Raw genomic sequence first — 50,364 nt, 5'->3', positions numbered from 1 at the left:
CAATCCCGCATCACCAGGTCCGCCGGGACCGCCATTTCCAATGCCTTGTGCGCCGCCTGGACCTGACACTTGCAACTGCGCGTTCGGGCTGGCTGTACCAATACCCACCTTCCCTCCGGAAAGAACAAGCTGGCTGCCGCCAGCCACCAAACCGTTGACGGGAAGGTTCAACGTGCCGGTCATGGTGTCGCCGGTCTTGAGCACATAGCGCGTATCGCTGGTTGTGGTGTTGACCGCCAGTGTAGGATTGGCGGCGGTTCCGCCCACGGTAACGCTGCTATCGGCCGCGGTGATTCCCAGGACTCCGGCATTGTTGAGAGTTACATTTCCGCTGCTGCCGCCGCCCGAGAGACCTGTTCCTGCCGTTACATTCGTGATGGTGCCGCTTCCCGTTCCGGGAAATGTCTGGCCGCCGGCAAAGCTGATGATTCCCGTACTGCTGTCCACACTCATGGCGCCAATGGCTACAATGCCTCCATTGTCACTAATATGTGAGTTGATGAGATGACGGGGATTGGTATCGAACTTTGCAATCGTGCCCGGCGTCCCCGCGCCGCTGAGCAGGAGCTGATACAGCACGGGCCCCTCAACCGCGCCCCGGGTGGGCGAAGTGCGCTGCCAAACCAAATCCGGACGCAACTTTGCGACTTGCACTTGGGCAAAAACGGATGGGGTCAACAAAAGCAATACGGACAAGATGGCGAAGCCCCAACGACGGGCGAGGGAATGCGATGGCATAGTTTGCCTCCACTAAAGTTATTGGGGGATTGCAGTCGGGGGGGACTCTTGCTTCTGTTTTAAGGAAGGTATAAGAAGCTTACCACGCATTGGTTGCGCTGACAGCAAACTTTGGTAATCAAAAGGCGCGTATATACTTGACATTTGGCGGTTCGACCATTGATATCCATCACCCCAAAGCCGGCCTGACCCGTGATTACTGTTTCCAAAGAGGCACTCAACACACGGCAGCAGATACAGTAATTGTGGAACCGCCATCGAGACGAGGCATCTCGTCCGCACGGAAATAAGTCCCCCCACGCTCTGCGGGCGAGCCGGCCCAAAGATTTTGTCTGGACGACCCGTTTTTTCCTGTGTACAAAGTACTGACAATTGGGTGCTGTTTTTTAGAGCTTGCTCACAGTGTTGCTGAACTGGTTTGCCACCCAGATGTTGGCCCCGTCAAAAGCGACTCCATAGGGGAACGTGCCAACTGAAAAGGTGCCCAACGGCGCACCATCGCTGGCCCGCAGCTTGCTCACCGTGTTGCCGAACTGGTTCGTCACCCAGATGCTCGACCCGTCAAAGGCCACCGCAATAGGGCCGGAGCCGACGGGGAAGGTGCCCAACGGTGCGCCATCGCTGGCGCGCAGCTTGCTCACAGTGTTATCGCCTTGGTTCGCCACCCAGATGTTGATCCCGTCAAAGGCCACTCCAGCGGGGTTGGCGCCGACGGCAAAAGTGCCCAGCACCATGCCACTCGTGGCCTGCAGTTTGCTTACAGTGTTGCCGCCCTGGTTCGCCACCCAGATGCTCGACCCGTCAAAGGCTACTCCAAAGGGGTTGACGCCTACGGGAAAGGGGCCCCCTTGCGTAGCGCCATCGCTGACCCGCAGCCTGCTCACAGTGTTATCGCCGTTGTTCGTCACCCAGATGTTGGTCCCGTCAAAGGCTACTCCAGGATGGTTGATGGTGGCGCCAACGGCAAAGGTGCCCAGCACTGTGCCATCGCTGGCACGGAGCTTGTTCACATTCCTGCTGTTCTGGTCCGCCACCCAGATGTTGGCCCCGTCAAAGGCCAGTGACACCGGGCCATTGCCAACGGGAAAGGTGCCCAGCACCGTGCCATCGCTGGCCCGCAGCTTGCTCACGCTGTTGGGGCCTAGATTCACCACCCAGATGCTGGCCCCGTCGAAGGCCACCCCTGCGGAACCGCCACCAACAGCAAAGGTGGTGGTCTGATTGGCGGCATACCACTTCAGCAGCGCGATCTGCTCGCGGTTGATACCACCGTTCACGAGTTGGCTGCTGCTCAGGTTGGTGAGCCCCGACCCGTCGCCGCTGAACGCTCCGCTGATCACGCCGCTGGCCGAAACCGAGGCCACAGGCACGGCCATGATGCTTCTCCACTCCTGCAGGTTGGCGGTCTGCGCGTTCACTGCCTGCACCACCAGCCCCACCGTGCCCGGCGCTCCGGTCTGGATGGCCTGGGTGCCGGTGGTGAAAAGGTTGGCCCCTGCCAGGCGTGGATAGAGATTGTTAGTAAAGCTTGTATCCAGGCTCAGCGTGCCGCTGATGGTGATAGGCCCGCCAGTAAGTCCCGCTCCGGCACTCACGCTGGTCACTGTTCCGGTCCCTGCGAACGTCTGCCCACCCGCAAAGCTGATGATGCCGGAGCTACTGATGGACATTCCCCCAACAGCCACGGTGCTGCCGTTATCCGTCAGAAGCGAATTGGTCAGGTGCCGGGGATTGCTGTCGAATCGAGCAAGCTTGTTCGGAGTTCCGCCGGCGTTGAGCAGAAGTTGATACAGCACCGGCCCGTCAGGCTGCTGTGCAGTGGGCGAGGTGCGCTGCCAACGCAGTTGCTGCTGAGGACGCAGGCTGGCCATCTGCACCGGCTGTTGGGCTTGCATGGGAATGATGGCGAACAATAAAGGCAATAGTAGTAACAACTTACCAAGGACCCGAGGCATAGAGGTCTCCAGAAAATCGCAGGATTTTAACTTCGTTAAATGCAGCTTAGATAACGATAAAACCAACCAGTCCAATAATTATTCCCTTCAAATCGCCGGTTTCTTCTCTGTAACCTGCCTTCTCCGACCATTCTCGCAACCGCTATACTGTAAAGTTTGGCGATCCGCTGCTGATGATGTCCACCACCCCAGAAACCGATGCCACCCGCAAAGGGTGGAACATTAAGCTCAAGCTGCCCTCCCTGCGGCGGGGAGAGCTATGGGCCTACTTCGGTCCGGCGTTTGTGGCCAGCGTGGCCTACATTGATCCCGGCAACTTCGCCACCAACATTGATGGCGGAACGCACTTTGGATACAAGCTGCTCTGGGTGCTGTTGTGGTCGAACGCAATGGCCATCCTGATTCAGTATCTTTCGGCGAAGCTGGGCATCGCCACCGGACGCTCGCTGCCGGAAAATTGCCGCGAGCATTTTTCACGGCCGGTGACCCTGGGTTTATGGATCGCCGCCGAGCTGGCCGCAGTGGCGACCGACCTGGCTGAATTTCTAGGGGCGGCACTGGGGTTCTATCTGCTGTTTGGACCGCAACTGCTCGCCCACGGCATGAGCCAGCAGAACGTGATGCTGCTTTCCGCCATCCTCACGGGCGTGCTGGTTTTCCTGATTCTCACAGTCGAGCTCTACGGCTTCCGCAAACTGGAGCGGGTGATCGTAGCATTCGTTTTTGGAATTGCGGCGTGTTATGCGCTGGAGCTGTTTCTGGTTGACCTGGGCTGGGCCGATTGGAAGGCGATTGGGTATCACACCATCGTTCCGCAAATTGATTCCAAGAGTATTTACATCGCGGTGGGCATGCTGGGCGCAACCGTGATGCCCCACGTGGTGTATCTGCACTCGGCGCTGGTGCAGCACCGGGTGCGCGAAAACGAGTTCCGCTGCCCCACCGGGCAGTGGCTGCAGCGTATGCGCCACGTTAAATATGAATTGATTGACGTGTTGTTCGCCATGAACGGCGCATGGCTGATTAACTCGGCCATGATCATCATGGCGGCGGCGGTGACATTGCGCAGCGGCCACGCGATCGAATCCATCGAGCAGGCCCACGAGACCTTGCTGCCACTGCTGGGCCGGGCTTCGGCGGTCGCGTTCGCCATTGCACTGTTGTTCTCCGGACTATCTTCCTCCACCGTGGGCACCATGGCCGGCCAGGTGATCATTGAAGGCTTTCTCAAGATCAAGTTCAGCATCTTTCTGCGCCGCCTGATCACCATGATTCCGGCGGTGCTGGTAATTGGCTTAGGGTTCGATCCGCTGAGAATTCTGGTGCTCTCGCAGGTGGTCCTGAGTTTTGCGCTGCCCTTCGCGCTTATCCCGTTGATCATGCTCACGCGCCGGGTTGGGATCATGCAGGAGCTGGCCAACAGCCGGATCACGAACCTGCTGGCCTATGTCACGACCGGCGTCATCATTGCGTTGAATGCTCTGCTGCTCTATAACGCATTTGGTGGGAAGTTTTAGAGTGGGTTTCACCGCGGAGGCGCGGAGCAGCAAAATCAAAAAGCTTAGCCTGCAGATGAACGCAGATCAACGCAGAGGGCTGCGCAGATCTTGTCTGAACGACAGTCTTTCGCTGAGAACTGAGAACCGAGAACTATTTTTCAGAGCTTGCTCACAGTGTTGCTGAGGTAGTTCGCCACCCAGATGTTGGCGCCGTCAAAGGCCACTCCGTGGGCAAAGCTGCCCACGGCAAAGGTGCCCAATAGCGTGCCATCGCTGGCCCGCAGCTTGGTCACATTGTTGCTGTTCTGGTTCGCCCACCCAGATGTTGGCCCCGTCAAAGGCTACCCCATAGGGGCTGAGGCCGACGGCAAAGGTGCCCAGAACCGCGCCATCCGAGGCCCGCAGCTTGCTCACAGTGTTGCCGTTGTTGTTCGCCACCCAAATGTTGGCCCCGTCAAAAGCCACTCCCTCGGGGCTATTGCCAACGGCAAAGCTGGCGCTCCGAAAGGCCGGATACCACTTCAGCAGCGCGATCTGCTCGCGGTTGATGCCGCCGTTCACAAGCTGGCTGCTGCTCAGGTTGCTGATTCCCGATCCGTCGCCGCTGATCACGCCGCCGGCGGAAACCGAGGCCACCGCCGTGCCTCCGTTGTTTTTCCACTCCTGCAGGTTCGCGGTCTGCGCGCTCGCGCCCTGCACCACCAGCCCCACCGTACCCGCCGCTCCGGTTACATTGGCCCCGTTCAGATTGGTCAGTCCTGATCCGTTGCCCGCGAAGCTCTGACTGCCGGCAAAGCTGATGATGCCGGAACCGCCGTTGATCGAGAGCCCGCCAATGGCCACATTGCCTCCGCCTACCGTGATGGGCGAGTTGATGAGGTGGCGCGGATTGCTGTCGAACACCGGCACCGTGCCCGCGCTTCCGCTGGCATTGAGCAGAAGCTGATACAGCACCGGGCCATCAGGTTTCTGCGCCGTGGGCGAGACCCGCTGCCAGCGCAGTTGCGGGTCAGGACGCAGGCTGGCCATCTGCAGCGGCTGCTGGGCTTGCATGGAAACGATGGTGGTAAGCAAGAGTGAAAACACGAGGAGAGTGCGAAGGGCGTGGCGCATAGGCGCCTCCAGTGGACCGCTAGATAGGCTTTCCTAGGGAAGGCTGGATTGTATCATCGGTTTCGAATCGGGTTGTTAATTCTCGTCTGTGGCTTGAATGCTGACTGCTTTTATAACGCGTTTGGCGGGAAGTTTGGGGTGGCCTTTCACCACAAGAGGCACAGAGGCAGATCAACGCAGAGGGAAAGCTGAGGCCCCTCGCTACACTCTAAAGAGTTAGTGAGAGGTGGGTGCAGCCTGTTGGGTCTTGGCCGTCAAGTCCTGAAGGACCTGTTGCAGGTTTTGCTTCCAGGCTTCGTCGGTCTCCCGATCCAGAAGGACCTTCAACGCCTGAATGTAGGCTTCGTCAAGAGCCCTATCGGCGGTTGTCTTGAGGCCGGGTTCGACGCCAACGCCCTCCCAGTTCGATTTTGTAATTGGAGAGATTGAGCGCCCCACCGGAATAAAGGCCGTGAAGAGGGACGTGAGGCGTTGCAGCCCCCTTCCGGAATGTGCACCTCCTCCAGTCTGCTCCCCAACGATTACTGCTCGCTTGAGTTTTTGAAGCGAATAACAAAAATCCTCCGCAGAAGAGAACGTCGAGCCACTGGTAAGGATATAAAGCGGCTGGCGTGCCGATCGCCGGCCAGGCACTAATGGCCAAGTCCAGAACTGACTGGTTTCGTTCGAATCGCGCCAGTAGATGTCTGTCAAGTGAACCGGACTCGCGTCGAAAAAGTAGCTGGCAACGAATGCAACCATCGGCGTGTTGCCACCTCCATTCTTGCGAAGATCCAGGATGATTGCGTCGAAGTTAGCCAGGGCGCTCAGATAGGTACCGCCTGTCTCGGCGGCCTGCTCAACCGGTGCGAAACTCAGGATCTCCAAGTACCCAACGTTGCCTCGCAAGCGCTCAAGCTTGCCGAAGCCGAAATTGTACCGTTCCCGCGCATCGGACGGGTTAGGTGAAACTTGAGAAGACGGGGCCGGCTGGGGATCATAAAAAACCGACAGATGCTTATCGTGGCTTGCGCTTCGCAAGGTGGCTGTGAGCATTTCCGCATATTCCTTCGGCGTTTGAACGGCGTCGTAATCTCCAGCCTGCTGTGCCTTCTGCAAGGCTTGAATGATGCTCTGCGAAGAATCAGGCAGCACGTAACCGGCATTGAGTTTCGCAGCAAGCGCTTCGATCACGGCTGCGCGCGCCCGTTTGTCGAGGCTAGGTTGGGTTGGCTGCTGCGCCAGTCCCGTAGCCACAACAGCAATCAGCAAGAGCAGCAGACGCATGTCAGGTTCCTTTCCAAGGCAGAATAATTGACTTGTCTCATGTTTGAGAAGAATCAGCCAGTTCCTTCACTAAATTTAAGACTTCCCTCATCGTCGGGAAGTTTACGCGGAGGCACGGAGAAATTCGGTTAAATCCCCAGCAAATTGGGTTGCAGCTTTATGTATTGGTGCTCCTGCGCCCAGAGGTTCAGCGGAATCGTGGCCAGTTCATCTACGACCGGTACGGCATGGCCGTTCTTGGTGAGGTCCACGGTCTTGATGTAGTAGTGGCAGGTATCGCAGGCCTCGACGCGGACCTGGTGAAATTGGCTGGCGGTGTAGATCGCGAGCTTCTCGACCGTCTCTTCACCACACGCCGGACACACGATGCGCCCGTAGGTCCACTCGGTGGAGCAGAGCGAGCAGATCAGAGAGCGCTTCGCGCCATCGCCTTCCGGCCGCAGCACCCCTACCAGCGGTCTTCCCGAGCAAAACGGACACACCGCTGTTCTCTCGTTGTGAGGCACGGGTTTGCTGTGATCGGCAAGATACTCGGCGTAGGGTTGCAGAAAAATCCATGCCAGCAGGGTTTCGGTGTGCTCGGGGGTGGGCTGGAAATCGGGCGCAGTCCGCCAGTAAGAAGTGAGCAGATCCTGCCAGCGGCCATCGCCTTGCGCGTTCAGATCGGCGGCAGACTGGGCAATCGGCTGGGGAGCGACCTTCTCGACAGCAGAAAGGAACTCAGAGAATTTTGGCAGCAGCAGAGGAAGGTCGAGATCTTCCGGAAGCAAACCCGCGGGAAGCAAACCGGAAGCTTTCTTGTTCGATGCGTTATCGTTGGCGGCTTCAATATAAGAAGTTTCAATATGGGAATAAAGCGCTTGCTGGAAGCCGGCAATGTGCTTATAGAACTGCAGGACTTCAGCCGCAAAGGGATGCGCGGAGGCCAACTCCTCAGCACGCTGGATGCGCCGCTCCCACTTTGAGCGGTTCATTTCTTTGCGGAGGTCTCTTTTGTGACCTGCTCGTACCAGAGCCGGTGGTGCATCTTGGCCCAGGCGGCTGAAACTTCTCCGCGGACGATCGCGGTGAAGCCGCCGCTGACCATGGCCGTGCCCATGTAAACATGAATGATGAAGGCGCCAATGGTGACCAGCGCAGCCGTGACGTGCACCGTGACCGCCAGATAACGCAGCCAGCGCAGACTCCAGGGGATGGATTCGACGAACCACAGCCCAATGCCGGAAAGTAGCAGCAGGATTGCGCCATACAACATCACCCAGAAAAATAATTTCTGGCCGTAGTTAAAGCGGCCGATGGGCGGAAGCTGGTCATCTTCGTTGCGGATGTAGTGTGGCATCGCTTTTTTCCAGGCGAGGTCGGCGTCGGTGGTGGCCATGTCGCCGCGCCAGACTTTGAACATCCAGAGAGTAGAGACGGTAAAGACCAAACCAACCCAGGGATGCCAGAAGCGAGACGTAGGTGCGCCGCCGAGCACAACGGCCATCCAGAACATGTAAGGCGACCAGAACGCCAGGCCGGTGACCAGGCAATAGAGATAAGAGAAGCCGGCGATCCAGTGGTTGATGCGCTCGCTGAGCGTGTAGCGAACAATTCGGTCACTGCTCTGGCTCGCGGCAGGCGATGCGGGGATGGCCTGGGATGCGCTCATGGCCGGCCCCCTTTCTCGTCTTTCTTCTGGGCATCTGGCTTGCTATCGGGCTCGCTTTCCACTTGCTTGGGACCAAAGCGCAGATAGTGCATCGCTACGCCGACAATTCCACCCATCATAGCCAGATTACCGATCCACTTTGCCGGCCCCTTCCAGAAGCGCACGACCCAGGGAATTTCGGGATCTTTGGGCAAATCGCCATAGGCCTCGGGGTTGGTAGCATCGTGCAGCACATAGATGACACCGGTTCCACCCACGCCCGGCGGATCGTAGACACCCGCATTCTCAAAACCAAAGTGCTCGCGAAGCTGCTGGGCGCGGTTGTTGGCCAGGTCTTTCATGTCGTCCTTGGTGCCGAAGTGCAGGCAGCCGGTGGGGCAGGATTTGATGCATGCCGGTTCGAGTCCTTCAGTCACGCGGTCGGCGCAGAGTGTGCACTTGAACATCTTTTTGGTGTTCGTGTTGAACTTCGGAATATTAAACGGGCAGCCGCTGACACAATAGCCGCAGCCGATGCAGTGCTCCTGCTGAAAATCAACGATGCCGTTGGAGTACTGCACGATTGCGCCATCGGCGGGGCAGGCCATGAGGCATCCGGGGTCGGCGCAGTGCATGCACTGGTCTTTGCGCATGAGCAGCATCAACGTGCCATCTTCGCGCTCGTGCTCGTTGAACTTGATCAGGTTCCAGTAGTTCCACGCGGTCTCCGGCATGGTCTGATAGCTGTTGTTGAAGACGGTGTCGGTAAAGGTGTAGCCGTTCCACTCCAGGCAGGCTACCTCGCAGGCTTTACAGCCGATGCAGGTTGTGGTGTCAATCAGCTTGCAGACCTGCTCTGCCCGCTTCACGCCTTCGCCGGGTGCCGGCCCGGCGTGGCCGGAGATTTTGACGATTTCGAGTGTCGCTTGGCTCATAGTGGTTGCCTATGCTTTCTCGAGCTTAACCAGAAAACCCTTGAATTCAGGGGTGTGTGCGTTGGGATCATTCACGGTTGGCGAAAGCAGGTTGATCATCGTCCTGTCGTTCTTGCCTTCGTCTTCCTGAATACCGCGGTAACCTTGGTGGATAGGTATGCCGATCTGGTATGTTTTCTTTCCGTCAATCATCATGGGCTTGATTCGTTTGGTAACGAAAGCCTTTGCCAGATAAACGCCGCGCGCACTGGAAACTTTCACTTTGTCGCCGCCGTTGATTCCCCGGTCGTTGGCCAGCTCCACGGGAATCTCGACGAACGGTTCGGGAATGAGCTGGACGCACATCGGGTTGTTCTTGGTCCAGTAGTGATAATGCTCGGTCAGACGATAGGTTGTGCAAATGATGTCGAAGCCGTCACTCACGGTTCCGTACTTGTCTGCCGGCGTTTTGAACTTCTTGACCACGGGATTATTGGAGTGCTCCGGGTGCAGCGGGTTCTGCACCGGACTCTCAATCGGCTCGTAGTGCTCAGGGAATGGCCCCTCAGCGAATGCGGCCAGAGGCGCGAAGATGCGGCCGATTCCTTCCGGGTTCATGATGAATGGACCCATGTGGTCTTTCGGGTTGGAGTCTGCTTTGAAATCGGGAACGTCATTGCCCGTCCACAGTTGCGCGGCTTCGCTCCACCAAACCTGCTTGCGCTCCGGATCCCAGGGTTTTCCCGAAGGATCGCATGACGCGCGGTTGTAGAGAACGCGGCGATTGGCCGGCCACGACCACGCCCAGTTTTGGTAAATGCCCAGGCCTGATGGATCTTCGGTGCCACGACGGGCAAGCTGCGGGCCGGCCTCGGTCCAGGAGCCGGAGTAGATCCAGTTGCCGCACGAGGTCGAGCCATCGTCCTTCAGCCAAGCGAAGCCCGGCAGTTGCTGGCCCTTCTTGATGACGAGCGGCGACTTGGGATTGGGATCGTTGAGATCAGCCAGCGCCTTGCCGTTGATCTCTTTCGCCACTTCGCCGAGCGAGGGATGCTTGGGATCGGTATACGCCCAGGTCAGATGCAGGATCGGGTCAGGGAACTTGCCGCCTTCTTTCTGGTAAAGCTCGCGGGTTTTGAGAAAAATTTGCGCCACGATGTCTTGATCGAGGCGGGCCTGGGCCGGCGTAGGCAGTGCAACGTTCTTCCACTGCAACCAGCGCGACGAGTTGGTCATGGACCCGTCTTTTTCGGCGAAGCCCGCACAGGCCAGCCGATAGACGGTTGTGTTGATGCTTTTCATCTCGTCGGTTGTAATTCCCGGCGACTTCCAGAATTCGCTGGTCTCATCGGGGTAAATCTCGCCCACGACGAGCCAATCGGCTTTCTTGAGCGCGTCAATGTTCTTGTGCGAATCCGGCCCGATGGCCACGCCGTTCATGCCAAAGGCAAACATTCCCTTCACCGCGCCGCGGTACATGTTGTCCCAGATATAGGTCCAGGAGTAGTTGCGATCAACCTTGGGCATGTATCCGAACGCCCAGTCGTTTTCTTTTGTCGCCGCGTCGCCGTACATAGCTTTCAGATAAGAGACGGCAAACTTCGACGTGTTGCCCCAGTAGTTGAACGAATCCCACGGAGCGGGCTTGGAAGGCTTGGGTGTAACGCGATCGAGGTAAGTCTTCAGGTCAAGATCATTTGGGTTCGGGACTTTTAAGTAACCCGGCCAGATGTCAAACACGCCGCCCATATCCGTTGCGCCCTGAATGTTGGAGTGGCCGCGCAGAGCGTTCACTCCGCCACCGGCGCGTCCTACGTTGCCCAGCAGCAATTGCAACATCGCTGCGGTGCGGATGATCTGCGTGCCGAAGGTATGCTGCGTCCAGCCGACGGCGTAGATGATGGTGGCGACTTTCTTCATGTCTCCATCTTTGCGGACGGAGGTGAACAGATCGGCAGCCTTCAGGAACTGGTCTTTTGGGATGCCCGTGATACGCTCGACCATCTCAGGCGTGTAGCGCGAATACTGCTGCCGCAACAACTGATACACGCAACGCGGATGCTGCAGGGTGAGATCGTAAGCTACGTTCGGAGGCAGCGCAGGCGGAGGCGGTGGTGCAGCAGGTTTGGCTCCCGCGGCAGCGGGCTTGGGGGTTGCGGCTGGCGGGGCTATCTTTGGCGGGTTTGACGCGGCAGCGTTATGCGCAGCGCTCCCGTTTGCAGCAGCGCCGCTCAGGTCGCCGCCTTCCTGGTAATTCCACGTGGATTTGTCGTAGACCTGCGTCGCCGGATCAAAGCCCGAGTACAAGCCGTCCTCAGGCAGCTTGAAGCCTTCCTTCACGACGAAAGCGGCGTTCGTATAGTTGGTGAGGTATTCGTGGGCGATGCGATTGTTTTCGATAGCGTAGCGGATGACTCCGCCCAGGAATGCAATATCGGCGCCGGCGCGAATCTGCAGGAACAGGTCGGCAGTGGCAGCGGTGCGCGTGAAGCGCGGGTCCACCACGATCATCTTTGCATTACGGGTACGCTTGGCCTCGATGGCCCACTTGAAGCCGCACGGATGGTTCTCCGCCGGGTTCCCGCCCATGATCAGCATCATGTCGGTGTTCTTGATATCGGTGTAGCCATTGGTCATGGCTCCGCGCCCAAAAGTTGGTCCCAAACTTGAGACCGTGGGGCCGTGTCAAACACGGGCCTGGGTTTCCAGGTAGCAGACCCCCAGGCTGCGCATAGCTTTTCCGGCAAGATAGTTGAATTCGTTGGTGTCAGTGCAACCGCCAATCCAGGCAATGCTCTCGCAGCGGTTGACGGTATGGCCGGCCGCGTCCTTTTCGATAAAGGTCGCGTCGCGCGTCTTCTTCACCCAATGCGCGATCTCATCAATCGCCTGGTCCCAGGCAATGTCTTCCCAGTGGTCCGAACCCGGCCGCCGGACTTGCGGCTTCATAAGCCGGCGCTCGTTGAGGATATCCTGCTCGAGCGAGGCCCCCTTGGGACACAAGGTTCCACGATTAATAGGATGATCGGGATCGCCCTCGACGTGGATCACCTGCGGCGTCACGTTCTTGGCCTTATCGCCAATCGTATAAATGAGCACGCCGCAGCTCACCGAACAATAAGGACAGGTGGAGCGCGTTTCAGTTGCGCGGGCAATTTTGAGTTCGCGAAGCTGGGCGTAGGCGGGCGTCAGATCAAACCCAAATATGAGGAGCCCGGTGCCTCCGAGGGCGGTGACTTTCAGAAAATCTCGACGAGTGGCTTCCATGGTTTGATCTCCTTTCGGCTTGCTGGATCAAACACTACAAGTGGCTGCAACGTGTGATTGCGGTTACCGGTTGACGGTTGCCTAAGGGACGCGCGAAAGACCCACCCCGCTTTTAGGGGCAAAAACAGTGGAGGAGTTTATCACAATTTTGGGTAGTGGGCTAAATGTGTGTTATTTTTTTGCGTAACCGTGTAACCGATTTAGCAAAGGGGCTAAGCTCAATAACTGCTTCAGACCACGAGAACCTTTGTGGCCCAGGCCATGGTTTGGGCCGTGAGTTTCGGATTAGTAAACTGGGCATTCTTTCCCGCGAAGTCGGCCTCGACCACCCCACGGGCGGCCGCGCATTTCCCTCAAACGAAGATTGGGATCTTCAGCTCGATGACTTTGGCCAGGGCCTCTTTAAAAGGCGGCCAGCCAACGGGCGTGACGCTGTCGGAGACCGGCGTACGCATGAGAACGGTTGCATCGCCCGCGAGTTCGATGCGGACCTCGTTGCCTGCATCTTTCAGGGCCGCGGCCCAGACGAAAGGAAAGTTCGCACGGGTCGGATTTTCCGAACCGCACAGCCCTACCAGCAGGAATCTCTGCCCCGTGGAGTTCTCGGGCTGCTCGGCGGCGAGCGCTGAAGCGGCACTGGCGCTGGCAATCACAGCGGCGCACATATGGCCTGCTTTCTGGAGAACAGAACGTCGCGTAGTCATTCCGGCCTCCTTGGTGGGGAGCTATGGTAGCACGCAAGAGATTCGGAACCTACTGCTGCATTCATCTGCATTCATCATTCATCTGCATTCATTGAGGACGTCAATAACAACCGGGCGCTTTAGCTGAATGCTGAGCCTGCCCCGGCTTGCTGTGGGTGCTGATTGCTGAGTACTCACCTACTGAACGAACTATAATAGAAGGTTTCAGAGGAGTTGGCGGAATGAACAGCTTTAACAGCAAGGCTACTTTGCGCACGGGCGGCAAAGAATATGAAATCTACCGGCTGGATGCGCTCGATAAGGCCGGCATCACGACTGCGCGCCTGCCCTACTCGCTGCGCGTGCTCTTGGAAAACCTGTTGCGTACCGAGAACGGGCGCTCGGTGACCGCCGACGATATCAAGTCGCTGGCCCATTGGGACCCGGCTGCTGTTCCCTCCAAGGAAATTGCTTTTACTCCGGCGCGTGTGCTCATGCAGGATTTCACCGGCGTTCCCGCCGTGGTGGATCTGGCCGCCATGCGCGATGCCATGAAAGAGCTGGGCGGCGACCCTGGGTTGATTAATCCGCTGCTGCCGGCCGAGCTGGTAATTGACCACTCCGTACAGGTGGATGAGTTCGGCAGCAAGCAGGCTTTCAGCGTGAACGCTGCGCTGGAGTTCCAGCGCAACCGCGAGCGCTATGCATTCTTGCGCTGGGGACAATCGGCGTTTCGCAACCTTGCCATTGTGCCTCCCGATATGGGAATCGTACACCAGATCAACCTGGAATACCTGGCGCGCGTGGTTTTCGTGAATACAGAAAAGGGCAAGGCGGCGGCTTATCCTGACACGCTGGTGGGCACCGATTCGCACACCACCATGATCAACGGCCTGGGCGTGCTGGGATGGGGCGTGGGCGGCATCGAGGCCGAGGCCGCCATGCTGGGGCAGCCGGTTTCCATGCTGATTCCGCAAGTGGTGGGCTTCCGTCTGAGCGGCGCGCTGCACGAGGGCGCGACCGCGACTGACCTCGTCCTCACCGTAACTGAGTTGCTGCGCAAAACCGGCGTGGTGGGCAAATTTGTGGAGTTCTTTGGGCCGGGCCTCTCCACGCTGCCGCTGGCCGATAGGGCGACCATTGGCAATATGTCCCCCGAGTACGGCGCGACCTGCGGCATCTTCCCCGTGGATGAAGAAACCCTGCGCTACCTGCGCATGACGGGACGCTCGGAAGAGCAAATCGGATTGGTGGAAGCCTACTGCAAAGAACAAGGCCTGTTCCACACCAGGCAATCTGCCGAACCGGTGTATTCGCAGGTCGTGGAACTCGATTTGGCGACCGTGGAACCGAGCATTGCTGGTCCCAAGAGACCGCAGGACCGCGTGCCGCTCTCGCAGGCGCGCAAATCGTTCCACGATGCCCTGCCTTCTCTGCGCAAACCCGGCTCGAACAACAACGGGGTACGGCGATTGGAATCTGAGGGCGGTGGTGGAACCGCCGTGGGATCAGAGGATGTGCGGCACGCGCAGAAATCTGCAGTAGCGGAGATGGAAGAGCTCAGCCACGGTTCAGTGGTAATTGCCGCCATCACCAGTTGCACCAACACATCGAATCCGTCGGTGATGGTTGCTGCCGGTCTGCTGGCCAAAAAAGCAGTGGAGCGCGGACTCAAGACTCCTCCCTGGGTCAAGACTTCGCTCGCCCCGGGCTCGCGCGTGGTGACCGATTACTTTAGAAAAGCCGGACTCGAAAAATACCTGGACGAGTTGCGCTTCAACACCGTGGGCTACGGCTGCACCACGTGCATTGGCAACTCGGGCCCGCTGCCCGCGGAGATCACCCAGCAAATCGCCGAGCATGACCTGGTTGTGGCCTCGGTGCTGAGCGGAAACCGCAACTTCGAAGGACGCATCCAGTCTGAGGTGCGCGCCAACTATCTTATGTCCCCGCCGCTGGTGGTGGCTTATGCCCTCGCCGGACACATTGAGAAAGACCTTGTCACCGAGCCCCTGGGCACAGGCAAAGATGGCAAGCCGGTTTATCTGAAAGAAATTTGGCCGACGCAAAAAGAAGTCGCGGAAACCGTGCTGGGATGTATTGACTCCGAAATGTTCCGCAAAAACTACGCGGAAATTTTTGCCGGCGACGACTTGTGGAAGAGCATGAAAGTTCCTGGTGGCGAAACTTTTGCCTGGGACCCGAAATCAACCTACATCAAGCGCGCTCCTTATTTCGACAATATGCCGAAGACGCCGGGCGCGGTGCAGGATATCCGCAAAGCGCGCGTGCTGGCCAAGTTGGGCGACAGCGTTACCACCGATCACATCTCGCCCGCCGGATCCATCAAACCCGCCAGCACCGCGGGAAAATATCTGATCGAACACGGCGTCTCTGTCGGCGACTTCAACTCCTACGGCTCGCGACGCGGCAACCACGAGGTCATGGTACGCGGAACCTTTGCCAACACGCGGCTGCGCAACCTGGTTGCGCCCGGCACCGAGGGCGGCGTGACTCGGCATCTGCCTGACGGTAAACCGATGTCCATCTTCGAGGCGTCGGAGCTATACAAGCAAGAGGGCGTGCCGCTGGTCATTCTTGCTGGAAAAGAATACGGCTCGGGCTCTTCGCGCGACTGGGCCGGCAAAGGACCGTCGTTGCTGGGCGTGAAGGCAGTCATCGCCGAGAGCTATGAGCGAATCCATCGCTCGAACCTGGTGGGCATGGGTGTGTTGCCATTGCAGTTCCTGTCCAAAGAAAATGCCGACTCTCTCGGCCTCAGCGGCGAAGAGGTTTTCGAGATCAGTGGCATCGCCAGCCTGCTGAACGGCGAGTTCAAAAGCGGCGAGAAGGTGAAGGTCAGCGCCGTGCAGACCGGCGGAAAGACCGTTGATTTCCAAGCTCTGGTGCGCATTGATACGCCGCAAGAGGCGCTCTACTATCGCCACGGCGGAATCCTGCAGTACGTGCTGCGGCAGTTATTGAATAAGCAGAGCTAAGGTTGTCGTGCTGAGCGAAATAGCGAGGGCAGTGCTACAACAGATGGCCTGTGCGAAACTGTTTCGCAATTGAAGACCTGCGATATTCCCTCTTAAATCGCTTCGTAGTCTAGGCGCATTACCGTTTTAGGATGCCCGAACGCGGACTTGGAATATACAACCCGGATTCTTTCTTTCTTATCTTCGCCAATTGTATCCCGGTCCCGAATTACAGGCCCCTTTTCAAGCAGGTATGTTGCAATCAAAGACAAGCGCTCGCGAAGCTTGGCTGGGGACTCAGAGGAGTTCTCGGTTTCCAATTCCATGAATCCCAGAGGAGCAAGCCCTTGCGTGAATCCGGAGGATTTGCCCTGCGGGTTGCGGCCTACGCGAAAATCAACCCAGATCTGAATTGGCGGTCCCTGAGGAAGTATTTTGGTGGCAAAGGCCAGGAAGATTTTGCGGGGAATCACGAGTGCTGCGCCTCCCCAGTAGACTCCGATCGCGGCCGGACACGTTCCTATTACCGCCGCTGTGACCTGCGTCAGCAGTTTCGCACGTTCGACGGGCGGGGAGTCTGCAGAGATGGTTACCATCCAATGGGATTTGTGCTCGCGCAACTGCTTTGCAGCATCCGGCCAAAGAATGCTGGTGGCACACGGACCTTCCAAATCAGACCACGGAATGGGCGCCTGCATCGACGCCAGAAAAATGTCTGAACCAGAGATGCGAAATGAGAAAATGCCATCCTTTTCCTCTATGCCTTCGGCATCCGGCAGATTGGACCAGTTTGTGTTGAGGTCGCGTTGAACATCGGCGATAGAAATTTTCGCGTCCGCGCCAAGCGCAACCAAGGCTATCGAAACCGCCACCTGGCTCCTCCCAAGCCACATATACTAACAGGAAGAAGTGCCATCTCTTGTGAATCTCTCACGGGTTGTAGTATTGCGCGTTCATGGCTGCATTCTTCACCGGCTGTTGTAACTGAACGTCACCTTGGTTTCTTCATCGAGCACCAGCGGCCTCACGAAGCTGTAAGAGTTGCCGGCCCGCGGCACATCCACTCGCACCGGCAGCACACCGGCAACGCGCTGCTGCAGATTGATCACGTTGGCAGAAGCCGCATTGCCCGAGGGCAAATTCTGCGCTGTCTTTTCCTTCTGTTTGGCTTCGTGTTCGATGCGATCGGATGCGCGCTTGACATCCTTTTCATTGACCTCGACCGTTTCCGTTGTGGATCCTACACGCAAGGAAAGATTGAAGCGCGTGGGCCGTCTGGCATCATACATAAATTGATGGACCTCTTTGTTGAAGCCGCTCGACTCAGCCGAGACGGTGACATTGCCCGAGGGCACGTCGGAAACAAGCCAACGCCCATCTTCATCGGTGACTGCATCGAAGGTTGCACCGGTCTTTGGATCAACAACATGCACACTGGTGTTCGCCATCGCGGTGCCCTGTTGATCCACGATATATCCTCCCAACTGTCCCGGAGCCAATGAGTCTATGTCTACCGGGCCACTCATAAATCTGCCCTCGACATCCGCCATGGAGACGCCGTCATCCTCACCCCCGAGCGCGGCCTGAAAGACGGGTGGAAGCAGGTTGGTAGCAACTGCGTCTCCACCGAAGTCCTTCACCTTGTACTGTTCGGGCAGAAATACCTCCCATTGCATGAAGCTGATGGGAAGGTCCATCGGAGGCAGGGTCAGGTCCGAACCGCCCTTCTTGGCAAAGGGAGCGCCTGAGTGCATGAAGACGAAAGAAACTTCATAGGGGCCGGTGGGGCGGAAACCGTCACGCAGTAACGGCACGCGGCTGCTGCCGTCTTTGTCTTTCGCCGGTTTGACTTCTTCTCCGGCAACCTCAGCGGTGAGAATGCTCGCTCCCTGCGGCAGGTCAACTTTCAAATATGGTTGTGCCTGGTTCTTAAGCGTCAGCTTTACTTCCGTGAGCGATTTACCGTCGGAGGTCACGAGCGTGGTTACAACCGCCCGTTCGGCGACGGCCGCGAGCACCGGGCTGTCGGGAAAGCGGACCCACTCCAGCGCGAGACGCGGCGTTTCCGTCGGCTGCCGGTGATAGCGAAACGCAGCCTGTGGCGAGAAGCGTGCCAGCGAACGCAGGTACGGGTTGATCTCCTTCAAGTCAATACGCTTGAGACCTCCACTTTCTGTGGCGGTGAGCTCCATGGTGCCCACGCCTTCGACCAGAATTTCGCCCGTCTCGCGCTGGTTGTTTTTGAAGCTGAGAAGGGGAGCATCTGTCTTGAGAACATTCCGGGGGCCTTCCATCGAGATGAGGAACTGATAGTTGTGTTGCGCGGCTGCGCTGAGTTTTAACGTTAAAACACCGGATTGCAATTCGCTCGATTCCAGCGAAGCTCCCGATGCCTCTGTTACCTCGTATCCGTCGGGGATGGCGATCGTAAATTCGGAAGGCTCGCCCTGCAGCACAGTAACATCCGTCAAGGCGGCGACCTTCAACCCCGATTCATCTACGGAGACCAGGGTCCGCACGTCAGAGAGAAAACGCACCTCTCGCTGCGCGGCCAGCGTGGCAATTTCACGCGTCGCCCACCAGATGCTGGCTGCGCGGCCAGGAACCAGGGTTGCTTCGATCGTGGTGTGTCCATTGTCGGAGTTGCGGGCAGTAATCAGCCCCGGATTAATCCTTACATTAGTGTGATCCCCCGGAATCACCAGCGTGAGGCGAACGCTTCCCGCGGAAGGAACCGGCAAGCTGAAGGATGCACGCCCGGCTTCAATGCTGAGCGGCAATCCGGCATCGAGCGCAACCGAGAACTCAGAGGGGCCGGGCAGCACCGCCACATGCTTTCCCCCTTCCAGTTCCAGAGGCAACACCTTTCCTTCCTGGCGTGCGTCCAGGATGGTCATATCTGCGATCAGCGGGACCTTGGTTTCGCCTTTTTTGAATATTTCGCCCTCGAATTGCACCGTTCCCAGCACCGATTCGTTGGTCACGTGCAGCTTCAGGTCGGCGCGCTTCACAGCATAAGGAAGTGGCGGCACATCTGGCTTCTTTACCGGCTTGCCTGCCAGTTCGACGAGCTTGTTATATTCCTCGAGCGACAGCGTCACATTTCCCGGATCGGGAAGCGGAAGATCGTCCTTTGCCTGCCCCAATGCAGCCAGGGAGAGGACCAATACCATAAGAAGCAGATGTTTTTTCATCGTGCACCTCCTTTTTTATTCTTCTCGTAACTCAGGGCGAGAGTGGGCGTCTGACCTTCACTGGTCAATTCGGAAACAAGAAAGAGCGAAGGACCAAAAGCGGGGAATGAGAGCTTGACGGGAATCATCCCTGTGCGTTTCCCATAATAGGATTCCTTGAAAAACTTGTCGAAAAACCCCGAGACCGAGCGACCGTTAGCACCAAGCTCTGCTGGTGAGCTTGGTGGGGGAGCTGGGCTTTCAGCTGCCGACACTCCGCCTGCTCCGGCGCCCAGAACGGCTGAAGACGGGGCCTCATAGGGTTTTGACTGGAACAAGCCCGGGTCGGCAGTCACTTTGAACAGAGGCGGATAATGCACCACCACCCCGGTGCGCGATACCGGAAGATCAAGTGCCGGCAGGGCCAGACCGGCTTTGCCTTTCTCATTCCATGCCGGCGCGCGGGTCAAATAAAGTATCTCGACCGCAAACTCAGGCGTTTCCGCGCTGCTGCGCGCTTTCGCCAGGGGAAGCAGCAGGCTGCCATCGGGCGCGAGGCCCGGCCGGATGGGATTACCTGACAGCGTCGCACTCCACACCAGCGCCCCCGCCGGCAGTGTGACTTTGAGAAAGTTCCTCTGGTTGCTGCGCACTGCGTAGCGGGCCAGGACGAGCATTTTTCCATCCGTGCTCAGCAGCATGTGATAGCGGGCCTCTTCGACGTTGGCCATCAAGACGGCTTGCTGCTCGTAGCGGGCCACGTTCACGGTCAGCGACCGGGGAGACTTATCGTCACCCGAGCGGAGCCGAAAAGCTTCCAGCGAGGGCGACTGGTGGCTGGAAACCATTTCGCCCAGGTCGGTGGCATCGGCGCTTTCCAGTCCCTGGGGCGTCCTGTCTTTGATCTCGCCCGCTCCCATGACTTCGACGGCCACTCCGCCGGTCTCGCGTTCCACGTTAAGAAGGCGAAGAAGCGGAATTTCGATCTGCCCGTCGCGGGCGGTGCGAGCCTCTCCGGTGATGGTGAACCTGGCGGTCTGCTCCACAGGTTCGAGGAACGTGACCGCCAGTTCACCTGCCTTCACCTCCCAGTCTGCGACCATCGCGCCCGAGACCTGGTTAATCGTGACTTGGGCGGGCAGTTGAATTCTTACCTCGCTGGCCGCTCCCTGCGTGACTTCAACTCCGGCCTCGGCATAGATTGAAGTCGAGTCTTCTCCCAGACCGACCAGTTGCGTCAGCGATCCGCGCATGCGCAGGGGCTGGCTGGTGCGATGGTCCTCTTTTTTCTGTTGCCATGCGAACGTCAGTGGCGCGTTTCCATGAGCGTAGGCGAGCCATTTGCTTTCTGTAGCAGATTCCGATTTCTCCGATAGAAGGCCGCCGGTGAGCTTAACGTCCAGGCCCTGGCGCGGAAGTTGGACTGATGCACGCGTGACTCCGGAGGCGGTCGCGGGCAGAGAGATGCTTTCTTCCCCGCCGGCGGAAGTTACCGGGAGCGCAATGTCGAGCAAGAGCACTGCGCGGCCAGGATGAGAGAGCACGGCTGAAAGTTGGTTTCCATCTTTCCCATCATTACCCGGCACCAGCGAAACCAGCCTGCCATCAAGCCGGGCTTCGCGGACCAGCAAGCCGGAAGGAATGGGAACGCGCACCCAGCCTTCTTTCAGAACATCCACCGTGAGGCTGGCTCCGCCGGCGGCCAGGTCTCCGGTGACCTTTAGATCGTAGTCAACACGGGTGAGCGTGGCCTCAACCGGCGGCTGTTCCGGTGCACCCTCAATGGGAAACGCCTGAGCGCGAAGCGCGCGATATTGGTCCACAGGGATCACGACCCAGCCGGGCGAGCGCGAAAGCTCCTGCGCCGAAGCGGTTGCGAGCATGAAAAAAACGGCCATGATGCACATTAAAAACAGCGCTGAGTGATATCTCCGGCGCTGCGCACAATGCGAAATGTTTGACCTTCTCATAGAGAATCCTTAACCTGCCGGAAGAACGCTCAGGTTGGGCTTTCTTGCAAAGAAATTTGCTCTGAAGTAAAACGCCCGGGATTCAGGGCTGGCAGGCACTGCGGCGAACCAATACCGTTCGCTTAGATCGGGAATGTAGTTCCGAACATGGGCCGCTTGCTTATCGACTGTTCTTCCGTCGCTTCATCCTGAATGACATCCCAATGCTCGACAAGGATTCCGTCTTGAATGCGCACAATATCTGCGGCAATCCAATTCACAGGAGCACCGAAACCGCTAAATCGCCCGTGCACGATCACGAGGTCTCCCTCAGCCACGATCATTCCCGGTTCGTACTTCAACGTTGGAGGAAGGCTCTTGATGAGATCGAACAGGCCCTTACGACCGGGAGCAATGTGCGCGCTGTGTTGGATGTAGTGAGGCGACCAAAACTTCTCGGCAGCCGCGTAGTCACGCTTGTTGAACAACGTATCGAACGCTTCCAGGACGAGCGCTTTGTTTTTCGACTCAACTGTACGATTCATTGCTAGGTTAACCTCCTCCTAAAGTTTTGATCCACCGTCTACAGGGATACTGGCACCTGTGATCCAGCGCGCCTTGTCCGAAGCCAGGAACGCGACTACATCTGCCACGTCTTCCGGCTTGCCGATTCGCTTTAGTGCTTGCATCCCAAGAGCGGCCTCGCGGCCTGCTTCAGTCTTAGTGAAGTTCGACATGTCGGTGTCGATCACACCGGGCGCGACTGCATTCACGCGGATACCTCGGGGCCCAAGAATGGCAGCCCAGTTCTTGACAAGAGTTTCTAATGCTCCTTTGGTCGAGGCGTAGGCAAGGAGCGAAGGGTTGTCCAAGCCGGGCTTGCCAACTACGGCGTGGGCCCCGATCGAAGAGATCACGATGATGTTCGAGCCTTCACCCAGAATGGGCAAGAGTTGCTGCACCAGGAAAAACGGACTTCGCACATTCGTTGCAAAAAGATTGTCAAAATCCTCTACCGTGTGATCCTTGATGGTTGCAGCCTTGCTGATTCCGGCGTTGGAAACGAGCACATCCAATTGCTTGCCGACGATGGAGCGAACTTCCTTTGCCAGTAGGGTTGCTCCCTCTGGCGTTCCCAAATCCGCCTTGATCGCATCCGCGCGTCCCCCTTTTGAGTGGATACTCTCGACCAGAGACTGGGCTTCCTGGACGGAGCGGCCATAATGAACCAGGACATGTGCACCCGTCTCCGCGAGCGCCAACGCAGTGGCTCGTCCAATTCCACGGGAGGCCCCCGTCACCAGTGCTGTTTTGTTGTGCAGAATCATTCTTCCCCCCAACTCGGTTTACCTCTTCAGTCCCCAGGGACCCGCATCGGATACGCGTTTTGATGATGTTCAGGCATTCATTCCGCCATCCACGGTAAGATTTGCTCCGGTAATGTACGCGGACTCCGGACCGGCAACAAACGCTACCATCGCAGCGATCTCATCAACGTGCCCGTAGCGGTCGAGTGCTGTGGCGGCCTTTTGCGGTACCGCCCAATCGCCCGCGGCTGGATTCAACTCCGTGTCGATCGGACCCGGCTGCACATTGTTTACCGTGATGCCTCGGCCCCCGATCTCTCTGGCCAGCGCCTGAGTGAACATCTTGACGGCTCCCTTGGTGCCCGCGTATGGCACAAGCCCGGGCGCCGCGACACGTTCGCCGACGGCCGAACCGATCATGATGACGCGACCGCCGCTCTTCATGTGTTTCAGCGCCGCCTGCGTCGCGACGAATACGCCGCGGACGTTGATGTCGATCACGCGATCCATCTCTTCCAGCGTAGTCTCCTCGAATGGTTTTGGAATGGCCGTGCCGGCGTTGTTCACAAGGACGTCAAGTTGGCCGAATGTCGCCACGGTCTTTTCGACTGCGGCTTTGACGGCGCCGGCATCGGTGGCGTCCGCCTGAATTGCGATCGCCTTTCGGCCAGCGCGTTCAATCGCTTTGACGACCGACGCGGCCGCATCGGCGCCTTTCGTGTATGTGATGGCCACGTTCGCTCCATCCGCAGCCAGACGTTTCGCGATTGCCGCGCCAATGCCGCGGGAGCCGCCGGTAATGAGTGCAATCTTTCCTTCCAGTTTCTTAGACATTGTTTTTCTCCTATTCCTTTAATCTCGCTCTTTGCCGATCCGGTCGCACTACCTCAATTGGTCTGGAAACTATGCAGATTAGGCATGATTGACGTCTGCCAAAGCCGCTCCGCGCTACCTCAGATCACTTATTTAGATTGCGACGTTAGCGCGGTTGAACCATACTTTGTTAAGCTGGGAGCAATGCTTGGCAAGCATGGGAGTCGGAATGGAATTACGACATCTCCGCTATTTCGTCGCGGTTGCCGAGGCGGGAAGTCTGACGGTGGCGGCAGAGCGAAACCTGCACACGTCGCAACCTTCCTTGAGCCGGCAGATTCGAGATCTTGAGGACGAGGTGGGCGCCCAACTCCTGACACGGAGCGCTCGCGGCATCGAACTGACACCGGCGGGTCGAGCCTTTCTCGATCACGCCCGCTCAGCCCTATCGCAGGTTGAAGCGGCAGCCGAAGCTGCACGCCAGGTCGCTCGTCCCGCCAAGCCATGCTTCGCGATGGGCTTTCTAACCGGACACGAATTGACGTGGATGCCCGAAGCCTTGCAGATCTTGCGGGACGAACTCCCTAACATCGACGTGATGATTTCGAGTCAATACTCGCCGCAGCTCGCGAGTGCCCTTGTGAAGGGAACCGTCGATGCAGCTTTTCTTCGACGGGAACAAGAGGCGCCAGACTTGGTATTCCATCTTCTCGTCAAGGAGCCCTTGGTGGTGGTCTTGCCTCGCGACCACCGTCTCGCTGCGTTCAAAGCCATCAGTCCGGGAGATCTGGCGGGTGAGACATTCGTGACCGTGTCGAACACGGCTCCAGTGCTGCGTGTCGTCATCGACAATTACCTGAAGCAGTCCGGAATCAATATCACGCCAGATCACGAGGTGGATCACCTCGCCATGGGAATGTCGTTAATTGCATCGACGCGCGGCGTAGGGCTGTTACCTGCTTACGCACAGAACTTTCTCCCTCGGTCCGTAACGAGTCGTCCTCTCAAGGGAGACACGCCGACTATCGATCTGGTCCTCGGCTACAAAAAGTCGAACCAGTCTCCCATCCTGAAGCTTTTGCTTTCGAGATTGGACGAGTTGGTCGCTCGTGCGTCAAAGAAGACCCGATAAAACTCGAAATGCATCCCAACCATGGACTATGGAGTCCTTGAGTCAGGGGCGATCCTGATGTTGAGTGCTGTCGACTGGGTAGTACCGAGAAACGCGCGATCCGGAAGTAATGCCTCTGAAGATACCGTAATGTAGTCCGTTTTGAAGTTTCTTGGAGCTTGAAACTGCTTTATTTATACTGTTTATTCGCAATTTTCATTACATTTGAAACCTGTCCCGGCTTGCCGTGGACTCAAAACTTGAAACTCGACACTGCCTTTCAATGATTTATCCCATAGTGAAATATGGCGATGCTGTGCTGGAGAAGCCCGCAGAGCCGGTAACCGTTTTTGACGACGAGCTGCGTAAGCTGGTCGAAGACATGTTCGCTTCCATGTATGAGGCACATGGCGTGGGCCTGGCTGCGCCGCAGATCGGCATCTCCAAACGCATTGCCGTGATTGACGTGACCTTCAAAGAAAACCCTGGCGAAAAACTGGTGCTGGTGAATCCCACAATTATTCACACCGAGGGAAAACAGGCCGGCCAGGAGGGCTGCCTCAGCCTTCCCGAGTTTCGCGAAAAAGTCACGCGCGCCAACCGCGTGACCGTGCGCGCCCAGGACCTGGAAGGCAAATTCTTTGAAAAGACCGGTGAAGAGCTGCTGGCGCGTGCCTTTCTGCATGAAACCGACCACTTGAACGGCAAGCTGTTTATCAGCCACGTCAGCGCGCTCAAACGTGATTTGATCAAGAGAAAAATCAGGAAGATGGTGAAGGCGGGTGAATGGTAACAACTGTTAATTCTCTGGTTACGGGCAGCTGCCTTGTAAACGGCATCCTCACTCACCACTTGCTGGACAATCTATTTCAGTGTTAAGCCATTGCAAACTAACGACATAGATCAACACTAGCAGGTAGTCCAAAATAGATACTAGTTAGGCAATAGCCCGCGAGGCAGATTTGCGTCACTGGCGGCGCGAAGAAATCGGTTTTCAAAGACAGGGGTCTCCCCCGGCATTCTTGAATGCTGAGAGTAATTATGAGGCAAAATCCCTGTGGAGTAAGGTTTTGATATCACAGTGATACCATCTAGACATCGAAAGCCTCGTGACGAAGGGGATTCCTCGCCAATGGGCTCGGAATGACAAGCGCTAGGACGGGTAGAAGTTACTCAGGATCGTAGAAGGCATTGCCGTAGCCCATTTGCCTGACTTGTTCTTGGGTTTGTTCCAGGTACTTCTGCTCGGTGTCAATTTCTGCTTGTGTCCTATCGGCCTCGGCCTGGAGCCGCTTGGCAGCAGCGCACGAGTTTCGGTAGGCGGTGATCATGCAGCCGCTGTTCCCCTTGTCCATTTGTGTCTGCAAATCAGTCATATGCGCCTTCATGGCTGCAATACGTGCTTTCAGCGCCTTGATCTGGCTCTGCAGGGCTGTCGCCGTGGCGTCTCTTGGATCTCTCGTCTGTGCGGACCTGATGTCCGAATCCTGCTTTTGCGCTGAGGTGACTGCCTGCGGCCTGGAAGGAATGTCTTCGTTGGTGATCACATGGTCGGCTCGATGTGTATTTTTCGAGTTGGCAATCCGCTGCTGGCGCGCAACATCACCCAACGACTGCGCCTGGGAAAAAATCCCATAGCACAACAGCAAAGCGGCTGCTCCGAGCCCGGCAAGGTGGCTGGTTTTCATGGTTCTAAGCACATTGTAGCTCCAAGGCCGGGCCAATTCTGCAAATCCTTGCTTCGATGAGAGAATTGCTCTGATGAAATTGATATTCTGTGGCACTCCGCAATTCGCGGTTCCTACGCTCAACGCACTGGCTCAGGCCGGTCATGAAATTGCTCTCGTCGTCTGCCAGCCCGACCGGCCCAGCGGACGCGGTCAACAGATCTCAATTCCCGCAGTCAAGCAGCGCGCCCTTGAATTAGGACTGCAGGCTACGCAACCGGAAAAAATCAAAACCAACCCAGAATTCCAGGCGCAGCTTCAGGCGCTCAAGCCGCAGGTGATCATCGTGGTAGCCTACGGGCGCATTATCCCCAAGTGGATGCTCGATCTGCCGCCCCTGGGCAACCTGAACCTGCATGCCTCGCTGCTGCCGAAATACCGGGGGGCAGCGCCTATCCAGTGGGCCATCGCGAGCGGCGAGCAGATAACCGGCGCAACCACGATGCGCATTGACGAAGGACTCGATACCGGAGACATTCTGCTGCAGCGCGAAATCCCCATTTTGGAGAGTGCCACCGCGGTCACGCTCTCTCCACGGCTGGCACAGGCCGGTGCTGAGCTGATGGTGGAAACATTGCGTGGACTCGAGAGCAATTCGATCCAGCCCAAACCGCAGGATAATTCACGTGCGACTTTGGCTCCCATTCTGAACAAAGAAGATGGACGCATGGATTTTTCGCGTCCAGCAGAAGTTCTGGTGAACCGGCTGCGTGGATTTCAGCCCTGGCCGGGAGCTTTCACATCGTTTCGCAGAAAGCAGCTTCAGATAACTCAGGCCAAGGCGGGTGAAGCGTATTCCATTCAAATTCAATTTGGCGAGCTTCAATCCGGGGAGTTGCGAGTCTCGCAAGATCGCTTGCTGGCCGGTTGCGGAAACAACACCGTGCTTGAAATTCTTGAGCTCCAACCGGAAGGGAAAAAGCGCATAAGCGCCAGGGAATTCATTAATGGATACCGGCCTAAAGATGGAGAAATATTAGGTGGCTAGGCCACATGCAGGAAGCCGATTGCGCCGATGCCGGCAAACATCACGCCGCCGAAGAGCAATGACCAGGAGACTTTCCCCGGCTCAAGCATCGCGTCAGCCGGGTTTTCAGGATTGAAATAGACGGTCACCGTCGCTCCCGCTGGATAGCGCTTGACCGCCTCGGTTGCTGCCTTGGTGAAAGAGCTGCTGCCGGCGCGGACGCGCCAAACGTCAGAACGATGGTCCACGCTGTTCACGGAGTATTCGTAGAGAATTGCCGCTTTGTAAGTGGTCCCATCGCTGTCGTTCACCGCAGCCAAGCCGGAACTCAGGACTTTTCCCTGTGCCGTGGGCCAGGTCTTTGCTCGATTGGCTTTGCGCAGGTCGAAAGCTGCCATAAATATCAGGCCGAGCCCGGCAAGCGAAACCAACCCACAAAATAAAAGCTGCCCAAGTTGTACTGCCATTGAATTCCTCCTGGGGCCTCAACTGGAATTTTACAGAGCAACTATGAATAGGAGATAAACATATAAAGCTTAGTGTTTCCTGTCAGTTGAGGCCTTTTTTCAGCTCGGCATCAAAAGTAATGCTGGTATAGTGGTGCGTTATGTTTTCAAAACCACAAAGGGAACTGCGATCTGCAGGGATCTAACGCGCATGCGGCCACAAATAAGAATTCTCTTCGTTGTCCTCAATGTTTTCGTTCTTACTTCGCTGTCCGGGGCAAAAGAACAACCGGCGCAGGTCATTGATTGGCCTAGCGGCGAAAACTCTATCTTGCGCTTCAGCATCGGCAAGATCCAAAAAATCGGGACTTTTGCCGGCGAGAACTCTTACTTTATTGATACAGCGGTAGAGAACCGGTCCAAGAAGGAGATACCGCGGGCCAGCTTCACTTTTTACATGTACGACAAGAATAAGGCGCGGATTGGAGACGGGAGTCTCGATTTCAGCAACTTGGCCGCAGGCGAAACCTTGAAGATCAAAGTCACGGCTTCGACTGCCGGAACGCTGGTGAGCCTAAGTGTCGTCCCTTCCAGTCTACCGCCCGAACTGCAATCGTACCTTCCATTAAAGATGGTGAGCCTAACGGTTTATTCGGTGCCGTCTAGCGCCAAGTTGAAGGCGGACGGAAAAGAATATGGCATAACCCCTATTGCCGTGAACCTAAGCGTTGGCAGTCATACTCTCGAGTTTGAAAAGGAAGGATACAACAACGGTACTTTCCCTCTCGTGATTAATTCAGACCAACTCTCAGGTGGCAGCGTGAGTTACGAGTTAGGAACGTCGGCGCATGACACGGTTGAATTGCGGGATGGAACAGTATTGACCGCCGATGTTGAGTCTCTGGATGCCAGCTCAATCACAGTCCACATTGCAGGAAATATTCAGAAATTGGACCGCAATCAAGTAAAACGCATTCTTTTAGTTCCGAGAGAAATTTCCCACCCATAGTAGCTGTCATTAATAGCAGCGGTATTGGAAACAGTCTTCACTTCCGTCGGCTAACGCGCTATTTCAAGGACCACGGTCGTCCCTGGGGTGACTCTTTCTCCCGCAGCGGGGGATTGGCGCACGACGTAGCCTGTCCAGGCAGCGGGTGAATTCGGGTCCACGGCGGAAGACGATGTATCACCGGTCCTGATGGCACGCAATCCGGTGGATTCGATGATGCTGCGCGCATCAGCGGCGGAGCGGCCGGTGAAGTCGGGCATGATATAAGCCTGCGCTTCGGGCGGTGCGGTCACGAGCAGATTCACTTTGGGAGTGGTTATCCCCGTAGAGTTGGGTGGGGGGCTTTGCGCGATCACCTGATCGGCGGGAAACTGCGGCAGATGCGCGATGGCAACCGTCCCCAGCTCCAGGCCACGGCGCTGCACGTTGATTTCGGCGGCGCGGCCGCTTTCGCCCAGAACATTCGGAACGGATACGCGCTGCGGGCCCAGGCTCAGGGCCACGCGCACGCGCCATCCGCGACGCACATTGGTGCCGGGCTGAGGGATCTGGGAGACGATACCGCCCTCGCGAACTTTGGCGCTGTAGAAGCGATTTTCCACCTCCAGGGTCAACCCCAGATTGCTCAACAGGCCTTCCGCCTCGGCCGTTGTCTTGCCAGCGAGTTGAGGCACTTGCACCTCGCGTCCGTGGATGGCAAAGCGCATCGAGGTCAGCGCAGAGAGAAATGCCACCAGCACCAGAACCAATCCCAACATGGCGAGACGGAAGAGGCGCCGCACGGGATAACCCAGGAGCCTTGCCGTGGCGGGCCCTTGGGCTTTGTTCGGAATTTCTTTTGGCAAACTCAAGAACAGTCCTCAGTCATTAATGGGCGGCCTGGTCTACGTCCTCGCCGGGCTTGATGTCAGGCGTATCTTCCTTCACGGCTACAGCCGTGGGCGGACGCGGCGCCAGGGTTGGAGCGGTGAAGTCTTCGTCATCATGGCCCTGGATGGCAACTTTCATGAAATCCATCCAGATGGGCAGCGCTGCCTGTGCGCCGGTTTCTTTCGCGCCAAGGTTTTTCTTTTCGTCGAAACCGATCCACACCCCGCAGGTAATCGAAGGAGAAAACCCGATAAACCAGGCATCGGTGAAGTCGTTCGTGGTCCCGGTCTTGCCTGCCAGCGGATGTTTGAGCGCGTTGGCCCGGGCTGCCGTGCCGTGCAGCACAACCTCGCGCATCATCGAGGTCATGATACGCGCAGTATTGGCGCCCACCACATCTTTAACTTCAGGATAATTTTCTTCCATCACGCGCCCATCGTAGTCAACCACTTTCCGGATGTAGCGCGGGGTGACGCGCACCCCATCGTTGGGGAAAGTGGAAAACGCTGCGGTCTGTTCGTAGAGAGTTACTTCGGCAGCGCCGAGCGCGACCGGCAAATACGGCGGCAGCGGGGAGGTCACTCCGAATTTATGGGCGTATTCGATCACCGTCTTCATGCCCACGCGTTCGGCCAGCTTCAGCGCAGGAATGTTGCGTGACTCGGCCAGCGCATGGCGCAGAGTAATGTTGCCCTCAAATTTTCCGTCGTAGTTGTGCGGCGTGTAAACGCCGGAGCCGGTGATAAAAGAAGTGGGCGCATCCAGAATCATGTCGTCGGGCGTGGCCCCGGCTGTATCCACAGCAGCGGTATAAACGTAGGGCTTAAACGACGAACCCACCTGGCGCAAAGCCTGGGTTGCGCGGTTGAATTTGGATTCCTCGTAATCGAGCCCGCCTACCATGGCCTTGATGTCGCCGGTCGCGTTGTCTATGGCCAGCAGCGCGCCCTGCGCGCCCGAGTTCTGCTCCAGACGCACGCCGGCTTTGCTGTCAGGACCCAGGGACAAAACCTTCACGTATACGATATCGCCCACTTTGAAGAGTTGCAGGGGCGAGCGTTTGCCCGTCCAGGAAACATCGCTTGGGCCCAAAGCTGCGGTGTAGCGGCCAAACTTCACCGTCGCCAAAGATGCGGTCACCGAGGTAACCAGGGCGTGCTCGTAGCTGCCTACGTCAATGGTATTGTTCCAATCGGGATGCTCATATTCAGACATCTTCTGGCCCATGGCGATCACGTTCTGCAGTTTCGCCTTCCAGCCATGGCGGCGTTCGTAGGCGGCCACGCCATCGAGAACAGCTTGTGTAGCTACCTTTTGTAAATCCATGTCCAGGGAGGTATAAACGCGCAGGCCGTCCAGGTGGACCTGGTCGCTGCCATATTTTTTTTCCAAATAGCGGCGCACGTCTTCGGCAAACCAGGGGGCAAGATTATTCGGGGGCACGTTAACATTGAGCCGGAGCGGGGCCGCCTTGGCGTTGTTGGCTTCCTCGGCGGTGATCTTGCCGTCTTCCAGCATATTGTTGATCACCAGGTTCCGGCGCGCCAACGACCGGTCGGGATGGAGTATAGGCGAATACTCTGTCGGGCTCTTGGGCAATCCGGCGAGCACGGCAGCCTCTTCGAGCGTCAGGTCCTTCGCATGTTTGTTGAAGTAATACTCGGCACCGGCTTCAAAGCCGTAGACGCCGTGTCCCAGGTAAATCTGGTTGCAGTACATGGTAAAAATCTGGGGCTTGGTAAAACGCCGCTCGATCTGGATGGCCAGCATGGCCTCCTGCATTTTGCGCGACATCGTGCGCTCCTGCGAAAGAAACAGATTGCGGGAAAGCTGCATAGTCAACGTAGATGCGCCCTGCATGTTGCGATGCGTGGCAATATCGCGATAAAACGCGCCCAACACGCGCCACAAATTAATGCCCCAGTGGCGCTCGAAATCCTTGTCTTCGATGGAAATTACGGCTTCGCGCAGCACCTTGGGCAGGTCTTCATAATTCACGATCAGGCGCCTCTGGATGGCGAATGATCCGATCTCGCGGCCTTGGTCGTCGTACAACTCAGTGATGGAACTGGGGCGGTAATGCTCCAACTCGCTGACCTGAGGAAGGTCGGTGGAATAGACAATCAACAGACCCGCGAAGGCGCCTACCAACGCGGCGGCGAGCACAAGGAGCCCGAAGACCACCCGTCCCACCAGCCGGGTTCCCGCTACCTGGACGGCGGGAAGTTCTGAGTAAAGATATTTCATCTGCTGCTGGATTCGTGGCCGTGGTAGCGCCAGCATACCATGAAGCAGTCCTCAGTGGTCAGTGGTTAGTCCTCAGTTAAACCTTGCTTCCTTCTTTGACGCTTTGATCGCGCTATTGGAGCTTAAAAGGTGTCTCAATACGATAAAATGCCGGGTTTAGTCGTAGTATCGAGTTTGGTTCCGGAGGAAGATCCATGGATTGTCCTAAGTGCGGGGTCCGAAATCCCAACAGCTCATCCACGTGCGTGAACTGCGGCAAAGAATTAGCAGAAACCGTCGTCTCTGGCGAGCTTCATACCGATGGATCAACCATGCTCATGGCCGGCTATGGGATAGCCAGCTTGTGGCGACGCCTGGGAGCCTTGATTTTGGACTCGATTTTGCTGACCGCACTTTGGTGGCTGGCCCTGATTTGGGGTGCAAACCGCTGGAATGGGCCGCAACCCGGTGGATCTTTAAATGTAACGGGCACGCCGCTCCTGGCCGCAACTGTGGGCATTGCTATTATTGCCGCGCTCTACTTCTGGCTCATGGAAGCCTTGTTTGGGGCAACTCTAGGCAAAGCGTCTGTTGGCATTCAGGTGCGGCGGGTAAGCGGTGAAGGCGCGGGGATCAGGGCGGCGTTTATCCGCACCTTGGCGCGTCTGTTGGATGTTCTGCCTGCGTTTTATCTGCTGGGGTGGATATTCGCGATATTTTCCGCGAAACGGCAGCGGATCGGCGACCGCATGGCAGGAACAGTAGTGATCTTGCGAGAAAGTGTTCTCTTTACCCTGGCGGGAGTGATTTTTTATCTGGCTGCAGTTGGCGCCATTGGCTGGCAAGTGTATCGCCAATATCGCAACATGCATAGCATCAGTCTGCATGTTGCCATGGGCGCCGGTGGCGCAATTGACTCGGGAGCGCGTGGAGAGCAGAGCGGCTCGGCCACTCTTCCCGTGGTGCAAAGCGGCAACCTGAAGTTGCAGAACTTCACTTTCACTGATGGAAACAGCGTCGCACCACGGGCAAGCTCGGTTTACAAAGCGGAAGACGACGTCTATGCCAAATATGAGTTGACCGGCTATGGCAGCAATCCGCAGGGCAACATCGCGGTCGCAATCCGCGTAACCTGCACGGACCCCAACGGGCTGGCATTGGACCATCCCTGGGAAAATACGGTCACGGGAGCATCCAAAGGCGCCGGAGTTCCGATCCAGGCAAATTATCGGATCCATTTGCCGCCATTTGCTCCGGCCGGGATTTATAAAATCAACATCCATGCTCAGGACAATGTGGCCAATTCCGGGCAAGACTTTGCTTCAGCTTTTACCGTAGAAAACGCCACGCCGGTGCTGGCCGCGGTCAAACTCGAGGTCCGGGATTTTCACTTTACCCGCAGCAAACAGGGTGAACCCATTGCGCCTGCCGAGTATCACGCCGGAGAGAGCGTCTATTACAGCTTCCGCCTGCTGGGAATGCAATTCCGCGATGACCACGTCAACCTGCACATCGCCTATAAGCTGCTTGAACCGGATGGAAGCCTCTTACTCAACAAACCGGATTGGGAGAGCTTGAATGACGCCTATGTGTACCATCCGGCAAATTTCTTTCTGCAGGTCAGCGGATATCTTGACTTGCCCGCAGACATCAAACCTGGAACTTATACCTTGCAATATGAAGTCACTGACAACAACGGGAATAGCAACCTTATCCACGAGAGCAAGTTTGAGGTGAAATAATCAGAGCATTTTTGGAGTTGGTGTTCGTTCGCCCTCATGGTTAAAAGGCCTTGCGGAAAAAAAGGGATTTTTAGGCGCTTCGCTTCGCGCCAGCCTACGGCAGTGAAGAAGTATGATTTCCCAACAAACTTGCGGCACAGCTAAAGCTGTGCCCCTCCGAAAGATCGAACTAGAATTGAGTTCTTACGCAAGCTATCCGGATTTTATTCCGTGCTGGTTGAGACGATTGGCGTAGGGGTAACGATAACCGTAGAGCTGCTGCCAGTCGTGGTCCCTGTGGGGCTGGCGTTTGTGATGCTGCCGGCAAAGCTGTACCCGGTGGTAGAGATATCCATCACAACATGACCGACCAGGCGCGTATCTGCTACCGAGTGAACGTGAATGGGCAGTGAAAATCCATCCAGGTCAGCGTAGTCGGTGACGAAATCAATTTTCTTGATGAAAAATGACGGCGACTTCACCAGCTTGCCTTCTGCCCGCAGGAGCGCACCGCTCAATACATCCAGGTAGACGTGGCCCTTGAACAATCCGGGAAGATTGGCCAATGGCTTCACCTGATATACGTGCACGGCCCGGCCTTCAATTTGCGAATCGCCTTTATACGTGAACTTGTAATTCCGCTCGGTGATGGCGGTTTGCGCGCCATCCTGTTTTTCGGTGCTATCCACTTCCTGCTGCAGCACGCGGTTGATGACGTTGTGCTTCACAAAACCATCGCCCGAGAACTGCACGGGAACAAATTGCAAGGTCTTGGGAGCAGCATAGTGGCGCTCCAATTCGAACACCGCCCGCTGCTTGCTCTGCGGCAGTTCAGCCGAGATGCGGGTCACAGCCGAATACGAAGGCAGATCACTCAACTGGTGGTCGGCGCGCTGATCAAACGTAGACAACGCTAACTCCGGCGCCATGCGCGGCAGGGCCGTGGGCGAGGAGAAGATTGATGCCGGAAGGAATTGTGAGGTTGGAGCGACGGCTTCCGCCTGCGCCCAAGTCATAGCACTGCCCGCTAACACCAACAGTACACAGAATAAAGTCGAGATAGTATAGCTGTTTCGCATGTATGTAATGAATTATCTAATTTATCGCATTTTGGCCCCGAGGGGAAGTTACTTCAGTAATTTCCAGCAAAGAAAATACAAATCTTTACAAAAGGGATTTCTTATAACAAAGGGAATTCTCATAACAAAAACCTTTGTTCATTGCAGTTACGCTAACAAAAGAATTCAAAGAACCGTCCAAGAACTTCGATGAAGTCCAGCCAGTCTGCAGATTCGCCATAACAATTTGCTCGTATTACGTCCAGAACTGCTGCTAACATTTCTGGTACCGATGTCGGACCAGAAGCCCTCTTCTAATAACCACCAACCGGCCACCAATGTCTATGCCGTGTACGGCGCTGAACCTGAGGTGCAAGCCTATGCCATGGCCAAATACTCGCGTTCGGCGCTCTCCATGAAGGAGTCGCTGCATGAGATCAACGAGCAGAAGGCCGAAAAATTTCTCAACACTTTTTATTTCCAATACGGCCACCGCTCGATTGCCGACCTGGCCCATGTTGCCTTCGCCATCGAAAAGCTTTCGATGATTGCCGCCATCATTTTGGTGGATGAGCAACGCTGGGACGGCCAGGAGCGCTCGACGCGCTATCAGGATTTCCGCAAAAGCGGCTATACCATCCCCGATTTCGGCGAGGATGCAGACGCCTTGCAGCTTTACCGCGAAACTATTGAGTTTCTTTTTACGGAGTACGAAACTCTCTCCGAAAGCATGTGGAAGTGGCTGACAGAGCGCACCCCGAGACCTGAAGCCATGAAACAGGAAGCTTACGAGCGCACGCTGAAGGCCCGCGCCTTTGATATCTCGCGTTATCTGCTGCCGCTGGGAACCAACACTTCCCTGGGCCAGATCATGAATGCGCGCACGCTGGAGACGCAGATTTCACGCCTGCTTTCGAGTGAGTATCCCGAAGTGCAGAACTTGGGCCGGCTATTGAAGCAGGCGGCAAGCGAACCCGCGTACAACGTGAACCAGGAGGCATGGAGCGCACTGGTAGATCAAATCAAGACGATGAATCAGGAACTGGGCAACTTGGCGCAGCAGAACCTGTTGAAGGATGTCAGAGTGTCGCCGACGCTGGTGAAGTATGCTGATCCCAACCAGTATGAGATCTCGACGCGAAAAGAGCTACGGCATGCTGCTGCTGAGATTTTGGCAGGAGAGAAGATCAAGACTGCTAACCCCGTTGATTTACTCGACGATGAACCTTTCGAAATCGAACTTGCCACCACGTTGCTTTATGAGCATTGCCATTATTCCTATCGGCAGGTCCGCGAGCGAGTGACCGGCTTAAGTGCGGCGCGACGACAAGAGATCATCGAACTCGGCGCTAAACATCGCGGCAAGCACGACGAGTTGCTACGCGCATTCTCGGCGGGGCAGAGGTTTCGCTTTGACATCCTGATGGATGTGGGCGGATTCCGCGATATGCACCGCCACCGGCGCTGCATTCAGATTGGCCAGGAGTTTACCGCTCTCCATGGATATGACACGCCTGAGGATTTGATCTCCGCCGGGCTCGAACCGCGTTACCAGCAAACCATGCGCCGTGCTGCTGAGTCTGCCACTGCATTAGCCACGAATCACGGCGCGACAGCTTCGGTTTACGCGCTACCGATGGCTTATCGTAAGCGCACGCTCTTCAAGATGGATTTCGCCGAGGCAGTCTACATCTCGGAACTGCGCACCACACCGGCCGGACACTTTTCCTATCGCAATGTGGCCTATGCCATGTATGAGGCTGTAGTTGAGCGCTATCCTGCACTGAAGCAGTATTTCCGGGTGACGGATGTGCGCGAGCCGGTGGATTTGCTGAAGCGGTGACCCATCAATTAAAGAATCTAAGGGAGAGTAGGTGGAATACCAAGTCGCAGTGGAGACGGCGGCAGAGCAGCTTGTTGCCGCTTGCAGACAGCGCACTACATTCAAAATGATCTCGCGAGAGATTGGAGACCTGCTCTCGCGTCCGTGGGCTTTTTTAAAAGAGCATAGCGAGTTCCGAAGAGATGGTCACAACGTCGCAATCTATTGGGACGAAAAAGGGTGCGGGCTCGATAGAGGTAGTCTGCTCAGCCACGCCCGCGGGGCCTGTCGCAAGAACTTCGCACTTCGGTCCATACAATCAGCTTGGCCCTGCGCATGAAGCGGTGCGCAAATGGTGCAAGCAGAACCAGCGTCAATTTGTCATGCCGTTCTGGGAGGTCTACGGCGACTGGGACGATGACCCGGCGAAGCTCCGCACCGATGTTTTCTATTTGTTGAAGTAAAGTGCCTAGCGTATACGGCAACAACCATTCACTTCTAACGCTGACCATGAGAAATGCAATCATCAGAGCGATGCTGCTGCTAACTCTAACTGCTACTGCTGTTGGGGAGCGGAAAGCGCGTGCAACCGAGCCGATGGAGTGTGATGAACTCAAAGCAGGACAAGCCGTAACGCGCAAAACGGCTACTATTGCTACTCCGTCGGGCAGTATCCGAGCCTATGCCACGGTCAGGCTGAGCCGGCCCCCAGACGACACGGATGGAAATTCCTGTGAAGTCGTGTACAAACTTTTTGTGGCCGAAGGTACCGGGCCATTCGCATTAGCGAAGGAGTATTCCGACTCCCCGGATGGCCTGGTTGGCGTGGAGATGGTCGGGGTCTCGAAAGACGAAACAAAACTGGCCGCAGATTTTTGGTGGGCAGCCGGTGACTACACAGGACACCGGCCCGTAATCTATGACGCGAAGACCAAGTCTGTTCACTTCCGAGAGCTGAATGAAGAAATCCTCGAACAGTTGCCATCGTGTGATTATTTCGAGGACTTCGCCGGGGTCAACGATGCCGGGGAGGCTATCATCGATGTTCCCAAGAGTACTTATGTCGAAAAAGGCTGCCCAGCGCAAGGCAGGTGGCTTTTTGATGTTCAAACGGGCGCGTTCACCGCATGAAGTGACCCTCGTTCAGCAGCGCTGATGATGCTGCTGATTTCCCATCCCCCCGCCTGTGTTTTACAATCGTTAGTTTGCGTTGCTACATCTAATACAGTGAGCACATCGGAGCACAACTTTGCCTGAGACAATTTATGACGTAGCCATTATCGGCAGCGGCCCGGCGGGATATACCGCCGCGATCCGTGCCGGTGAATATGGCCTGAAGACCTGCCTGATCGAGAAAGACGAGCTGCTGGGCGGAACTTGCCTGCATGTGGGCTGCATCCCCACCAAGGCACTGCTGTTCAACGCCGAAATATGGGACCACCTCAAAGATGCCAAAGAATTCGGCATCGAAGGCGTGACCGCACCCACGCTGAATTGGGCCGCTATCCAGCAGCGCAAGAACAAGATTGTGCTCAAACACGCCAAGGGCCTGGAGTTCCTGATGCGCAAAAACAAGGTTGCAACCGTCAACGGTTACGGAAGGCTGACCGGGCCGGCCAAAGACGGCGTGCATACGGTTGAAGTTTTTACCGAGGGCGGAGGCGGCGCCGCCGGCGAAACCACATTCATCAAAGCGAAAAATATCCTCATCAGCACGGGCTCAGAGGCGCGCATGCTTCCTGGGCTCGAACCAGACGCGCGCATTTTGACCAACATCGAAGTCCTGAGTCTCAACGCGATTCCAAAATCTCTGATCGTGATTGGAGCGGGTGCTGTAGGCGTGGAGTTTGCTTCCATCTACCACTCCTTTGGCGTGGATGTGACGATTTTGGAGGCGCTGCCGCGGCTAGTTCCGGTGGAAGACGAAGAAGTTTCCAAGGAGCTGCTGAAGGCCTTCACCAAGCGCGGCATCAAGAGCAATGTAGGTGTAAAAGTTCAGAAAATTGAAAAGACCAAAGACGGAGTGAAGGTGGGTTATACCGACTCCGAGGGCAAAACGCAGGCGCTGGAAGCGGACAAGGTGCTCATCGCCATCGGCCGCGCGCCGCGCACCGACAATATTGGTCTGGAAAAAACCAAAATCAAGCCTGACCGCGGATTCATTAAGACCAATGAATGGATGCAGACGGAAGAGCCGGGTATCTACGCGGCCGGCGACATCATTGCCGGGTTTCCGCAGCTCGCGCACGTGGGCTTTATGCAGGGAATCGTGGCGGTCTCTAAGATTGCCGGCAGACCTGCGAAGCCGTTGAACCGCAACCATATTCCCGGCGCAACCTACTGCGAACCGCAAATTGCCAGCGTAGGATTGACGGAAGCGCAGGCACGCGAATCCGGACACAAAGTTAAAGTGGGCAAGTTTCCCTTTTTGGGCAACTCCAAGGCAACAATCGTTGGTGCGCATGAAGGGTTTGTGAAGGTGGTCTCCGATGAGCAGTACGGTGAGATCTTGGGCGTGCACATCATCGGACCGCAAGCGACGGAATTAATTGCCGAGGCGGTTGCCGCCATAGAGCTTGAGGCCACTGTGGAAGACATGATGTTCACGATTCATGCTCATCCGACGCTGTACGAGGCGCTCTCCGATGGATTCAATAGCGTCTATGGACTGCAGATCAATGTTTAATTGGGAATGATGAGGTCAAAGATCTTTTGGTCGGCTGTGTTTTTCTTGCTCTCAGCCTTACTTCCGCCGACAAAACTGAAGGCCCAGATTGCGGTCAAGCCGGGAGATGAACAACTCTTTGCTGCCCAGCCTAAACAGTATCCTTTCACCCTGGTTGCCTATGGAGATTTGCGGACTACCCATCCTTCCAATCATTTTGTGACAGATCCCAATCGGCGACGGGTCTTAATTGCGCGCATCGCCGCGGAAAAGCCCGATCTTCTGGTGGTGAATGGCGATCTTGTCTATAAGGGCGGCAGCCGCGGCGACTGGCCAAAGAGACGCAGGCTTGGCGCGACGTTCAAATCAAGGTATTGCCTGCCATAGGCAATCATGAGATCAAGGATGACAGTGAAGTCCACAACTATTTGCAACAATTTCCGTACTTACAAGGCCGGCGTTGGTATTCCGTGCATTATGGAAATGTGTTGCTGCTGACGTTAGACTCCGAATCTGATGACAAGCCCGGCAGCCCGCAGTGGAACTGGATCGTTTCAGAGTTCGACAACGTGCCTGCCGATGTGCAATTTATTATTTTTTCCATGCATCACCCGCCCTATACGCGATCTACGGACCATCTGTTTTTTGGAGGACATGCGGCGAGAGAATCGGAGCAGCACCTGGCTGAGCTGTTTGAATCGCAGCAGAAGCAGCTTCACGCCAGGATCATCGTCATTGCCGGCCATGTGCACAACTACGAGCGCTATGAGCACAACGGCGTGATGTACATCGTGAGCGGAGGCGGGGGCGCCACTCCCTACACGGTACAGCGGCATCCTGATGATTTTTACAACCAGCCTGGACCTACCTACCACTATTGCAGGATCACTGTTGACCACGACAAGCTGAATTTCGAGATGTTCAAGCTGGAAGGAAATAATCCTCAGTTTAGTTTCAATGTGCGGGATTCGTTTCAGATTTCGGCAAAATAAACAATGTTCCGCCGCTGATGAACACCAATCAATCCGCCTAATCCACTGCGTTGACCGCATCGGAATCCATCAGAACCAGGCTGCACTCGCCGGTGTGGGAGGAGCACTGCACGGTGCCGCGTCGCAGCACTTTGGTCGGAGTTCCGTCAGGGAAAGTCATGTTGTTATTGGCTGCGCGCAACTTGCTGCTGAGACTCTTCAATTCCTCGCTGCCCCGGACCCATTTTGCATCCTCAGTCTGCCCTAAAGTAGAAACCAGGAGAAGGAAGTCGCCACTGGGGTCGGAAGCGGTGGCACTTTGCGCCTTATCCTTATCCTGGGGCAGAACCTTGCCCAAAGGAATGGTCCGCAATTTGGCCAACTCGTCTTTATATTTTTTTACGATTGGATCAACCTTGCCGTCACCGCCTGCCAGTTTGGCCAACCGGCCGCGTGTATCAGGACTGGGATGCGGGCTCGCCAGTGCAACGGCATACCAGTGGATGGCCTCGTCGGTTTTGCCGCGTTTTTCGTAGATTTGCCCGAGGTGATCAATGACCTCGCCGTGCTGGGTAAGTCCCATGGCGGCCCGAATATATTTCTCTGCCCGGTCAAACTCTCCCTGGCGGAAGTACACCCAGCCGAGCGTATCCCAATAAGAAGCCAGGCTGTTCACCAACGCGATCTCTGTCATCTCGGGATGGTCCAGAGTTACCGTGCGCAGGCGGGTGGCGGTTTCATCCACTGCGCTCTGGGCATATTGCAGGGCGCGATCGAGATGAACATTTTTCTCCGTAAGCTCGTAACTCACGTCGTTCAAAATCTCAGGAGAGCGGTCCAACTGCACGGCCTTGTCAAAAGCGGCCAAAGCTTTATCGGCCAAGTCCATGTTGAGATATGCGCTGCCCAGTTCAGCGCGCAGCAGGGCGTTATCGGGCTGAAGCGAGACGGCCTGCTCGAATTCAGGAGCGGCGTCAGTCCACCGGTGGCGGTTGGAATAAATCGTCCCCAACATGGAATGCGCCCTGAGATCGAGAGGATTGATCTCCAGTTGCTTGCGATAGGCAGAAATAGCATCGTCGAATTTATCCTGCTGAAAGAGGGTCAAACCCAAACCGCCATAAGCGCGATCATCATAGGGGTTGAGCTCGATCTGCTTATGGAAGGCCTGTTCCGAAAGATCAAAATTGCGCAGAATTCCGTACACCACGCCCAGTTGCAGCCAGGCATCAGCGTGCTTGGGCTCAAGCTCGACGACGCGTTTCAGCAGCGTTACTGCGATCTCATAATGCTGCGCCTCAATCGCCGAACGGGCGGCATCTTCCAGATCTTCTGCTTTTGCAGTTTGGGGAACAGTTGGCGTCGAATTGTTGTTGGCACTCACGTTCTCCAGTGAGATTTTTTGATCGCCATCGGATTCCACGGCGCGGCGAAACGCAAGATAATCGCGCGAGCGGGTGACCGGCAGTTCGCGCACTTTGATGGAAATCTTGCGTTGACCATTTGCACTTTGATTATCTGTTTTATAGGTAGAGTGATATTCACCGTAATCGCGCACCAAATTTACCGGCACCATTGAACCCAGAGTGAATTTTGACGGGAGCAGCAAGTGAAAACGGGTAGTAAATTCAATGGGACCGCCGAAGGGGATAGGGTCGTCTTCCGGATCGGGGTCTGGATCAGCATTAGGAAGCGAGAAACGCATTAACGTGGGCAGCTCGATCTCAGTCTGCTTCCCGGACCAATCGAAAAAGTTCGCGACTGCAATCTGGTATTCGACAGTGAGCGGTTCGTTGGTGGATTCCAGGTCGCTCAGTTGAAGGTTGGAAACTTCGCCATCGAGCCCCTGTGTTGCCGCTCCATATTTCATTACATCTTTCCACTTGCTGCGCGGGACGCGGCGCATGAGAGAGCGCAGCATCACCTCAGAATCACCGCGCAATTCCATACGAACGTGCGCATCCAGCTTTCCCAGGTCGGAAATTTTGCCATCCAGTTCAACAATCTGGTAGTTGGGTACGGCAGGATCGGAAGGGGTCTCTACAATTTTAGGCGCCCCATCCTGAGGAATCATGAGCGCCTTCTTGGCGCGAAGAGGACTCAGCAGCAACTGAAAGGGAGCGATTTCAGAGGTTGTATCCATCCAAAGCATCTGCTTACCCAGAGGCACAACTGTGATGACGTGGTCGAACTGCGAAGGCGAAGGCACGTCTTCATCGAGCTTGCGCGAGCTATCAATCAGTACGGCATTTGCGCTGAGGCCAATGCCGCGCAACATGGCGCTCAACAGCGTGTGTTTGTCTTTGCAATCGCCATATTGATTGGCGAGGATTTCACCGGCAGGATGCGGCTGGTAACGTCCTCTTCCCAGCGAAAGGCTCACGTAACGGAAGTTCCTGGCTACGTAATCGTAGAGGTCTTGTATCTTGCCGATGTCGGTCTGCGCATTCTTGGTCAACTCTGCGGCTTTGGCCTTGATCTCGGGCGTGGGTGTGATGCGGTCTTTTTCCAGACTGGCATACCAGCGCCCAAGCTCTTCCCAACTCTGGAAAGTGGTCAGCTCTACATCCGATATTTCATCTTTGTAAGTATGTTTCTTCTTTTTCTTTTTATCGGCGGCGGAAGAAGAAGAATCGTCATCTTCCTCCTGGTCAAGATGCGAGCTCTTCCAGGTGTAAATTTTGCGGTCTCCCTCCTGCGAAATCTTGGGAGCGTATTCGTCTTTATTTTTAAGTTTGATCTTTTTGTTCGCGGGAACGTTGACTTCCAATTGCTCGTCGAGCAAGATGCCATGTTTGGCGAAGTCATATTCCAGCCAGAATTGCCCCGGCGCCAGCGGCGTGTGCGTGGTCGTAGTGATGGAGTATTCCAGGATCTCTCCAGGCCGAAGCGCGGGCACGGTAACGTGTTTTTCGCGGTAATCGGTGTACACCGGCGCTTCACGCAACACGGGAGCGGTCATATCCTGCACGGCGTCGGGCGTGGCGGTCACAACCGATCCGTCGGCGCGGCGGACCCGTACATAATCAATGTCGAACTTCTCACTGGCAGCGTTGTAGCCGAAGACGAGTTGACCAAGCTGATCCACGCCGGCTTCGCTCTGCACGCGGATACGCGCGGTCACATTCTTTTTGCCGGTTCCATCACTCTCGAAGCGTTCCACGGTGTGATAGGACTCATACACAACCGCTTCCTGGGAATAGTCCGCGGTTTTCGAGGCGGGGGCCGCGCTATCGTTTGAGGGCGTGGGGGTGGCAGCGGGGCTAGGAGTGGTTTGCCCATAAGCAAACGCGGACAAAAACAGAAAAAAACCAAAGAAGAGCAAACCGGTGAACTTGGGCATATTCTTAGATTTTACGTTAGTTTTCACCCTAACGTGTAGCGGAGAGGCATGGTTGGAGGCGATGGATGGCGAGAGAGCCGGATGTTAAGAGCAAATCCAAAATAATCTACTCTTTGTTGTCTGCCAGAGGTTCGCTCCGTGGCCGATTGCAGAACCAGCGTAACAATTGGCGGTCTGAGATTTTGCGCCTGGATTGAATCCATTGCCGTTTTCGCCAGAGCCGGCGGACATGACGAACCGGATAAAAAAGTGCAGAGAATAGCCGCCAGTTACGCAGCGCGGCATAGCCCACGATCATGAGATCGCGTACGGTTACGGGAGAGAACAAACGCAGGAAGAGCCAGGCTGAGGAATTCTTGATTCGCATCAGAAACCGGTTCTTTACCGAATGCCAGTTGATGAGGTCCGGCAACAGCTCGCGCCGCTCGGGGGTAACGCGGCGCACATGCCAGCCCACCGCAGCCGGAACGTAAAGGCACTTCCAGCCCAGAATCTGAGCCCGCCAGGCCAAATCGGCGTCTTCGCGGTAGGCAAAAAAATCTTCATCGAAAAATTCTCCATCAATGCTCACATCTTCCACCATGGCTCGGCGATATAACGCTGCTGCGCCGCTCGCGCCAAATACATATTCCGCGCGCTCATACTGGCCGTGATCGGTTCCTTCAGCGCCTCGATCGAGATGGCGCATGTTGCGCGTGAAATACATTCCTGTGCAATCAATGATGGATGTAAATTCCGTTTGTTCCCCTGGCGACCAACGGAGCAGCTTGCCGCACACTGCGCCGATTTCTTTCTCCCCTGTCACAGCAAGTTGCGTTACAGCTGAGACCAGTTGGGAGATGAAATCTGACCGTAAAGTCACGTCGGGGTTGAAGCAAAGCAGCCATGCGCCGTGCGCCTCGCGAATTGCCTGGTTCTGAGCGGCAGCAAACCCCCGGTTTTCTGCATTTAACTTAACCGTCGAATTGATCCCAGCAGGCGGGGTGAATTGCGAGAGTATTTCTCTGGTTTTATCCGTGGATGCGTTATCCACAATGATGATTTCCAGCGCGGGATAGTTCTGCTGCAACAATGATTCCAGGCATCGCGCCAGATATTCCGCAGAATTGTAAGTAACCAGAAGAACGGAAACTTGCGGCGATTCCGACCCTACCATGCGCCCCGGCCGAACAGGACATGCGGAATTGTTTTCAGAAAGATTTGCGCGTCAAGCCACAACGACCACCGGTCAATATAGGAGAGATCGAGCTGCATCCAGCGGTCAAAGTTGAGCTGGCTGCGGCCTTCGAGCGCCCACAGGCAGGTCAGCCCCGGACGCATACGCAACCGCCGCCGCTGCCATGACTCGTATTTTTCCACCTCTTCGGGTATAGGCGGACGAGGACCAACAAAAGACATATCGCCGCGAAGGATGTTCCAAAGCTGCGGCAGCTCGTCGAGACTAGTGCGGCGGAGCCAGCGCCCGATAGGAGTAACGCGGGGATCGTCAGCTATCTTGAAGACCGGGCCATCAGCCTCGTTGAGATGCTCCATTCCAGGGCGCAATTGCTCTGCATTCTGCACCATTGAGCGAAACTTCAACACAGTGAAGCGCCTGCCGCCTAATCCACAACGCGTCTGACGATAAAGAATTGGACCGGAGGAGGTAAAGCGCACGAGCAAGGCAATCACCAGCATGAGAGGCGCGAGCACAATCAACAGAAAAAGAGCCAGGGCAAGATCGGCAACGCGCTTGGCTAAAAGCTGAAGCTCATCCTGCGGGCCGGTGGAAAAAGTGAGTAGAGGAAACTCATTGAGATGTTCCAGATGCACGCTCGAACTGGTGGCCTTGAGGAAATTCAGATGAACCCGCGTGCGGACGCCTTCACGTTCACAGTGCAAGACCAGGGGTTCAATGCAATCCAAATCCTGCTTTTCCACGGCAATCAGGACTTCATCCACAACGTGGTCATGGATAAAGTCCGGGACTTGATCCAATGGAATGGTCTTATACGAGCTGTGCAAGTCTTCGGCGGGAGCGGGCGGAAGCTCGGTAAGGTAGGCAAACCCTATAAGACGCAGCCCCAGTGGTTCGGCATGCTCTACCAGCCGCGCTAACTCGTGAGCATGGGTGCCCGTACCGACCACGAGAACATGGTGATAACGTCCAAAAATTCGGCGCAGCGAGCCTTTGGTGAAAAACATTGTGAGCCGGCCGGTGATGAGAAGCAGCCAGTTCACAGCGCCAAAGGTCAAAGCCAGACTGCGGCTGATATCAGCTCGAAACAGGTATAGCCCGGCGGCCACGAGCCCCATGCCAGTGACGACCAGCTTGGTTTCGTCCCAGACGATTTGTGCAGGATTGCGCAGCTCTACCTTGCGGTAGATGCCGTACAGAAATCCAACCACAAACCATGTAACAAGGACTCCCGCCAAAAAAGGCAAATAGACGCGCAGCGGATAGACTGCTGGAAAATGTGAGTCAAGAACCCTGGGAAGAACAGAGACGCGCAACAGGTAAGCAATCGGCAAGGCCAGCGCAGTCAGCACCAGATCATGGGCAAGACAGCCCAATCCCAACAATTTTGAGCGTCGCTCTAACAATTTTGGCCTATGTCCCGATTCTCTAGAGTATTTTTCGGAGTTAGTCTGAACACTCAGGGATGTTTCATGCTAGACGAAATTATGGTCACTCTGAAAATGCTCTAGCACTATGAAACACATAAATTTTATCAGAATGATACCCCAGCAACGGCTAAGGTTATCCTAGAAAGGCAACACCTTAGAAGCTGCCGTGATATCTTGCCAAACATGAAGATTTTGCTCATCGGGGCTAACGGCCAGCTCGCCCGTGACCTGCAGGCCGAATTTACGGCTGCCGGCAAGAGCTACGAAATTATTCCCGTGACCCATGAGCAGCTCGATATCCGCGACCAACGCGCCGTGGATAATTTAATCGCAAGCACCCATCCCGAGTGCATCATCAACACAGCGGCATTCCATCGAGTAGACCTCTGCGAGGAGGAACCGGAAACCACGTTTGCCGTCAATGAGGGCGGGGTCTGCAATGTGGCACAGGCCGCGCAACGGCAGAATGCGCTGCTGGTGCAGCTCAGCAGCGACTATGTCTTTGATGGAGTAAAACGTTCTGCCTACGTGGAACGCGACGAGGCCAAACCTCTCTCTATTTATGGAAAATCGCGTCTTGCCGGGGAGCTTGCCGTACAACAAAACTGCACTCGCCATCTCATCATTCGCACATGTGGGCTCTATGGGCTGGCAGGCAGCCAGAGCAAAACCGGGAATTTTGTGGAAACCATGCTGAAGCTGGCGGCTGCCAACAAAGCCCCAAGCGTGGTCAACGATCAGGTATGCACGCCCACCAGCACACGCGAACTGGCCCGGCACATGGTTCGCTTGCTTCCTTCCGGAGCACAAGGCCTGTTTCACATGACCAGCACGGGAGAATGTTCATGGTTTGATTTCGCCCGTGAGTGCTTTCGTCTGGCGAAGACACATACGGTCATAAACCCGGTCACCAGCGAGCAATATGCCGCCAAGGCAAAGCGCCCGGCCTATTCTGTACTCGACAATCAGGCATACCGCAGCGTCGGGTTCAGCGACTTTCGTCCCTGGCAGGAGGCACTGGCAGAGTATATGCAGACGCGCAAGAAGGCAGGGCTGCAAGCAAGTTGAAGACGCTTTTTACTTGCTAAAGGTCTCTTCGCGGCGGGTGTAGTGGCGTTCGTAGTAGTTGCGGTATTCGCCCGAACGCGCCCGCTCGAGCCACACTTTGTTCTTCAGATACCAATCCACGGTTTTGCCGATACCCTCTTCAAATCCCACTTCCGGCTTCCAGGCCAGTTCGCGGCGCAGTTTGCTGCTATCCAGCGAATAGCGCCGGTCATGGCCCGGACGGTCCGTCACAAACCGGATCAGCGACTCCGGCTTGCCCAGCATCTTCAGAATCGTCTTGATCACAACCAGATTCGGTGTCGGACTTCCAGAAGACACGTTGTACACGTCACCGGGCTTTCCGCGCTCAAGCACAAAGGCGATAGCGCGGCAGTAATCTTCTACATAGAGCCAGTCTCGCTCCTGCATGCCGTCGCCGTAGACGGGCAGCTGCTTTCCCTCTATCGCATTGGCAATCATCAGCGGGATGAGCTTCTCCGGAAACTGATAGGGGCCGTAGTTGTTGGTGCAGCGTAGCGTGATGGCCGAGATTCCATAAGTATGGATATAAGCGTTCACTAGATGATCGGCCGCTGCCTTGCTCGCCGAGTATGGGCTGCGCGGATCCAGAATCTGGTCCTCCGTGAAGCTGTCTTTTGTCCCGGCACTGCCATAAACTTCATCCGTGCTGATCTGGATAAACAGCTTGGTTTTATGCTGGCGCACGGCCTCAAGCAGGGTCAAAGTCCCGATCACGTTAGAGTGCACGAACGGGGCTGCGTTCTCAATGCTGCGGTCTACATGCGTCTCCGCCGCAAAATTTACAATCGCATCAAAGCCGTTGGCCAATACTTCTGCCACCTTCGCCGCATCGGCGATATCGCCGCGCACAAACCGGTACCGTGGGTTCTCTGCGAGATCAGCGAGGTTCTCCAGGTTCCCGGAATACGTCAGCTTGTCGAAGTTGACAACCTCGGTATTCTTACCGCTGTGCAGGGTCTGCCGGATAAAATTCGATCCGATAAATCCCGCCCCGCCTGTGACCAGTATCTTCAATGCCTCTCCCTTTTACTTACTCTATTTCCTCGCCACTGCTGCCGGTTTCGTCAGCTTATTGGCTCCCGTCTCGGCCACCAGGTTCGTGGCGTGGCGAAGGGACTCGAAGGTCCCGGCATCCGTCCACCAACCCTCCAGAATGCTGTGCGTCAGCGTTCCCTCCCGAAGATACATGTTGTTGATGTCCGTAATCTCCAGCTCACCCCGCTGCGACGGCTTCAGCGTCTTAATCTTCTCGAAGACCGCGTTATCGTACAGATAGATCCCGGTCACGGCATAGTTCGACTTGGGCTGCTTGGGCTTCTCTTCAATGCCGATAATCCGCCCTTCCACGATCTCCGGGCAACCAAAACGCTCCGGATCGTGCACTTCCTTCAAAATAATATGCGCCCCCTTCTCTTGCTGCTGGAAGCACTCGGCGCTCTCCACAAAATTGTTCTCAATAATATTGTCTCCCAGGATCACGCAGATCGAATCCTCTTCGGCAAAGTACTCCGCCAAGCGTAACGCATCGGCAATGCCGCCTTCGCCCTCCTGGTAGGCATAGTTCAGCCGCTGCAATCCGAAATCCTTGCCATTGGCCAGCAGCCGCAGAAAGTCTCCCGCATTGTGCCCGCCAGTCACGATCAGGATCTCCGTGATCCCCACGTTCACCAGCGCCCGAATGGGATAAAACACCATGGGCAAATTGTGCACCGGCAACAGATGCTTGTTCGTCACCCTCGTCAGCGGCATCATCCGCGTTCCCAATCCACCCGCTAGTACTACGCCTTTCATACAGTCCTCTTGAGTTTTGAGTTTATCTTCTCACGTGCCGGCTCTTCTCCACCCCCGGAGATCATGCACGCTTGCTCCGGCTTGCACAAGGTCAGCTTCAGAAACCGTTATCATAGCATTTCAATAATCAGCGGGCGTTTATCCTGAGATGGCCCGAGGCTTGCCGAATAATCCAAAATAGATGCGCAGCAATGCAGACTTCATCTTTGCGTCGCGTGTACAGTGCCAAGCATAGATTTGGGCTTCGGAGGCGCGTAGTTTCTGGATCAGCTCCGTGCTGGTAATCTTGCGCTGGGATTGTACCTGCTTGCGTTTCCCAGGCACGCTCCCCAGCAATTTCACCGCGTCAAATATGCCTCCTATGTAAGAAAGTGCATTTCCGCGACGCAAGATCATCAGAAACCACAAAAATTGATAAACCCAAATCCGTGGCAGTAGCCGAAAGAACACACTCGCGGGATAATTCTTCAGCAGGAGCAGAATTTGGTTGCGTGTCATCCAACGGACGATTCGCGGATGCATGGAATCGCCCAGCGTTGCGCTGCCAATGTGATATGCAACAGCGTTGGGCACATAAGCCCCGCACCAGCCGCCGAGTTGTAGCCGAAAGGCCAGGTCAACGTCATCGAGGTAAGCAAAGAAATCACCATCGAGCCCGCCGGCATGCTCGAACGCGCTGCGACGGTAGAGCGTAGCTGCACCACAGCCCACAAAGGCTTCCGCCGACTGATCAAACTGGCCGCTATCGACATCTTGATGGCCAAGACGATAGGCGCCGCCACCCAGTAAAAGCGCATCCCCGGCGCCGTCGAAGCGGGTTTTCTCCTGCGCATTGAGCAATTTGCCGGTAGAAAATGCCAGTTGGGAATCTGATTTCAGTTTTTCTACGAGCAGCGTCGCAAATTGTGGTTCCAGTTCTACGTCATTGTTCAGCAGCAAAATAAATTCCGGGCCAACATTCTGCAACGCCCGATTAATGGAGTCCGTTGTACCGAGATTCTGCTCTAGGAGAATTTGGCGCACCGGATAGGGAAAATCAACAGGCAGGGTTTCGAGATGAAAGATTGTGTTCTGCTGAGCTTCATTCTCCACGATCACGATTTCCAACCCTGCCGCCTTTTGTAATGCGAGAGAACGCAAGCATCGTTGCGTGAGATCAGGCCGCCGCAGCGCAGGGATAATCACAGTAATGGAAGGCGAAGAAAGTTTTTGCAGTAAAGGTAACTCCATAACCCAGGGCAGCTATTGATACTACACCTCAGGCTTGGGGACAGCTTCAGAAAGAGGGTGAGGGTTCCTGGAATTCCACCGTTCAGTTATTAATGAGTTAAAAATTGAATTCTGGGCGATACCAAAGCGAAGGCTTGCAGAATTTCAGAAGTGAAAGCACCCAGCAATAATCAGTGCCTGGATAGGATTGCTGATGCAGGAAAGGGAGAGCCACCGGGATCGTTTGGTTTAACTGGAATCAGATTGCCGTGTGCATCGGGAAATGGCAAATATTGCGCCGGCTCTTTCGAAGTTGGAATCAAATTGCCGTGTGCATCGGGAAATGGCTGAAATTCAGCAAATTCTGTAGATTGGTTTGAAGGCATCTCGCTGGTCAATGGATTTCCAAAGGTCCCCGGCATGGCGCCAGAAGAAGCTCTTGCACCT

Annotated in this window: 42 protein-coding genes (1 of these 42 running past the window's edge); 14 read left to right on the top strand and 28 right to left on the bottom strand. The window is 56.0% G+C overall.

Annotation, left to right across the window (positions count from 1 at the left end; translation table 11 throughout):
• Positions 1-738 (bottom strand): hypothetical protein (locus tag VK738_13765; protein ID HTD23720.1); only part of this gene is annotated, 738 nt, incomplete at its 3' end.
• Between the two features lie 386 nt (positions 739-1,124).
• Positions 1,125-2,693 (bottom strand): hypothetical protein, encoded by a 1,569-nt coding sequence (locus VK738_13760; GenBank protein HTD23719.1) that lies wholly within the window; start codon positions 2,691-2,693, stop codon positions 1,125-1,127.
• A gap of 173 nt (positions 2,694-2,866) precedes the next feature.
• Here VK738_13760 and VK738_13755 point away from each other — a divergent pair, with 173 nt between their 5' ends.
• Entirely contained in the window at positions 2,867-4,210 is a 1,344-nt protein-coding gene (locus VK738_13755; protein HTD23718.1) for an Nramp family divalent metal transporter, read from the top strand.
• 195 nt (positions 4,211-4,405) lie between these two features.
• On the opposite strand, the gene VK738_13750 is transcribed toward VK738_13755, so the two are convergent.
• From VK738_13750 to VK738_13715, 8 genes are all read right to left on the bottom strand, one after another.
• On the bottom strand, positions 4,406-5,305 hold the full coding sequence (locus VK738_13750) for a hypothetical protein (protein ID HTD23717.1): 900 nt from the start codon (positions 5,303-5,305) through the stop codon (positions 4,406-4,408).
• A 216-nt stretch (positions 5,306-5,521) separates the two neighbouring features.
• Positions 5,522-6,571: a S41 family peptidase gene (locus VK738_13745; GenBank protein ID HTD23716.1), complete on the bottom strand. Its 1,050-nt coding sequence runs from the start codon at positions 6,569-6,571 to the stop codon at positions 5,522-5,524.
• A 128-nt stretch (positions 6,572-6,699) separates the two neighbouring features.
• Positions 6,700-7,545, bottom strand: a complete 846-nt coding sequence (locus VK738_13740) for a formate dehydrogenase accessory protein FdhE (GenBank protein HTD23715.1) — start codon at positions 7,543-7,545, stop codon at positions 6,700-6,702.
• The gene (locus VK738_13735; protein ID HTD23714.1) at positions 7,542-8,222 is read right to left on the bottom strand and encodes a formate dehydrogenase subunit gamma; all 681 of its coding nucleotides are present in this window, start codon (positions 8,220-8,222) and stop codon (positions 7,542-7,544) included. Before VK738_13735 ends, VK738_13740 begins: the two co-directional genes overlap by 4 nt.
• Complete coding sequence (gene fdxH, locus VK738_13730) at positions 8,219-9,136, bottom strand: formate dehydrogenase subunit beta (protein HTD23713.1); 918 nt, start codon at positions 9,134-9,136, stop codon at positions 8,219-8,221. Before fdxH ends, VK738_13735 begins: the two co-directional genes overlap by 4 nt.
• A 9-nt stretch (positions 9,137-9,145) precedes the next feature.
• A complete protein-coding gene (gene fdnG, locus VK738_13725; protein HTD23712.1) occupies positions 9,146-11,752 on the bottom strand; it encodes a formate dehydrogenase-N subunit alpha in 2,607 nt (868 codons plus the stop codon).
• 48 nt (positions 11,753-11,800) lie between these two features.
• Complete coding sequence (locus VK738_13720) at positions 11,801-12,382, bottom strand: twin-arginine translocation signal domain-containing protein (protein HTD23711.1); 582 nt, start codon at positions 12,380-12,382, stop codon at positions 11,801-11,803.
• Positions 12,383-12,735: 353 nt separating this feature from the next.
• The gene (locus VK738_13715) at positions 12,736-13,086 is read right to left on the bottom strand and encodes a hypothetical protein (protein ID HTD23710.1); all 351 of its coding nucleotides are present in this window, start codon (positions 13,084-13,086) and stop codon (positions 12,736-12,738) included.
• A gap of 221 nt (positions 13,087-13,307) precedes the next feature.
• On the opposite strand from VK738_13715, the gene acnA reads away from it, so the two are divergent.
• Positions 13,308-16,064: an aconitate hydratase AcnA gene (acnA, locus tag VK738_13710; protein HTD23709.1), complete on the top strand. Its 2,757-nt coding sequence runs from the start codon at positions 13,308-13,310 to the stop codon at positions 16,062-16,064.
• A 92-nt stretch (positions 16,065-16,156) separates the two neighbouring features.
• Here acnA and VK738_13705 read toward each other — a convergent pair whose 3' ends face one another.
• The 6 genes from VK738_13705 to VK738_13680 form a co-directional block, all read right to left on the bottom strand.
• On the bottom strand, positions 16,157-16,915 hold the full coding sequence (locus VK738_13705) for a DUF4261 domain-containing protein (protein HTD23708.1): 759 nt from the start codon (positions 16,913-16,915) through the stop codon (positions 16,157-16,159).
• A gap of 96 nt (positions 16,916-17,011) precedes the next feature.
• Complete coding sequence (locus VK738_13700) at positions 17,012-19,237, bottom strand: carboxypeptidase-like regulatory domain-containing protein (GenBank protein ID HTD23707.1); 2,226 nt, start codon at positions 19,235-19,237, stop codon at positions 17,012-17,014.
• Positions 19,234-21,114: a hypothetical protein gene (locus tag VK738_13695; GenBank protein ID HTD23706.1), complete on the bottom strand. Its 1,881-nt coding sequence runs from the start codon at positions 21,112-21,114 to the stop codon at positions 19,234-19,236. The genes VK738_13700 and VK738_13695 overlap by 4 nt, the downstream gene beginning before the upstream one ends.
• Before the next feature lie 194 nt (positions 21,115-21,308).
• Entirely contained in the window at positions 21,309-21,710 is a 402-nt protein-coding gene (locus VK738_13690) for a nuclear transport factor 2 family protein (GenBank protein HTD23705.1), read from the bottom strand.
• A gap of 18 nt (positions 21,711-21,728) precedes the next feature.
• A complete protein-coding gene (locus tag VK738_13685; GenBank protein HTD23704.1) occupies positions 21,729-22,493 on the bottom strand; it encodes an SDR family oxidoreductase in 765 nt (254 codons plus the stop codon).
• 69 nt (positions 22,494-22,562) lie between these two features.
• Entirely contained in the window at positions 22,563-23,306 is a 744-nt protein-coding gene (locus VK738_13680) for a 3-oxoacyl-ACP reductase family protein (protein HTD23703.1), read from the bottom strand.
• A 208-nt stretch (positions 23,307-23,514) separates the two neighbouring features.
• Between VK738_13680 and VK738_13675 the strand changes: the two genes are divergently transcribed.
• Both VK738_13675 and def read left to right on the top strand, forming a co-directional pair.
• Positions 23,515-24,417, top strand: coding sequence for a LysR family transcriptional regulator (locus VK738_13675; protein ID HTD23702.1), 903 nt, complete (start codon positions 23,515-23,517; stop codon positions 24,415-24,417).
• Between the two features lie 262 nt (positions 24,418-24,679).
• The gene (gene def / locus VK738_13670; protein HTD23701.1) at positions 24,680-25,189 is read left to right on the top strand and encodes a peptide deformylase; all 510 of its coding nucleotides are present in this window, start codon (positions 24,680-24,682) and stop codon (positions 25,187-25,189) included.
• A gap of 376 nt (positions 25,190-25,565) precedes the next feature.
• On the opposite strand, the gene VK738_13665 is transcribed toward def, so the two are convergent.
• Positions 25,566-26,084: a hypothetical protein gene (locus VK738_13665; protein HTD23700.1), complete on the bottom strand. Its 519-nt coding sequence runs from the start codon at positions 26,082-26,084 to the stop codon at positions 25,566-25,568.
• Positions 26,085-26,157: 73 nt separating this feature from the next.
• Here VK738_13665 and fmt point away from each other — a divergent pair, with 73 nt between their 5' ends.
• Complete coding sequence (fmt, locus tag VK738_13660) at positions 26,158-27,111, top strand: methionyl-tRNA formyltransferase (protein HTD23699.1); 954 nt, start codon at positions 26,158-26,160, stop codon at positions 27,109-27,111.
• Here fmt and VK738_13655 read toward each other — a convergent pair.
• Positions 27,108-27,557 carry a DUF3592 domain-containing protein gene (locus tag VK738_13655; protein HTD23698.1) on the bottom strand — a complete coding sequence of 150 codons (450 nt, stop codon included), beginning with the start codon at positions 27,555-27,557 and terminating at the stop codon, positions 27,108-27,110. The two genes, fmt and VK738_13655, sit on opposite strands and share 4 nt — an antisense overlap.
• A gap of 190 nt (positions 27,558-27,747) precedes the next feature.
• Here VK738_13655 and VK738_13650 point away from each other — a divergent pair, with 190 nt between their 5' ends.
• Positions 27,748-28,545 (top strand): PEGA domain-containing protein, encoded by a 798-nt coding sequence (locus tag VK738_13650; protein HTD23697.1) that lies wholly within the window; start codon positions 27,748-27,750, stop codon positions 28,543-28,545.
• Positions 28,546-28,595: 50 nt separating this feature from the next.
• Here the strand turns inward: VK738_13650 and VK738_13645 are convergent, their stop codons facing one another.
• The gene (locus tag VK738_13645; GenBank protein ID HTD23696.1) at positions 28,596-29,396 is read right to left on the bottom strand and encodes a PASTA domain-containing protein; all 801 of its coding nucleotides are present in this window, start codon (positions 29,394-29,396) and stop codon (positions 28,596-28,598) included.
• A 16-nt stretch (positions 29,397-29,412) separates the two neighbouring features.
• Positions 29,413-31,662 (bottom strand): PBP1A family penicillin-binding protein, encoded by a 2,250-nt coding sequence (locus VK738_13640; GenBank protein HTD23695.1) that lies wholly within the window; start codon positions 31,660-31,662, stop codon positions 29,413-29,415.
• Positions 31,663-31,856: 194 nt separating this feature from the next.
• On the opposite strand from VK738_13640, the gene VK738_13635 reads away from it, so the two are divergent.
• On the top strand, positions 31,857-33,383 hold the full coding sequence (locus VK738_13635; GenBank protein HTD23694.1) for an RDD family protein: 1,527 nt from the start codon (positions 31,857-31,859) through the stop codon (positions 33,381-33,383).
• 203 nt (positions 33,384-33,586) lie between these two features.
• Here VK738_13635 and VK738_13630 read toward each other — a convergent pair whose 3' ends face one another.
• Entirely contained in the window at positions 33,587-34,378 is a 792-nt protein-coding gene (locus tag VK738_13630) for a hypothetical protein (GenBank protein HTD23693.1), read from the bottom strand.
• Positions 34,379-34,712: 334 nt separating this feature from the next.
• Here VK738_13630 and VK738_13625 point away from each other — a divergent pair, with 334 nt between their 5' ends.
• From VK738_13625 to VK738_13600, 6 genes are all read left to right on the top strand, one after another.
• Positions 34,713-36,263: an FAD-dependent thymidylate synthase gene (locus tag VK738_13625; protein ID HTD23692.1), complete on the top strand. Its 1,551-nt coding sequence runs from the start codon at positions 34,713-34,715 to the stop codon at positions 36,261-36,263.
• Between the two features lie 182 nt (positions 36,264-36,445).
• Positions 36,446-36,706 carry a hypothetical protein gene (locus VK738_13620; protein ID HTD23691.1) on the top strand — a complete coding sequence of 87 codons (261 nt, stop codon included), beginning with the start codon at positions 36,446-36,448 and terminating at the stop codon, positions 36,704-36,706.
• A 1-nt stretch (position 36,707) separates the two neighbouring features.
• Positions 36,708-37,373: a hypothetical protein gene (locus tag VK738_13615; GenBank protein ID HTD23690.1), complete on the top strand. Its 666-nt coding sequence runs from the start codon at positions 36,708-36,710 to the stop codon at positions 37,371-37,373.
• 118 nt (positions 37,374-37,491) lie between these two features.
• A complete protein-coding gene (lpdA, locus tag VK738_13610; GenBank protein ID HTD23689.1) occupies positions 37,492-38,928 on the top strand; it encodes a dihydrolipoyl dehydrogenase in 1,437 nt (478 codons plus the stop codon).
• A 45-nt stretch (positions 38,929-38,973) separates the two neighbouring features.
• A complete protein-coding gene (locus tag VK738_13605; protein ID HTD23688.1) occupies positions 38,974-39,294 on the top strand; it encodes a metallophosphoesterase family protein in 321 nt (106 codons plus the stop codon).
• Positions 39,282-39,899 (top strand): hypothetical protein, encoded by a 618-nt coding sequence (locus tag VK738_13600; GenBank protein HTD23687.1) that lies wholly within the window; start codon positions 39,282-39,284, stop codon positions 39,897-39,899. Before VK738_13605 ends, VK738_13600 begins: the two co-directional genes overlap by 13 nt.
• 37 nt (positions 39,900-39,936) lie before the next feature.
• Here the strand turns inward: VK738_13600 and VK738_13595 are convergent, their stop codons facing one another.
• The 3 genes from VK738_13595 to VK738_13585 all read right to left on the bottom strand — a co-directional run bounded on the left by VK738_13595 (position 39,937) and on the right by VK738_13585 (position 45,804).
• On the bottom strand, positions 39,937-43,221 hold the full coding sequence (locus VK738_13595) for a DUF3857 domain-containing protein (protein ID HTD23686.1): 3,285 nt from the start codon (positions 43,219-43,221) through the stop codon (positions 39,937-39,939).
• Between the two features lie 106 nt (positions 43,222-43,327).
• Positions 43,328-44,377 (bottom strand): glycosyltransferase family 2 protein, encoded by a 1,050-nt coding sequence (locus VK738_13590; protein ID HTD23685.1) that lies wholly within the window; start codon positions 44,375-44,377, stop codon positions 43,328-43,330.
• Positions 44,371-45,804, bottom strand: a complete 1,434-nt coding sequence (locus tag VK738_13585; protein HTD23684.1) for a sugar transferase — start codon at positions 45,802-45,804, stop codon at positions 44,371-44,373. The genes VK738_13590 and VK738_13585 overlap by 7 nt, the downstream gene beginning before the upstream one ends.
• Positions 45,805-46,011: 207 nt before the next feature.
• On the opposite strand from VK738_13585, the gene rfbD reads away from it, so the two are divergent.
• Positions 46,012-46,896: a dTDP-4-dehydrorhamnose reductase gene (rfbD, locus tag VK738_13580; GenBank protein ID HTD23683.1), complete on the top strand. Its 885-nt coding sequence runs from the start codon at positions 46,012-46,014 to the stop codon at positions 46,894-46,896.
• Between the two features lie 9 nt (positions 46,897-46,905).
• Here rfbD and rfbB read toward each other — a convergent pair whose 3' ends face one another.
• The 4 genes from rfbB to VK738_13560 all read right to left on the bottom strand — a co-directional run.
• On the bottom strand, positions 46,906-47,931 hold the full coding sequence (gene rfbB / locus VK738_13575; protein HTD23682.1) for a dTDP-glucose 4,6-dehydratase: 1,026 nt from the start codon (positions 47,929-47,931) through the stop codon (positions 46,906-46,908).
• A gap of 21 nt (positions 47,932-47,952) precedes the next feature.
• Complete coding sequence (locus tag VK738_13570) at positions 47,953-48,708, bottom strand: sugar phosphate nucleotidyltransferase (protein HTD23681.1); 756 nt, start codon at positions 48,706-48,708, stop codon at positions 47,953-47,955.
• A 138-nt stretch (positions 48,709-48,846) separates the two neighbouring features.
• Positions 48,847-49,938 (bottom strand): glycosyltransferase family 2 protein, encoded by a 1,092-nt coding sequence (locus tag VK738_13565; GenBank protein HTD23680.1) that lies wholly within the window; start codon positions 49,936-49,938, stop codon positions 48,847-48,849.
• A gap of 170 nt (positions 49,939-50,108) precedes the next feature.
• On the bottom strand, positions 50,109-50,364 hold the 3' portion of the coding sequence (locus VK738_13560; protein HTD23679.1) for a hypothetical protein. Its footprint extends 488 nt past the window's final position; the window shows 256 of its 744 coding nt (coding positions 489-744); its start codon lies off the right edge, out of view; it ends in the stop codon at positions 50,109-50,111.

This window comes from Terriglobales bacterium, assembly GCA_035487355.1.
In the GTDB taxonomy this organism is placed as follows: Bacteria; Acidobacteriota; Terriglobia; order Terriglobales; family Acidobacteriaceae; genus QIAW01.
This window is presented reverse-complemented; position numbering and strand designations above follow the sequence as displayed.

Excerpts from the sequence above, each read along its gene's own strand:
- VK738_13760 (HTD23719.1), bottom strand. The coding sequence starts at position 2,693 with ATGCCTCGGGTCCTTGGTAAGTTGTTACTACTATTGCCTTTATTGTTC.
- VK738_13755 (HTD23718.1), top strand. The coding sequence starts at position 2,867 with ATGATGTCCACCACCCCAGAAACCGATGCCACCCGCAAAGGGTGGAAC.
- VK738_13750 (HTD23717.1), bottom strand. The coding sequence starts at position 5,305 with ATGCGCCACGCCCTTCGCACTCTCCTCGTGTTTTCACTCTTGCTTACC.
- VK738_13745 (HTD23716.1), bottom strand. The coding sequence starts at position 6,571 with ATGCGTCTGCTGCTCTTGCTGATTGCTGTTGTGGCTACGGGACTGGCG.
- VK738_13740 (HTD23715.1), bottom strand. The coding sequence starts at position 7,545 with ATGAACCGCTCAAAGTGGGAGCGGCGCATCCAGCGTGCTGAGGAGTTG.
- VK738_13735 (HTD23714.1), bottom strand. The coding sequence starts at position 8,222 with ATGAGCGCATCCCAGGCCATCCCCGCATCGCCTGCCGCGAGCCAGAGC.
- fdxH (HTD23713.1), bottom strand. The coding sequence starts at position 9,136 with ATGAGCCAAGCGACACTCGAAATCGTCAAAATCTCCGGCCACGCCGGG.
- fdnG (HTD23712.1), bottom strand. The coding sequence starts at position 11,752 with ATGACCAATGGCTACACCGATATCAAGAACACCGACATGATGCTGATC.
- VK738_13720 (HTD23711.1), bottom strand. The coding sequence starts at position 12,382 with ATGGAAGCCACTCGTCGAGATTTTCTGAAAGTCACCGCCCTCGGAGGC.
- VK738_13715 (HTD23710.1), bottom strand. The coding sequence starts at position 13,086 with ATGACTACGCGACGTTCTGTTCTCCAGAAAGCAGGCCATATGTGCGCC.
- acnA (HTD23709.1), top strand. The coding sequence starts at position 13,308 with ATGAACAGCTTTAACAGCAAGGCTACTTTGCGCACGGGCGGCAAAGAA.
- VK738_13700 (HTD23707.1), bottom strand. The coding sequence starts at position 19,237 with ATGAAAAAACATCTGCTTCTTATGGTATTGGTCCTCTCCCTGGCTGCA.
- VK738_13695 (HTD23706.1), bottom strand. The coding sequence starts at position 21,114 with ATGGCCGTTTTTTTCATGCTCGCAACCGCTTCGGCGCAGGAGCTTTCG.
- VK738_13690 (HTD23705.1), bottom strand. The coding sequence starts at position 21,710 with ATGAATCGTACAGTTGAGTCGAAAAACAAAGCGCTCGTCCTGGAAGCG.
- VK738_13685 (HTD23704.1), bottom strand. The coding sequence starts at position 22,493 with ATGATTCTGCACAACAAAACAGCACTGGTGACGGGGGCCTCCCGTGGA.
- VK738_13680 (HTD23703.1), bottom strand. The coding sequence starts at position 23,306 with ATGTCTAAGAAACTGGAAGGAAAGATTGCACTCATTACCGGCGGCTCC.
- VK738_13675 (HTD23702.1), top strand. The coding sequence starts at position 23,515 with ATGGAATTACGACATCTCCGCTATTTCGTCGCGGTTGCCGAGGCGGGA.
- def (HTD23701.1), top strand. The coding sequence starts at position 24,680 with ATGATTTATCCCATAGTGAAATATGGCGATGCTGTGCTGGAGAAGCCC.
- VK738_13665 (HTD23700.1), bottom strand. The coding sequence starts at position 26,084 with ATGAAAACCAGCCACCTTGCCGGGCTCGGAGCAGCCGCTTTGCTGTTG.
- fmt (HTD23699.1), top strand. The coding sequence starts at position 26,158 with ATGAAATTGATATTCTGTGGCACTCCGCAATTCGCGGTTCCTACGCTC.
- VK738_13655 (HTD23698.1), bottom strand. The coding sequence starts at position 27,557 with ATGGCAGTACAACTTGGGCAGCTTTTATTTTGTGGGTTGGTTTCGCTT.
- VK738_13650 (HTD23697.1), top strand. The coding sequence starts at position 27,748 with ATGCGGCCACAAATAAGAATTCTCTTCGTTGTCCTCAATGTTTTCGTT.
- VK738_13640 (HTD23695.1), bottom strand. The coding sequence starts at position 31,662 with ATGAAATATCTTTACTCAGAACTTCCCGCCGTCCAGGTAGCGGGAACC.
- VK738_13635 (HTD23694.1), top strand. The coding sequence starts at position 31,857 with ATGGATTGTCCTAAGTGCGGGGTCCGAAATCCCAACAGCTCATCCACG.
- VK738_13630 (HTD23693.1), bottom strand. The coding sequence starts at position 34,378 with ATGACTTGGGCGCAGGCGGAAGCCGTCGCTCCAACCTCACAATTCCTT.
- VK738_13625 (HTD23692.1), top strand. The coding sequence starts at position 34,713 with ATGTCGGACCAGAAGCCCTCTTCTAATAACCACCAACCGGCCACCAAT.
- VK738_13620 (HTD23691.1), top strand. The coding sequence starts at position 36,446 with ATGGTCACAACGTCGCAATCTATTGGGACGAAAAAGGGTGCGGGCTCG.
- VK738_13595 (HTD23686.1), bottom strand. The coding sequence starts at position 43,221 with ATGCCCAAGTTCACCGGTTTGCTCTTCTTTGGTTTTTTTCTGTTTTTG.
- VK738_13590 (HTD23685.1), bottom strand. The coding sequence starts at position 44,377 with ATGGTAGGGTCGGAATCGCCGCAAGTTTCCGTTCTTCTGGTTACTTAC.
- rfbD (HTD23683.1), top strand. The coding sequence starts at position 46,012 with ATGAAGATTTTGCTCATCGGGGCTAACGGCCAGCTCGCCCGTGACCTG.
- VK738_13570 (HTD23681.1), bottom strand. The coding sequence starts at position 48,708 with ATGAAAGGCGTAGTACTAGCGGGTGGATTGGGAACGCGGATGATGCCG.
- VK738_13565 (HTD23680.1), bottom strand. The coding sequence starts at position 49,938 with ATGGAGTTACCTTTACTGCAAAAACTTTCTTCGCCTTCCATTACTGTG.